We start from the raw sequence: 55,842 nt of genomic DNA, 5'->3' as shown, positions 1-55,842 counted from the left end.
ACAGCGCTGACGGCGACCCCGCGACCAGCGCTGTTGCACCGCCGGAAACCCGGTTTGCGAGATCCGCAAAACCCGTGGGCACCGCCGTCGCGGCCTCGATACGCTCGGGTGTCCACCCGCGCAGTGGACAGGGGCGAGCCCATGACCGCGACCAAGGGCATCTGGCGAACCGAGGCCGTGGCCGCCGCGGTGGCCACCGGTGCCGCCGGGACCATCGTGCGAGCGCTGCGCGAGGCGAACGGGCTGACCCTGGCGGATGTGGCCGTGCGATGCGGGTATTCGATCTCGGCGCTGTCGCGGATGGAGACCGGACGGCAACCGCTGCGCGATGTCGAGACCCTACGCAGGATCGTGGACGCCCTCGGCGTGCCGGCGTTCCTGCTCGGATTGGCCGAGCACCGGCCCGGCACCACGCCCATGACCGCGCTCGTGGCTAGGGTCGAGGCGTCGACACCTGCTGACGAAGGAGACACGATGCGGCGACGGGCGTTCCTGGCGGTAGCCGGCATGGCCGGGGCCTCCTTCGCCCTGGCTCACCAGGCAACCGCGGTCGCCTCCACGGATCCCGCCGCCGTGCTCACCGAACGACTCGGCGACGTCCTGCTCGGACCGATCACCCCAGGCGAGCCCGCCGCGTTGGCCGCGCTCGATCGGGCGTTGCGCATCGCCCAAGGCGACTTCCTCGCCTGCCGCTATCTCGACCTCGCGCACCGCCTGCCACTGGTGATCGCAGCCGGCGAGGCCACCAGCCGCGAGTCCGACACTCCTGCCGCGCAGGGGCTTCTTGCCAACGCGTACATCCTTGCCAGTCGAGTCCTGACCAAAGTGGACTCGTCCTCCGGGCTGGAGTGGATCGCGTCCGACCGGGCCATGCGCGGCGCCGCCGGTGCCGAGGACCCGCTGATCTCTGCGGAAGCCCAGCGCATGGTGGCCTCCGCCGCACGCCGCGCCGGCCACCACGATCGCGCCCGGACGCTCACCCTGGCCGCGGCCGACCACCTCACCATCACCGGACCCGCTCCGGCGTCCGCGCACGTGGCGATGCACGGCATGTTGTACTGCTCCGCCTCCTACGCCGCGGCACGGGCCGGCGATCGCGACCGGGCGGCCGAACTGCTCGACGATGCCGCCGCGACCGCCCGCCAGTTGGTCGGGGACCCGTTCCGGCACAAGGCTTTGACGGCGAACATCGTGAGCCACCGCGTGTCCACCAGCTACCTGCTGGGCGACGCGGGAACCGCGCTGCGCCATGCCGAGAGCCTGCCGCTCTCGCAGATCCCCACCGTCGAGCGCCGGGCCCGTCTGCTCGTGGACACCGCGCTCGCGGCCGCGCAGTGGGACAAGCCCGCCTACGCCTACCGGATCCTTGTGGAGGCCGAACGCCTCGCGCCGGGCGAGGTCCGTACCCGCAGTGTCGTGCGCACGCTTGTCACCGACCTAATGGCCTGTCGGCAACATGCTGCGATGCCCGGTCTGGCCAGACTGGCGCAGAGGGTGCACGCAACCAGCGGCGGCTGAAGACTGAGCCTGCCACGGCGCTGTACCCCGCGCGGCAGTACGGCTCGCAGCGCTGCTGGGGCTGATCGTTTGACCAGCCCGCCTTCAGCAATCTGCTGGTCCGCCACTCGTTCCTGCTGTCCACAGACCTCGCCGGCGGCCGGCGGCCGCTGCGTGACCCGAACGCGGCCGAGAGAGGAAGCCGACGAGGACGAACTCGACCAGCCGTCGCGCCCCGCGAGGGCTCTCGCGGGGCGCGACGCCGGCCTGGTCAGGATTCCCGGAGGCCGCCCCAGCGCATCAGCCCGCCGGTGACCATGCCCTGCTGCCGCTCTCGGGTGAGCGTGTCCTTGCGCTCCTGGTGGACGTCGGGGTGTGTGGGTGGGACACGCAGGCCGAGGTTCGGGCCGTGCAGCACCACCACCCATCCGATGTTCTCGGCGGCGTCGATCCACGCCGGGTCCAGCGGGCCCGGCACGTAGACGAACAGGGTGCCGTCAGGCTGCTGTAGTTGCAGTCCGCCTTCCCGTGACCACGGGCCGATGGCCCACCCGGTCAGGGTCGGGATCTGCAGCACCCCGTACCCGATGCGCTCCATGCCCTGGCCCAAGGCTTGTACGGTCCACACCTCCTCCGGTGCCGTGCCGTCGGTGGGCTGGGTCCACAGGGCCTGGTGGCGTTCGAACAACGCGACCGGTAACCCCGACCGCGAAGCGGTCTACGTGCTCGACGAGATCCTGGGCAACGCCACCGACCTGCCCATCACCGAACACGCCACCGACACCGCTGGCCAGACCCTCACCGTGTTCTCCCTGTTCAACCTGACCGGGTTCCGGCTGTCCCCGCGCATCCGCGACCTCGGCGGCATCACCCTGCACCGCCTCGGCCCCCGCAAAGACCTGACCAGCATGTTCCCCAACGCCGGGAAGCTGCTGCGCGGCAGCGTGGACACCGCGCTGATCCGGTCGCAGTGGGACGAGATGCTGCGCCTGGCCGCGTCGCTGAAGTACGGCCACGCCACCGCCTCCCTGGTCGTGGGCAAACTGCACGCCGCGTCACGCCGCTCCGCGCTGGCCCAGGCGCTGGTCGAGTTCGGCGGCCTGCAGCGCACCCTCTACGCGCTGCGCTACCTCGCCGACGAGACCTACCGCCGCCGCATCACCCGCCAGCTCAACAAGGGCGAGACCCTGCACTCCCTGCGCCGCGACCTGTTCTTCGCCCACGAGGGCACCGTGCGGCGCCGGATGCACGAACAGCAGACCGAACAGGCCCTGTGCCTGTCGCTGGCGGTCAACGCGATCATCACCTGGAACACCGCCTACCTCGAACTCGCCCTCGACCGGCTCTCCCAACGCCGCGGCCGCATCGACCACGACCTGCTCGCCCACATCTCCCCGGCCCTGATGGAACACGTCAACCCCTACGGCACCTACGAGTTCCCCGTCGAACAGGAGTATGCCCGCCAGGGCTACCGACCCCTGCGCGCACCTGGCGGCACTTCCGTCGAGCGCATCCGGTAACCGACGACCGCCACCGGACAACGGGACCGTAGTCGGGGCGTGTCGCCCGGTCGGGTGGACTCGTAGGGCCGAACGAGCGACCAGTGCGTCAAATGACGCGGAACCCGCCCGCGCCAGCCGATAGAACCGTGGTTCAACGGCGCACCACGCGGTTCTGCCCTCGGGGGGTCGGCATGGCGGGTACAGGTCGGCACGCGGTCCACCGCACGATGGTCCTGGTCGACGTGGAGGGCTACAGCGCCGCCAGCCGGACCCTGCCGCACCAGCTCGGTACCCGGGCCGGGATGTACGCGGTGGTGGCCGAGGCGCTGGCGGCGGCCGGGGTGCCGATGCAGGCGTGCTGGCATGGAGACGCCGGGGACGGTGTGGTGGTGCTGGTCCCGCCGGAGTACCCGAAGGCGCCGTTGCTGGAGGTGTTGCCCGAGGCGTTGGTGCGGGCGGTGCGCGGTCACAACAGCACGAGCCCCACCGCCGCGCGCCCGACTGCGGCTGGCAGTGCACGCCGGGGAGGTCGCCTTCGACGAACACGGCGCGACCTCGCCCACGATGGTCGCGGCGTTCCGGCTGCTGGACGCAGCCCCGGTCCGCGAGGCCCTGACCGGTTCACCGGGCGTGCTGGCAATGATCGTGTCCGGGCTGGTCTTCGACGAGGTCGTACGCAACTCCACCACCCTGGACCCGGCCACGTTCCGGCCCGTCGAGGTGACGGTGAAGTCCTTCCACGACCGCGCCTGGATCGCCCTGCCCGACCACCCCTACCCGGCCGACCACACCGTCCTCACCGTCCTCACCCCACGCCCGACATCCGGATGCCGCCGGACCTCACCGACGACGGCGCACGTGCCGCGCGGCGGATCCGGGGGGCGAACCCGGAACTCGGCATCGTGCTGCTCTCCCAGCACATCGAGACGCGCAACGCCGTGGAACTCGTCGCCCAGGGCCGTTTCGGCTACCTCCTCAAGGACCGCGTCCTGGACGTGGACGACTTCCTGGAGGCGGTCGTCCGTGTCGCATCAGGCGGCTCCGCACTCGACCCGCACGTGGTCTCCCGGATGATCAGCACCCACCGCGATCCGCTCGCCGCGCTCACCGCCCGCGAGCTGGAAGTGCTCACACAGATGGCCGAAGGACACACGAACCTCGGGATCGCCCGGCGGCTGTGGCTCGCCGAGCGCACCGTGGAGACCCACGTCGCCTCGGTCATGTCGAAACTCGAACTCACGACGAGCGAGGAGCACAACCGCCGTGTCCTGGCGGTCCTCGCGTACCTCACGGCCAGGGGCGGCCGACGCAACAACCACGCCGATTGAAACAGGTGCCGGAATCCACCGGCCGTAGCGACGGCCGACGACATTCCCGCCGTGCTCAGCGAAGCCGGGCTCGTGCCCGCCGTGGAGGCGATGGCGGGCCGCTCCCACACTCCTGCCGAGGTGGAGGCCGACGCCCTGCCGCCGCTGCCCGGGGTCGCCGACTGGTGAGCTCGCGTATTCAACTGTCGCGAGTTCTCAGCAGTTGTAGCGCTGAGTGATCGCCAGGGATGTACTGACACCAGCTTCGGCCTCAGGGCTGGAGGGAGACGTGCGTGAAGTACTTGATGTGTGCGGTGCGGACCGGAAGCACACCGGCTTCCGGTCAGCACCTACTCAACGTCGCCGCTTGGGCCGCCGCAGTGGACGCAGCCGGCGGTGGGGTGGCCGCGCTGCGGGCCTCGCTGCCCAGATGGGCTGCCGACGAAATTCACCGACCTGCACGGACAACTGCGCGTTCCGAGATCGTTCCCGCGCTGGTGGAGATCACTTCCCGACCTGGGCATGTCGGCCGGCTGTCACCGGCCTGCCACCGAGGTGACAACGCATCACGAACGTGACAGCCGGGCTGGTTCGACGTTGACCGAACTCAGGGTCCTTGCGGTAGTGATGATCGTTCTGCCGGTCTGGAAGGTCCCTCGATCACCGTGCGGATGGGGGAACGGTGATCTGGTAGAGGCCTGGCGCGAGTTTGCGTGATCGTCGGCGGACGTGATCGGCGAGGGATGGCGACCAGCGTGTGTCGTCGGTCCAGATCACGTCGGTCAGCTTGTCGGGAGCGATGGCCTTCAGACGGGACAGGTCGACTGCCGACATGTCGACGGTGATCCTGGCGAGGCCATCGGCGAGGTGGGTGAACGCAGCCTGTGCGCCCTGTCTGGTGGCGGCGAGGTGACCGTCGCGGACGAGGACCATGAAAGGCCCGGGTGTCCGCAGGGCCCGCAGGTACAGGTCCAGAAGTCCGACGTCGGTGCGGATGACCTGGACGTGCAGGTTGCCTCCGCAATGGTTCTCGACCCTGACGGCGTGACGCCGTAGGCGTTTGAGCCCGCGTCGGAAACGGATGATTTCCTCATCCGTGATCGTGGCCCGTTTCAGGGCGCGGCCGAGGTCGTGGAGGAAGGGACCGGACCACGCTCGCAGGCTCGCCATCTCCTCAAGGAGTCTGACGGCATTGGAGCCGAGACGGCCGCCGAGGAGGATGTGGAGGACCGCGTCGACACCTTGGGGCCGCACGAGACCCGGGCGCACCAAAGCCAGCAGAGCGAGGGCAACCCTGCGCTCGTGCTCCTCACGAGGATCGGGATCCGGCTGCGGACCGTCATGCCGACGGGCACGCGGCCGTTGAACATTGGCCCGCCGAGCCCGACCGTCGACGGCGTCGGCGATCACCTCATCGCCCGACCGGGACTCTTGCTGTCGTTTGGCGGTTCCTGCGACTCGGCGGGCACGACGTTGACGCTTACGTGCACGGCGCTCACCCTCGGACTTCGTCATCGCCACCATTGTGATGACCAACAGTGATCGTGTCAGCACCCATCGGCGCCATGCGGTGCACTGGCGTAGGGCCGGTAGGCCGAACGAGTGATCTAGTCGATCATCAAGCGACAACTCAGAACAAGCCCAAACACCACTGAGGCCCCGCCGGAGCGGGGCCTCAGTGGTGTTGATCAAGCTCGAACCTCAAACCATCGGTCCGATCAGGCTGATTTCGTCATCAGCCCCAGATAGGCGTTTGAGACTGGTGAGGTCGCGTATTCAGCTGTCGCGGGTTCGCTGTCGGTGTCCTGCTGCTGTCGCAGTACCTGGAGGCGACCCACCTCGTGGAACTGGTGGGTGACGTGGCGAGCGGGGTCGGTTACCTGCTCAAGGACCGGGCGTCCGGCGCCGACTTCCTCGACGCCGTCCACCGGGTGGCCGCGGGAGGGTGCGCGTTCGACCCGGAGGTCGTCTCGGTGATGTTCGGCGGTTCACGCCGCCAGCGCGTCCCCGACAGCCGCGACTTGGGCAGGAATCCCGCCGCGCCGCACCCGGTCACAGCGTCGCCGTACTGGGTGGCCGACCGCACCGAGCCCAGCACGACCACCACCGAGGGAACGGCCGTTCGCAACTCTCGGCACACAGCGAACCCGTCGGTGTCGGGCAGCCCGATGTCCAGCAGTACCACACCGGCCACCGCACCGTCGTACCCGGACCCCCCGCCTCGCCCACGACGCGGTAGCCACCCGGCTCCAGCACAGCACGGGCGGCTGTGCGGAAGGGGGCGTTGTCGTCGACGATCAGCACGGTGCCCACTCCCCGATGCTGGACGCTCCCACCGCACCGCGCATCAGGGCAGACACCTAGACCAAGTCCAGTGCTCGCACTGGCGACTCGGCGCCAGTTCCCGATCACGCTGATCACCAGGAACCCACCGCCGCGAAAGGTCTTCCCATGTCCGCTCTTCCCATACGCCTGGTCGCCGCGGTCGGCCTGCTGATCGCCGGCTGCGTCCCGGCCCAGGAAAGCTCCTCCTCCGCCGGGATCGGCGTCGATCAGGCGCCGGCGCCCACGACCACGCCGACGACCGCAGGCTACTGTCCGCAGCCAGGTCCGGACATCGCTCGGGTCTTGCCAGTGCTGACCGGTCAGGGGATCGCCACGATCCTGACGAACCCGTACGTCCCGTTCGGCGAGCTGGTCTCCGTCGTGCTGGACGTCGTCCAGGCGAAGGACCAGGGGAACGACGCCTTCAGGACCAAACTGACCGAGGTGGTCGACAAGGTGGCCAACGTCGACACCGCGCTGAGGTGCGCCTACAAGACCGACAACCTCGGGGTCCGGATCTACCGCCAGGACGGCTACGCCTGGTCGGGTGGCGTCGCCGTGGTCATCCACGAGGACATCGAGGCGCCCATCGACATCGCCAAGTGTTTCGTGCTCGACCAGTTCACCTTCGACACCCCGACCGCCACCGCGGCCGACGTCCCCGGACCTCACTTCGACCCCTGCGGGCACGGAACACACGTAATCCGTGAAGACGAGAGCTACACGGTGCTGTGGGCGGGTTCGTCCGACGACATCTGCAACGCACTCGCCGCGGCCGTCGGGTGATCACACCCGCCGAACTCTTCCTGATCGAGGGCGCGACCCACGTGGGCCTTTACGACGAGCACAAGGTGGTCACCCCTGCAATCAGCCAAGCTGACCTCCTTCGGCAAGAACCTGTGAGCGCCTGAGCTCAACCCACGACCCGGCGCCCGCCCCGGCGATCCACGAGCGAGCCGGGACCACGGGCAGCACCTACCGACGGCAGGGCTGCCAGGCCAGCGCGTACGGCATTGCGCCCACCGGCACGGCCAGCTGTTCTGGACCCTCAACCGACCGCGCCGGCGCGGACCGCCGTAGCCGTCGTTGACTCTCCCGCCGCTGACCCCACGCTTGCCCCACCCCGACGTGCCGGCACCGCGGGACACGAGGATCCCGAGCGACTCATCGACGTCGTGTGCCCATCGAGGCTGGCGACGCCGCAGGCCGGTTCGGCGGCCACAACGCGGCGTTCGGCGAGGGCGACCAGCGTGCGGACCAGATGCAGGACGACCTGCGCGGGCAGGACCCTTTCGGACACTGTGGCCGGGCACCCCAAGGCAGTCAGGGCATCGAGGAACACCTGCGGTGGCGGAGCGGGTCGCTCAGCGGGGCGGGGCCAGGCATGGTGGGTGTTCTAGTCCTGTCCGGCGTCGGGGTCGCACAGGGGGCAGGTCCCGCTGGCGAGGTCGGGCAGCGCGACCTGATAGGCGAACGGTGTTGTGGTGGATAACGCCCCTTATCCACCACAACACTGTTACCGATCGCGGCGACGTCGCACCGCGAGCCACGGCCGGGGAGTAGGGGTAGCTGCCGCGTGTGCGGCCCTCGCGCACGTCGACTGGATCGGTCACTGACATCTGGCGTGCGCGTCCACTGACAGTTCACGTGCGCATGCGCTGACATGCCGCTGCGTTTGCCCAGTTCAAGCGCTGACAGTGCACATGCGCGTCACAACAACGGCGCAGTACGGCAGTGAGGATCTTTACTTCCGATAAGGTTCACTTATCGGAAGTCACCCCATTCTCACTCAATAGCGTTACGTTGCGCCAAATAACGTTTGTAGTGACGGAACGATGCTACGATATTGCCGTGACGACGACCGACACCGCCGCGCTGACCTGCAACTACCCCGGCTGCACGCGACCGGTGTTCCGGGGGACCGGGCCGGGGCGGCCCGCCGAGTACTGCGACTTGCCGGAACACACCAGGTGGCGGGCTTGGCGGGAGCGGCAGCGGTTGGCGCAGGGTGTGGAGACGGAGCAGGAGGTCGTCACCGTGACGAAAGGCCCGCAGGGGATCACTGCGGGCAAGATCAGGGCCGAGGAGTTGTTGGAGCGGTTCCGGGTGCTGGCCGAGCAGATGTCGACCACGTTGACCGGGGCGGTGGCGGAGTTGTCCGCTATCGCCGATCCGAGCGTGGCGGAGAGCCAGGTGCAGGCGGTCGAGGCGGAGGCCGCGCGGCGGGTCGCCGAGGCGGAGGCCGCGGTCGCGAAGGCGGAACGGCGGCGGCGTGACGCCGAACAGGCACGGCAGGCCGCCGAGGAGACCACCGAGGACGCGGTGCGCGCCGCCGAACAAGCCGAACGGGACGCGGAAGCCGCCTACGAACAGCGCGACGCCGCACGGGCCGAAGCCGACGCGGCGGTCGAACGCGCCGAGAGTGAGATCGCCGCCATCCGCGTCGAAGCCGCCGCCGCCGTGGACGAGATCCGGCGTGACGCGCAGGCACAGATCGAGCAGGCCAAAGCCGACGCGGTCACCCACGCCGAACAGGCCCGCCGGCAGGCGGTGAAGGAGGTCGACCTGGTCCGGGCCGATGCCCAAGCCCAGATCGACCAGGCCCGCCACGACGCGCATGCCCTCGCCGAGCAGGCCAAGGCGGAAGCCCAGGCACAAGTGGACCGGGCCCAAGCGGACGCGCGAACCCGCATCGACCAGGCCCGCGCCGAAGCGAAGGCGAGCGTCGAGCAGGCCCGTGCCGATGCCCGCGCCGAAGCGGACGCCGCGAACGAGGCCCGGATCAAAGCCGAACGCGCCGAACAATCCGCCCAGGACGCCCGCACCGAACTGGACCGGGCCCGCGCCGAGCTCACCGAGCAGCGCGACACCCACCGCACCCAACTCGACCAGGCCGAACGCGCCGCCCGCGAACGCCTCGACGCCCTGGAGGAAGCCCGCGCCCAGACGCTGGTCCGCGCCGAACGCGCGGAAAGCCAACTCGACCGCCTGCAGGCCGAACTCGACGCCCTCCGCGCCGAGCGGGGCGCTCGGTGACCCGATTCAGCTGATCGTGACCGGCTTGCCCACCAGGCTCGTCGCCACCACCCGGTCCACGCCCGGCAGACGCGACAACCTCATCGCCACCCGCCGCGCCCGCAGCCGCCACGGCGACGCGGGCAGGAACCACCGCGCCCCCGACCGCGCCACCCGCTGCTTCTCCACCACGACCGGCCGCCACACGCGTTCGTACGCGGCCGGATCGTCCAGGTGCTCGGCCAGCACGTACGCGCCGCCGATCCCGAGCGACGCACCCTGTCCCGCCAACAACGACACCGCGCCGCACGCGTCACCCACCAGCACCACCCGCCCAGCCGACCAGCGCGGCAACTCCACCTGCGCGACCTGGTCGTAGTAGATCTCCGCCGGGCACAGGGCCAACGCCCGCGGCACGACCCACCCCAGCGACCCGTACGCCTGCACCACGGCCGCCCGCGGATCGGCGGGCAGGTCCGGTGACGTCGTCCGGTGCACGGTGAACGCCGCCACCCGCCCGTCGCGCAACCCGTAGAACCCGACCTGGCGGCCGACGGTGTCGGTGATGCAGAACCGCCCGGCGACCAGCGCGTGGATCTCCGGGTCGTCGAACGTGAAGGCCGCCGTGTGGAACCCGAGGTGGCGCACGTGCCCGTCGCCGAACACCAGTCGCCGCACGGCCGAGTGCACGCCGTCCGCGCCGACCAGCAGGTCGCCGGACACCGTCGACCCGTCCGCCAACCGGGCACTCACCCCCGAATCACCGGCGTCGACACCCACCACGCCCGCACCGAACCTCAGCGTCACCCCGGCGGGCAGGTCTTCGCGGAACGCGCGCTCGACGTCCGGCCGCATGATGCTCAACAGCCGCCCGTCCACCGCCCGCGCGAGCCGGTCGAACCGCAGCCCGGCCACCCGGCGCCCGCGGGAGTCGACGTAGGCGGCCTCCCGCACCCGGTACCCCAGCTCCCGCAGCCGCGGCAGCACGCCCATCCGCTCGGCGGCGTCGTAGCCGGGCCCGAAGAAGTCGATCATGTAGCCGGAGGTGCGCGGCCCACCGGCCCGCTCCACCACGACGACCTCGTGCCCGAGTGTCCCCAGCCGGTGCGCCAGCGCGAGTCCGGCGATCCCCGCGCCGCTGATCACGACCTTCACCGCAGCACCCGTCCCAGCACCGGCACGACGACGTCCGCGGACAGGTCCGGCGAGAGCGCGCGGTGCAGCAGCACGCCGTCCACCGCCGCCGCCAGCACCGCGGCGGTCTGCACCGGCGTCGGCACGTCCCGCGACTCCAGCCACGCGGCGAGGGTGCGGCGGAACTCCACCAGCACCTCGCCGACGGCCTGCCGCAGTTCGTCGTTGCGGGTGGCGGCGAGGAACGTCTCGGTGAACAGCTCCTGCCCGCCGTGCCCGTCCAGTGCCTCCAGCAGCCGGGTCAGCACATCGTCCGGGGTGGACGACGCCTCCAGCACCTCGGCGAGGCCGTCCACGGCGGACCGCAGCGCGCCGACCGCGGCCTGCACGAGCACCGCCTGTGTGGAGTCGAAGTGGTAGTGCACGACGCCGGAGCCGACGCCGGCGCGGTCGGCGAGCATCCGGGTGCTGACCGCGCCCCAGCCCTTCTCCGCGATGAGTTCCGTGGCCGCGTGCAGCAGCCGTTGGCGAACCGTCATTGGACGATCGTACTGGACGATCGTCCAAATCTAGAGCCGCACGTCCCCGGTCACGCCCGCGAACCGCAACAACCGTGCCCCTTCGGCCTCCACGTCGGCCTTCTGAGCACGGGTCAACGGCCGGAACACCTCGACGTCCAGCCCGTCGTCGGTGATCTTCCAGATGCCGTGCACGAAGCCGTCGACCAGCAGTGTCGGCTTGCCGCCGATGATGATCCCGCGCCGGTAGTCCTCGTCGGAGATCACGCGGGTGCGGTCGTCGTGGCCCAGGAGGAGGTTGTCGAACTCGGGCAGGAACCGCGCCGGGGCGGGCGTGTCGGGGTCGGGCAGCGGCCCGTCCGGCACGTCGTACAGCGTCCGCCCGCGGTCGTCGGTGAAGACGCGCAGGTCCATCGCCTCGACCACGGATTTGAGGCGGGTCATGCCCGCCCACGTCTGCACGTCCTTCACCGAGGCCGGGCCGAACGCGGCCAGGTAGCGGCGGACGAACTGCTCGATCGACGTCGCGGGTCCGGTGGCGCCGAGCCAGGCGGAGGCGGTCGTCCACGCCGCGGGTCCGGACCTCCCCCACACCGCGCGCGGCGGCACCTGCACGGATGGCACCAGGTAGCTCGCCGCGTAGCCGAGGGCGGTGGCGTCGCGGTCCGGCCAGCGTGGGCCGAGCAGGTCGCTGAGTTCCCGGCGGGTGCGTGGTTTCTCTTCGACCAATGCCGTGACGGCTTCGGTGAACGCGTCCACGTCGAGCCCGTCCGTCACGAACCCGAACGGCGAGGAGGCGAAGCGGCGGTGCAGGAACGGCCGCAGCAGCGGTTCGATCCGTCCGTGGTCGGCGTCGGTGACCAGGTGGATGGTGGCGCGGTGCAGTGACGCCCGGACCACCCGTCGGTCGAGCAGCAGCGCGGCCAGTTCGTCGGCCTCGAACGACCGGATCCGCGACCACAGGCCGTAGTAGGGCGAGAACGGCTCCTGCGCCTGCATCCCGACCAGGTGTTCCACCACGTCGCACGCGGACCGGTCCACCCGCTGCAGCAGCAACTGCCGGTGCAGGGTGGCCCGGTTCAACGCCCGCGTGGTCAGTTTCTCGGTCACGATCAAGCTAACCGCCATTGCGGACAGCCACGGTCCGCGATGGCGCTCAGCGGGTGGTCTCGTTGACCGAACGGCGCAGGGCGATGGCGTCGGTTCGGACCCGTTCGGGTGGTTCGCGGTCGATCAGGGCACGGCGCATGAGGTCGGCGATGGCGGGTTGGTGCGCGGGGGTGAAGCCTCGGCGGGTGATCTCCTGGGTGCCGATACGCAGGCCGCGCAGGCCTTCGTCGATGCGCTGCCACGGCAGGCCGATGCCGCTCAGGTAGATACCGGCCTCGCCCAGCAGCACGGCGGCCGCGTCGCCGCCGCCGATGCCGAGGGCGTCGACGGCCAGGTGGTGGGAGTGGGTGAACACGCCGTCGTGGCGGGCGACGTCGAAGCCGTTGTCGGCCAGCGCCGTGCCCAGGGCCTGGGCGTTGGCCACGCACGCCCGCGCGTATTCGGGGCCGTGTTCGGCGAGTTCGGCGGCGGTGACGGCGAGTGCGCCGAGCCGTCCGGCGTCGTAGTTGGCGAGCATGCCGGGGTAGGCGACGGTGGAGACGCGTTCGGCCAGGTCGGGGTCGCGGGTGACGATGCAGCCGCCGGAGGGGCCGCCGAAGGACTTGTAGGTGGAGAACGTCATCAGGTGCGCGCCCTCGTGCAGGGGCCGTTGGAACACGCGGCCGGCGACGAGTCCGGCCATGTGGGAGGCGTCGTAGACGAGGATGGCGCCGACCTCGTCGGCCGCCGCACGCACCGCGGCGACGTTGTGCGGGAACAGCATCAGGCTGGCGCCGATCACCACGATCCGCGGCCGGTGCACGCGCAGGAACCCGGGCAGTCTGGCGTAGTCGATGTCGAGTTCGTCGGGCAGGTAGGGCAGGTCGACCACGGTGAGGCCGCGGATCGCGGGCACGCCCTGGGCGTGGTGGCTGGCGTGGCCGCCGGCGAACTCGGGCAGTACCGCGATCTTGTCGCCGGCGCGGGCGAACGCGGTGTAGACGGCGAGGTTGGCCAGGGTCGCGCTCTGCAGCCTGACTTCGGCGAACCGGCCTTCCATGAGGGAGGCGACGAGCATCGGCGCGAGCACTTCGAGGGTGTCCAGGTGGTCCAGGCCCACCTGGTACTTCTCGCCGGGCCAGCCCATGCTCGGCCGGCTGGACACGGTGCCGGACAGGGCCGCCGCGGCGGCGGGGCTGAGCACGTTGGTGCCCGCGTAGAGCACGATCCCGTCGTCGTCGACCTGGGCGGCGTGTGCTTCGAGGGCCTTGCGGACGGTGCCCGCGACACCGGCGGCGGTCAGGTCGGTGGAGACGGCGGCTTCGACCTCGGCGAGCCTGCGCTGCGCCTGCGGGGAGGCCCAGGGGGCGATCCTGCTGTTCGTCACGATGGAGAACGCTAGGGCGTCGGGGCCGGGTGGGGCGACCGTCCGGCGAAGGGAGTTGTTCCTGCCCGTTGTCGGAATGCGGGAACTGCCGGACGAACTGTCCCGCGTGGTGGGACGCCCGTAGGGTCGGTGGCGTGCTTTTGTGGATCAACGGGCCGTTCGGTGGCGGCAAGACGCAGACCGCGCACGAGATCCGGCGGCGGCTGCCGGGCAGTTTCCTCAGCGATCCCGAGCACGTGGGGTTCGCGCTGCGCCGGATGACGCCGCCCGCGCTGCGCACCGACTTCCAGGACCTGGCGGCGTGGCGGCAGAGCGTGTTCGACGTGCTGGACGGGGCGCTGACCGGGTACGACGGGGTGATCGTGGTGCCGATGACGGTGGTGGAGCCCGCCTACTTCCGGGAGATCGTCGGCCGGTTGCGGGACCGCGGGCACGACGTGCGGCACTTCGCGTTGATGGCGCGGCGGGAGACGGTGGTGCGGCGGCTGCGGGAACGCGGTTTCGGGCACGCCGCGCGGGTCGTGATGGGCAAGGACGCGCCGCTGCGGTGGGAAAGCGCCGCGTTGAAGGCGTTGGACCACTGCCTGGAACGGCTGCGTGAGCCGGAGTTCGCCGAGCACGTGTGGACCGATCACATCACGGTGGCCCAGGTCGCCGACCGCATCGCCGCGTCGGCGGGGCTCGCCCTGGTGCCGAACACCGATGGGCCGCTGCGCGGAAGGCTGCGGCGGACGTGGACATCGGTGAAGCACATCCGCTTCGACTGAGTTCACGATAGGGTGATCGACTCCTGACCGAACGTCAAGGAGTGATGTGCCCGACGACCTCGGCATGCTGCTGTACGTCCCGCTCCGCGAACTGGAGAACCGGGTGTTCGCCGCCCTGGCGGAGGCGGGTTTCGACGACGTGACGCCCGCGCAGGCGCGGGTGTTCCAGTGGATCGGCCATGACGGGTCGCGGTTGACCGAGCTGGCGGAGGCCGCGCGGATCACCAAGCAGACCGCCGGTTTTCTGGTCGACCAGCTGGAACGCGCCGGTTACGTGGAGCGCACCCGGGATCCGACCGACGCGCGGGCCAGGCTGGTCCGGATCGCCGAGCGCGGGCAGCGGGCGATCCCGGTCGGCCTGGCCGCGGTCGCCCAGGTGCAGCGGGAGTGGACCGCGCACCTGGGTCGACGGCGGATGGCGGCGATGCACGACGCGCTGATCCGGCTGCGCGAGATCACCGACCCCCATCTGTAGCGGACGTCCGCGGCTTCGGGTTCACGACGACATGAACCGGTCGAGCACGCGGGCGCCGAAGCGCAGGCCTTCCACCGGCACGCGTTCGTCCACGCCGTGCGGCATGGCGCGGTAGTCGTAGCCAGGTGGCAGGGCCAGCGGCGAGAAGCCGTAGCAGTCGATGCCCAGCCGGCTGAACGCCTTGGCGTCGGTGCCGCCGCCCATGCAGTACGGCACGACCACGGCGTCGGGGTCCTCCGCGCGCAGCGCCGCGGCCATCGCGTCGAACCACGGCGAGTCGATCGGCGCCTGCACGGGCGGTTCGTCGGCGATGAACTCGCGCCGCACGTCCGCGCCCAGCGCGATGTCGATCGAGGCCATGAGTTCGTCCACGGTGCCGGGCAGGGTGCGCACGTCGATCTCGGCGGAGGCGCTGCCGGGGATCACGTTGACCTTGTACCCGGCCTTGAGCACGGTGGGGGTGGTGCTGTTGCGGACGGTGTTCTCGACCAGTCGCGCGGCGGGGCCGAGGCGGGCCACGGTGCCGTCGACGTCGGCCAGGTCGACCGGGACGTCGAGGGCCGCGCCGACCTGTTCGATGAACGCCCGCGCGGTGGGGGTGAGCCGCACGGGGTGCGGGATGGCGGCGATGCGGGCCAGTGCGCCGAGCAGCTTGACCACGGCGTTGTCGTCGTTGCGCCGCGATCCGTGTCCGGCACGTCCGGTGGCGGTGAGCCGCAGGTGGCTGGTGCCGCGTTCGGCGGTGCCGATGGGGTAGATGCGGTGGTCGCCGACGGGGTAGGAGTAGCCGCCGGACTCGCTGATCGCGGTGGTGCAGCCGGCGAAGAAGTCCGCGTGGTGGTCGACCAGCCAGTGCGCGCCGAACTCGCCGCGGTCCTCCTCGTCGGCGACGAACGCGAGCACGATGTCGCGGCGCGGTCGTCGTCCCTCGCGCGACCAGGCGCCCAGCACGGCGAGCACCATGGCGACCATGTCCTTCATGTCGACCGCGCCGCGGCCCCACAGGTAGCCGTCGCGTTCGATCCCGGCGAACGGCGGCACGCTCCACTCGGCGGGGTCGGCGGGCACCACGTCCAGGTGGGCCTGCACCAGCAGCGCGGGCAGGTCCGGTTCGGTGCCGGGCACGCGGGCCAGCACGTTGCCGCGGCGTGGCGCGGGTTCGAGCACGGTGGCCGGCACGCCGACGGCGTCCAGGTGCGCGGCGACGAACTCGGCGGCCTCCCGTTCGCCGGCGGACTTGCCGCCGCCGTGGTTGGTGGTGTCGAACCGCAGCAGCGCGGCGCACAGATCGACGACGTCCTCAGCCATAAATGCCCTCCACCGCGCCCGCCGCGATGGCGGTGACGACCTTGAACGCCTGCATCGCCAGGGTCATGGATGCGGCGTCGAACCCGACCCGGCGTGCTCCGATCTGCACCACCGTAGGGACCACCGCCGCGGCGGCGGCCAGGTGGGTGGCGTCGAACTCGACTTCGACCCGGTGTTCGGCGACTTCGGCAGGCACGCGACCGGCCCGGTTCATGGCGGTTTCGGCGGCGGAGGCGATCAGTTCGGAGGTGACGGCGGGCGGTGAGCAGACCGCGGCGTAGCGGCTGACGCACTCCTTCACGACGACGAGTTGCGCGTCGGGCGCGTAGTCGCGGGCGTCGTCGCAGGCCTTGTCGTCGCCGGTGACCAGCAGCACGGGGACGCCGTGCTCGGCGGCCAGGGCGGCGTTGAGCCTGCCTTCGCTCGCGGGGACGCCGTCCAGCCACACACCGGTGATGGAGTTCTCCAGGTAGGTGTGCGCGAGGACGCCCTCCTGGCCGGCGCCGGCGTGGTAGCCGAGGAACACCACGCCGTCCACGCCGGAGTCGATGCCCTGCATCATCGACAACGGTTTGTGCCGTCCGGTGAGCAGCCGGGCCCGGGGGTCCAGGTCCTCCAGCAGGAGGTTGCGCTGCGACGAGTGGGCCTCGTTGACCAGCAGGTCGGTCGCGCCGCCGGCGTGGGCGCCGGCGACGCAGGCGTTGACGTCACCGGTGAACAGCCGGCGGAACCGCTGCCACTGCTCGGTCTGCGGGACGACGTCGGCGGTCCAGGTGACCCCCGTCGCGCCTTCCATGTCCGCCGAGATCAAGATCCGCATGACGTTACCGTACCGAGTGATTGTCGATTCTTGACGCGCACGTCACCGTAGTGGTTATTTCTTGACTTCCACTCAGGGGAAGGAGGCGGTCACTGTGGGTATCAGACGGTTCGGTGCGGTCACGGCGGCGATGGCATCGGTGGTACTGCTGACGCCGACACCTGCACCCGCGCAGCAGACGGTGGCACTGCGGGTGGCGATCACCCAGCAGGTCGACTCGCTCAACCCGTTCCTGTCGGTCTTCCAGGCGGGCACCGAGGTCGGCCGGCTGATGTACGACTACCTGAGCGCCTACGACGTCACCGACCAGCGCCCGGTGGAGGGCCTGGCCGACACGTGGGAGACCTCCCCCGACCGGCTGACGTGGACCTTCCACGTGCCCGAGGGCAAGAAGTGGTCCGACGGGCGGCCGATCACCGCCAAGGACGCGGCGTTCACCTACGAGCTGATGATGCGCGACGAGGTCGCCGCCACGGCCAACGGCAGCTTCACCGCCGACTTCGAGTCCGTCACCGCGACCGACGACCGCACGCTGGTGATCAAGACCAGGCAGCCGCAGGCCACCATGCTCGCGCTGGACGTGCCGATCGTGCCCGAGCACGTGTGGTCGCAGGTCACCGACATCGGCGCGTACACCAACGACCGGACACCCGTGGTGGGCAGCGGGCCGTTCGTGCTCACCGAGTACCGGGCCAACGAGTTCATCCGGCTCAAAGCGAACAAGGACTACTGGCGCGGCGCGCCGAAGTACGACGAGCTGACCTTCACCTACTACAAGACCGTGGACGCCGCGGTGCAGGCGTTGAACAAGGGCGAGGTCGACCTGGTCAACCGGATGGGCCCGGCGCAGTTCGACTCGCTGCGGGACAAGCCCGGCATCACCCGCAACCAGGCGCAGGGCCGCCGCTTCAACGAGATCGTGATCAACTCCGGTGCGGCGACCCGCACCGGCGAGCCGATCGGCGACGGGCACCCCGCGCTCAAGGACGTCGTGGTGCGCCGGGCGATCGCCAAGTCGCTGGACCTCGACGCGATCATCGAGAAGGTCAACGGCGGCTACGCCCAGCGCGGCACCGGCCCCATCCCGCCGGTGTTCACCGCCTTCCACCTCACCCCCGCGCAGCCGCACCCCTACGACCCGGCCGCCGCGAACACCGACCTCGACCGGGCCGGGTACGCGCGCGGCGCCGACGGCATCCGCGTCTCGCCGGAGGGCAGGCGGATGGAACTGCGGCTGCTCGGGCACGCCAGCCGTGCCTACGACGAGCAGGCGGGCGAGTTCGTCAAGCGGTCGCTGGCCGACCTCGGCATCGTGGTGGACGTGCAGATCGTCTCCGACAACCAGCTCAACGAGGCAGGCACCGGCGGCATGTTCGACCTGCAGTTCTCCGGCTGGGGCACCAACCCCGACCCGGACTTCATCCTGTCCCTGCACACCTGCGGGCAGCGGCCCAACGCCGACGGCAAGGGCGGCACCACCGACACCTTCTTCTGCGACGCCGAGTACGACGCCCTCTACGCGCAGCAGCGCGCGGAGTTCGACCCGGCCAAGCGGCAGGAGCTGGTCCAGCGGATGCAGCAGCGGTTCTACGACCAGGTCCCGGCGGTGGTCCTGGGCTACGACAACGCGCTGGAGGCCTACCGCAGCGACAAGTTCGCCTCGTTCCCGGTGCAGCCCGACCCCGGCGGCGTGATCATGGCCCAGAACGGCGTGTGGGGGTACTACGGCGCGACGCCGGTCGCGGCGGCCGCGCAGCCGACCGGGTCGAACACCGGCACGGTGGTGGGTGTGGTCGGCGGCGCACTGGTCGTGCTCGTCGGCGGCGCGTGGCTGATGGGGCGTCGGCGTGGTCTGCGCGCGGAGGAACGCGAGTGATCCGGCACCTGGCCGGCAAGCTCGGCGGCGCGCTGGTCAGCCTGCTGTTCGTGGTGGCGCTGGGGTTCGTGCTGTTCCGGGTGATCCCCGGCGACCCGGTGGTGGCCATGACCAGGGGCCGGCCGGTGACCGGCGACCAGCTCGCCGAGCTGCGCGTGCGGCTGGGCGTGGACAAGCCGCTGCCGGAGCAGTTCGTGGACTACCTGACCGCGGTCCTGCGCGGCGACCTGGGCACGTCCCACGTCTACAACCGACCGGTGGCGGAGCTGATCGGCGAACGGCTGTGGCCGACGGTGCTGCTGGTGGGCACCTCGACCGTGCTGGCCGTCGCGCTCGGGCTGTGGCTGGGCATCCGGGGCGCGTGGCGGCGCGGATCGCGGTCGGACCGGATCTCCACCGGGCTGGCGCTGGCGCAGTGGGCGATGCCCACGTTCTGGCTGGGCATGCTGCTGTCGCTGGCGACCGGGAACCTGTTCCCCAGCGGCGGCATGCGCTACCCCGACACGCCGCCGGACTTCCTGTCCCAGGCGCTGGACGTGGCCCACCACATGGTGCTGCCGTGCCTGACCCTCATCGCGGTGGTCTACGCGCAGTACCTGCTGGTGATGCGGTCCTCGCTGCTGGAGGAGATGCACGCGGACTACCTGACCACGGCGCGCGCCAAGGGGTTGCGCGACGACCTGGTGCGGCGTCGGCACGCGGTGCCCAACGCGCTGCTGCCGACCGTGACGCTGGTGTTCCTGCACCTGGGGCTGGTGGTGTCGGGCGCGATCACGGTGGAGACGGTGTTCTCCTGGCCCGGGTTGGGGCTGCTCACCTACGAGGCGCTGACCGGTCCGGACCTGCCGCTGTTGCAGGGCACGTTCGTGCTGCTGTCGGGCGCGGTGATCAGCATGAACGTGTTCGCGGACCTGCTGTACCGGGTCCTGGACCCGAGGGTGCGTGCGTCGTGACGGCGATCGTGTGGCAGCGGCGCCGGGCGGCGGCGCGGGCGACGTGGCGGGAGTTCGCCGCCCGGCGCGGCGGGCTGGCCGGGCTGATCGGGTTGGCCGTGATCACGCTGCTGGCGCTGCTGGCGCCGCTGGTGACCGACGTGTCGGGGCTGGACGTGACGCGGGCGACGGCCCGGCCGTGGCAGCCGCCGTCGGCGGAGTACTGGCTGGGGACCGACCACAACGGGCGTTCGGTGCTGCTGCTGACCTGGTGGGGCACCCGGGTCTCGCTGGTCGTGGGGCTCGCGGCCACGGTGTTGTCGGTGCTGATCGGTACCGTCGTCGGGATCGCGGCGGCGCACTTCGGCGGGTGGGCGTCGGCGGTGCTGATGCGGTTCACCGACTTCTTCCTGGTGCTGCCGTCGATGGTGCTGGCGATCGCGCTGTCGACCGTGCTGCCGCGCGGTCTGGGCACGATCGTGCTGGCGATCGGCGTGACGGCGTGGCCCGCGACGGCGCGGCTGGTGCGGGCGCAGACGCTGGCGGTGGAGGCGCGGCCGTTCATCGAGCGTGCCCAGGCCCTGGGCGGCGGGCACGGGCACGTGATCGGCCGGCACGTGCTGCCCGCGGTGCTGCCGCTGGTGTTCGTGAACACGACGTTGACGGTGGCCAGCGCGATCGTGCTGGAGTCGACGCTGTCGTTCCTGGGATTGGGCGATCCGACGCGGGTGTCGTGGGGGTCGCTGCTGCACGCGGCGAACGTGCACGGCGCGGTGTCGCAGCGGGCGTGGTGGTTCCTGGTGCCGCCGGGACTGGGTGTGGTGTGCGTGGTGCTGGCGTTCACGCTGTGCGGGCGGGCGCTGGAGACGGTGCTCAACCCGCGGCTGAAGGGGGAGCGGTGAACCTGTTGGAGCTGCGGGACCTGAGCGTGCACTACCGGGGCGCGCGCGGCGAGGTGACGGCCGTGCGGTCGGTCTCGCTCGGTCTGGAGGCCGGGGAGACGCTGGGGTTGGCGGGGGAGTCGGGGTGCGGCAAGTCGACCGTGGCCATGTCGGTGCTGCGGCTGCTGCCGCGCGACGCCCGCGTCGAAGGGCAGGTGCTGCTCGACGGCGAGGACGTGCGGGGCATGTCGTGGGGCCGGCTGCGCGCGGTGCGGTGGGCGGCGGCGTCGGTGGTGTTCCAGGGCGCGATGCACGCGTTGAACCCAGTGCACCGGGTGGGCGAGCAGATCGCCGAGCCGATGCGACTGCACGGCGTGACCGGCTCGGCGTCGTCGTCCTCGGTGTCGTCTTCGGTATCGGCGCTGCTGGACCAGGTCGAACTCCCCGCGCGCACGGCCCGCGCCTACCCGCACGAACTGTCCGGTGGGCAGAAGCAACGGGTGATGATCGCGATGGCGTTGGCGTGCGAGCCGCGGCTGGTCATCGCGGACGAGCCGACCACGGCGCTGGACGTGGTGGTGCAGGCGCAGGTGCTGGACCTGCTCAAGCGGCTGGTGTCCGAACGCGACATCGGGTTGGTGATGATCAGCCACGACCTGTCCGTGCTGGCCTCCACCTGCGACCGCCTGGCCGTGATGCAGCACGGCCAGATCGTGGAGGAGGGCCCGGCACGGCAGGTGATCGCCGCGCCGACCCACCCGCACACCCAGACGTTGGCGGCGGCGTTCCCGACCGTCGGTGACCCGGCGTCCCGACACGTCACCGCTTCCGACACTTCGACCGGTCCGGTGTTGCTGCGCGCCGAGGGCGTACGCGTGGACTACGGCACGACGACCGCCGTGGCCGGCGTGGACCTGGAGGTGCGGGCGGGCGAGATCGTCGCCCTGGTCGGCCAGTCCGGTTCGGGCAAAACCACCCTCGCCCGCACCCTGCTCGGCCTGCAACGCCCCACCGCCGGCCGGGTGCTGTTCGAAGGCGCCGAACTCCCCCGCTCGGCATCCGGCCTGCGCGCCTACCGCCGCCAGGTGCAACTGGTGCTGCAGGACCCGACGAGCGCGCTCAACCCACGCCACTCGGTGTACGAGGCCGTCGCCGAGGGCCTGCGCATCCACCGCATCGCAGGCGACGAACCCACCCAGGTCGCCGAGGCGCTGTCCCACGCCGAGCTGCGACCACCGGAACGGTTCTTCCCGTCCCTGCCGCACGAACTGTCCGGCGGGCAACGCCAACGCGTCGTGATCGCCGGCGCGCTGGCGCTGGGTCCGCGGCTGCTGATCGCCGACGAGCCGGTGGCGTCGCTGGACGCGTCGGTACGCGGCGAGATCCTCGCGCTGCTGCTGCGACTGCGCCGCGAACTGGACCTGGCCGCGCTGGTCATCACCCACGACCTCGGTCTGGCGTGGACGATCGCCGACCGGGTGGCGGTGATGTACCAGGGCGAGCTGGTCGAGCAGGGCACGGTCGAACAGGTGCTGCTCGCACCGCGGCACGACTACACGCGCACCCTGCTCGCCGCCGTGCCCCAGCACCAGGGCAGCACCCGCCCGGACCAGCTCTCCGTAGAACTCCGCCTCCCGCCGCACCGCCTCCTAGGCTGAACTGCGCGGAGCGCCGGAGCAAGACCGGCGCTCCGCACTATCGGTCTACTCCACTTGATCAGTAAACGATGAGCCGTTCAGCCAGACCACGTGTAGCTGTCGAACCTCGGCATCTCCTGTGCTGATCTCGAAGGTCATCAAGGCACGTTCCACGCTGTCCGACACGAGGCGGAAGTCTCCTTCGACCGAGTTGACGTCGGCGCGGTCGTCATAGGCCAAGCCGTACCCGGCAACCCTGGCGTAATCGCGTTCGCCGTACTCCTCGACGATGGCGAACGGCTGCGGTGCACCCTCCCTCGCCAGCTCCCCGATGAACTCGGTGAACTCCTCGTCGGTGTCGTAGCCCGACTCGACCTGTGCCGGTTTGCTCACGCGTCAGTCCTCCGGAGGCTGTTGATGAGGTCGGCCAGCCCGTCGCCCAGCAGCAGGGCGGCGTACTCCAACGCCGCCTGCATATGACTGGACGGCTGGATGTCCGACGTGCTGATGGGCACTACATTGCCTCTCTGGTGGGAGTTTCCGGAGTGGGTGACGAGGATGTGGTGGTTGCCGGTGCGACCTCGAAGAGATCCTCGAACTGCATCGGCGCGAACGCGATCAACGCTCCGGCGATGAACGCAGGGCCGGGCTGAATCTCGCCGCTCACCACGCGGGAGATGGTGGAGCGGTTGATACCCATCGCCTTGGCCAGGGCGTAGTCCGAGCGAAAGCCCGCGAGCTTGGTTGCCTTGGTGAACAGGCTCGAACGCAGTCGGACGGTGTGGGGCACCGCAGCTTGCTTCTGCTTGGTCATGACGCGTCGGAGTCGTGCGTCCCGACTTCGACGGGGACGGCACTGAGCGCCTCCACGACTTGGCGGGACAGTCGAAGAGGCCGGACCGGCGAACCGACCGAGTCCTCCCCGACCTGCAAGAGGTACGGCTGTCCTGCGGCCTTCATGGCGATGGCCTGAGCCAATTCGTTGAGGTCGGCAGCCAACTCGGCTTCTACTTCGGCCAGGTCGACGGTGTACTTCGGCTCCCCATTCGGCCCGGGGATCATGGTAGGAGCGACGTGAACGCTCTCGTCCATCAGACGAACGATGTAGCGCCCGAGGCGGCTGTTGACGCTGGTGAGCCAGGTGTTGAACAGCAACTCGTCCTTGGTCATCGCCTGCAACACCGGCCTTCCCGCCAAGCAATCCCGTCCCCTGTTCGAGGCGTCACCACGCCTGCTCACCACCTGTCATCCGTCCACCGATGAACGGCACTCGAACGCAAGTACCGGTGGTCAAAGCTAGGCAGGACTGAGCGTCACGAGTTGTACAAAATGTGTGACAACCCGCCAGCTACCCTGGCTTCAACGCTCAACAGCTCGGACGAAGCCGAGGGGGTCGCATGCCGGACACACCCGACGAGATCGGCAAGCGCGTCCGCTACTGGCGCCTACGCCGCAACCTCGGCCGCAAGCAGTTCGCCGACATGATCGGCCGCTCGACCTCCTGGCTGGACAAGGTCGAGTCGGGCGAACGCAACCTGGTTCGCATACCGACCATCGAGGTGGTCGCCGAAGCGCTGGCCGTCGACCCCAGCGTGCTCACCGACGCACCGGCCGCCGCCCGAGCCCTCGACCGCGTGGACGCCGCCGAGGTCAGCGCCATCCGGGCAGCACTCGGCAGGTACCCCGGACTCGCCGACCAGACGTCCAAGCCGGCCAGTCTCACCCAGCTCGCGCGCCAGGCCGACTACATCGACCACGCCTGGACGGCATCCCACTTCACCACCGTCGCCCAGCACCTGCCGAAACTGCTGGAAGCGGCACAGCACGCCGCACTGACCACGCCACCCTCCGAGCTGGTCGACGCCTACCGCGTACTCATCACCACCTACCGCCTGGCATCGTCGATGCTGCTCAAGTTCGAGAGCCACGACATCGCCTGGCTGGCAGCAGACCGAGCCATGCACACAGCCCTGGCCATCGACGACACCTGGTCACTGGCCCGAGCCACCCGCAGTGTCGCCCGCGCCATGACCGCCGCCCGCCAACGCGCCGAGGCGGTCGACACCCTCCTGGGCATGTCGGACCGGATGCGTCCCGAGGTGCCCAAACACCGGAGCAGTCTGCTCTCCCTCCACGGGATGCTCTACCTGGCTGCCTCCATCACCGCGGCCGAGCAGGAAGATGCCGCACTGGCCCTGGCCATGCACGAGGAAGCCAACCAAGCTGCGGAGCGCATGGTCGGCCACTACGAAACCCACCACACCTATTTCGGCCTCGCCAACGTCGCCATCCACCGCGTCGCCGCCCTCGTTCGCCTCTGCGAGGCCGAAGCCGCCCTCCGCTTCGCCGCGACCATCCCCCTGAGTGCCCTCAACACACTCCCGCCGGAACGCCGCGCCAACCACCTGCTCGACCTGACCGAGGCGAACGCCCGCTGCGGCAAGTTCCCGGAAGCCGCGCGAACCCTCGCCCAGGCCGAACGCACCGCCCCGCAAGAGGTCCGCTCCCGACCTCTGGCCCACGGCCTGCTGCGGATGCTGCTGACCAACACCAACGGAGAGCCGGGCCGACTGGTCCGGCAGATGGCAGAACGAGCCGGAGTACCCGCATGACGGAACGAGTGCTCTACCTGATGATCTGCGGCGCCGGACCCGCCAGCCACATCGACGTCGCGATCAAGCTGGCCCACGATGCGGGCTGGTCGGTGTACTGCGTAGCCACACCCGCCGCAGTAGAGCACTTCCTGGACCTCGACGAGCTGGAACAGCTCACCTGCCATCCCGTCCGCACCGGCTACCAAGGACAAGGGCAACCAGCGCTGCCACGCGCCGACGCCGTGATCGTCGCACCGGCCACCTACAACACGATCAACAAGTGGGCGGCGGGCATCGCGGACACCTACGTGCTTTCACAGCTCGCAGAGCTGACCGGCCTGGGTGTACCGATCGCAGTCCTACCGTTCGTGAACACGGCACTTGCGGCCAACGCCGTCCTTCACCGCAGCTTCGACGTCTTGCGTTCCTCGGGCGTGAGAGTGCTGTTCGGAGAGGACGGCTTCCAACCACATCCACCGAGGCAAGGGAACCGTGTCATGGCCGCCTACCCTTGGCATCTGGCCATCGACGCGGTCCAGTAGAACGGGCCACAACCGCCGTAATGCCGGCCTTTCATGATCGGTATCCGGCCTGCGCCCACCGTGGGGGGGGCGCAGGCCGATCCGAGTCGTCCCCGGTTACAGGTACCGCTTGAGCTCCCTCTTGGCCAGCGACATCCGGTGGACCTCGTCCGGGCCGTCGGCCAGGCGCAGGGTGCGGGCCGCCGCCCACAGCTCGGCCAGCGGGAAGTCCTGGCTCACGCCGCCAGCGCCGTGTGCCTGGATCGCCTTGTCCAGCACCCATTCCGCCATGATCGGGGTGCCGATCTTGATGGCCTGGATCTCGGTGTGCGCGCCCTTGTTGCCGACGGTGTCCATCAGCCACGCGGTCTTGAGCACGAGCAGCCTGGCCTGCTCGATGCGCACGCGCGACTCGGCGATCCACTCCTGCACCACGCCCTGGCGGGCGATGGGCCGGCCGAACGCGACCCGTCCGATCGCACGGCGGCACATCAGTTCCAGCGCGCGCTCGGCGATGCCGATCAGGCGCATGCAGTGGTGGATGCGGCCGGGGCCCAGGCGGGCCTGGGCGATCGCGAAACCCTCGCCCTCACCGGCGATGAGGTTGTCGGCGGGCACGCGCACGTTGTCGAACACGATCTCGGCGTGGCCGCCGTGGGAGGCGTCGGTGTAGCCGAACACGTGCATGCCGCGCTTGACGTGCACGCCCGGCGTGTCGCGGGGCACCAGGATCATCGCCTGCTGCTGGTGCCGTTCGGCGTCCGGGTTGGTCTTGCCCATCACGATGAAGATCGCGCAGTTCGGGTTCATCGCGCCCGACGACCACCACTTGCGGCCGTTGACCACGTACTCGTCGCCGTCGCGTTCGATGCGGGTGGCGATGTTGGTGGCATCGGAGGACGCGACGTCCGGCTCGGTCATGCAGAACGCGGACCGGATCTCGCCGTCCAGCAGCGGCGCCAGCCACTGCTTCTTCTGCTGCTCGGTGCCGAACATCGCCAGCACCTCCATGTTCCCGGTGTCCGGCGCGGCGCAGTTGAGCGCTTCGGGCGCCAGGTGCGGGCTGCGGCCGGTGATCTCGGCCAGCGGCGCGTACTGGAGGTTCGTCAGGCCGCCGCCGTGCTCGGGGTCGGGCAGGAACAGGTTCCACAGACCCTGGCGCCGGGCTTCGGCCTTCAGCTCCTCCAGCACCGGCGGCCGGGCCCACGGGTCCTCGGCGTCGTGCAGCTGCTGCTCGGCGACCGGTTCGGCGGGGTAGACGAACTCGTCCATGAACCGCAGCAGCGTGGTGCGCAGTTCCTCGGTCTTGGCGTCGTAGGCGAAGTCCATCAGTGCTCCCCTGAGGTCGCGGCGAGTCCCTGCCGGACCAACGGCAGGGTGAGTTGGCCGATCTGGTCGAACCCCGCTCCCACGGTCTGGCCGCGGGTGAAGCGGAAGTGGATGCCTTCGAGGATCACGGCGAGCTTGAAGTAGGCGAACGCCGTGTACCAGGCCAGGCCGCCGGTGTCGGCGCCGCTGCGCTCGGCGTAGCGGCGCACCATCTCGTCGGTGCCGGCGAACCCGGGCAGCGTGGGCACGGTGCCGGTGATCGGGTCGTCCTGCGCGCCGATGCCGTTCCAGTACACGCACAGCAGACCGAGGTCGGCGAGCGGGTCGCCGAGGGTGGCCATCTCCCAGTCCAGGACCGCGCTGATGTCCAGCGGGTCCTCGGTGACCAGGACGTTGTCCAGCCGGTAGTCGCCGTGCACGATCGTGGCGCGGGCGGAGTCCGGCACGGTGTCGGCGAGCCGGTCGCGCAGCTCGTCGATGCCCGGCAGTTCACGGCTGCGCGAGGCGTCCAGTTGTTTGCCCCAGCGGGCGACCTGGCGTTTGAGGAAGCCGTCCGGTCGGCCGAAGTCGCCGAGGCCGACCGCCTTCGGGTCGACCGCGTGCAGGTCGGCGAGCACGTCGACCAGCCGTTGCGACAGGGTCCGCGCCTTGTCCGGGGTCAGCCACGGGCACTGGTCGCGGTGCCGCAGCGCCGCGCCGGGCATCTCTTCCATCAGGTAGAACGGCGCGCCGATGACGTCGGTGTCCTCGCACAGCAGCTCGACCTTCGGCACCGGCACGGCGGTGTCGGCGAGGGCTTTGATCACCCGGTGTTCGCGGGACATGTCGTGCGCGGTGGCCAGCACGTGGCCCAGCGGCGGGCGGCGCAGCACCCAACGATGCGTGCCGTCGGTGACCCGGTAGGTCAGGTTGGAGCGGCCGCCGGGGATCAGTTCGCCGGTCAGCGGACCCGTCTTGAGGTGGGCGGCGAGCCGGTCGAGGTCCAGGCCCGGTAGTCCGGTCATGCGGCGGCTCCCCTGAGCTGGGCGATCACGGCGCGCGTGCTGTCGGCGTCGGTGTGCCGGTGGGCGTGCAGGCCGACCGCCTGCGCCGCTTCGACGTTGACCGGCGCGTCGTCGAAGAACACGCAGCGGTGGGCGGGCAGCCCGATGAGGTCCAGAGTGTGGTGGAAGATGCGCGGGTCCGGCTTGCGCAGCCCGATCCGGCCGCTGATCACGATGGTGTCGAACAGCTCCAGCAGCAGGTCCTCGGGGTAGCCCTCGCCCCAGCTGTTGGACAGCAGCACGGTCCGCAGGCCGTCGGCGCGCAGTTCGCGGACCAGGTCGACCATCTTCGGGTCCGGGTGGGCGCTGCCGAACATGCGGCGCAGCAGGCCTTTCGACGCCACCTCCCGCCCGTCGAGGGTGGCCAGTTCGGCGGCCAGCAGCGCCTCGAACTCCGCGGGCGTCAGCTCGCCGGTCTCCAGTCGGGACACCGGGTTGTCCGGGGCGGCCTGTCGTCCCATCCAGTTCCGCATGGTCGCGCCGTAGCGGTCCCGGTCGATGTTCTCCGAAGTCAGCCAGTCCTCGATGAAGGCGGGCACGGAGACCGTGAGCACGCCACCCCAGTCCAGCACCACCGCGTCGATGCGCCGTTCGTCCACGCCGCGAGGGTACCGACCGGTCGGTATGTAGGCAACACGGGGTGCCCGGTTCCCCGTAGTAACCGGGAAACCGGGTGGATTTGACTCGGCAGTCTCCTGACCTGGGGGATTCCGGGGTTGGGGTTGTGGTTGTCGGCGCAGGTGTCCGCGGACGAGGAGTTGGAGCGGATCTGGCCCACATAACGTGAAGGTCACGGCAAGAGGTGTGGACATTGGGCTTCCAAGTCGGAAGGCAGCTCGCTCCGAGCCTCGGATCCGTACGCTCGCCAAGCAGCAGATCAAGATCAGGCCGTAACCCTGCACGTTATGCGGACCAGGACCAAGTAACGCTGACACGGCCAGCCGGGGAGAACTGGCCGATGTGGAGCTCGATCGGATCGGACAACACCCTGGCGGCGAGTGATGGGGCACCGCAACCCTCGGTGCCACTTCTGGAGATTCGCCACAGTATCGGCGCGCGGAAGCTGACATCTTCGAATGCCCAGCGACTCCTCGCCGAGATCGGAAGGCTGCGCGCACAATGTCCTGAGCGCCTGTCTCGGTCTGCGCGCCGAACGGCGTCACCGATCGGAATCGCTGGGAGGACACCTTGGCCCGTCGTTGGGTTGACAAGCTGGTCCGCTGGGCGATGCGGGATCTGTCCGGTGCCGAGGAGATGGCGGTGCGTGCCCGCCGGCTGGCTGCCCGGTCCCCGCGATACGAGCACGACCTCACGTCGGTCCTGCTCCTGCTCGCGCAACGGCAGGTCGAGGCGGGGCGGCCGGACGACGCACTGGCCACTCTCGCCGAGGCGGTGCAGGTCTGCCGGCGCCGGGCCGACGGGGAGTCGGCCCGGTTCGAGCCCAACCTCGCCGCAGCGCTGCGTTCCCGGTCCCTCCTGCACGCCGAGCTCGGCCGCTGGGAGCACGCGCTGTCGGCTGCGGAGCAAGCGGTCGATCTCTACCGGCGGCTCATGCCCGGCGACCCTGAGCGGTTCGAACCGCGTTACGCCAATGCGCTCGACCAGTTCGGCATCTGTCTGTCCGAGTGTGACCGCCTCGAGGAGGCGGTGCCGGTCGCCGAGCGCGCCGTGCGGATCGTGCGGCGTCTGTCCGCCGGCTCGCCGGACGAACGTCTTCCCGATCTCGCCCGCTGCGTGCAGAACCTCGGTGCGCTCCTGATCGACGCGAGACGATTCGAGGAAGGCCTGCACGCCACCGAGGAGGCCATCCGGCTCCGCCGTCGGCTGGACCGGGACGAACCCGGCCGGTACGAGACCGTCCTCGCGGACTTGCTGCGCAACCGCGACCTGTGCCTGACCACGTGGACGCGGCATGTGGCCGAGCAGGCCGCGCCGGACGAGGTGGTCCTCGGCCCCTATCCGCTGTGCGACGCGTGCAAGCAGGTCAACGGCGGCCTCGTGGCCGTGCGGCACCGTCAGGTCCATGTGCGCGCCCATGGCAAGGAGTCCTGCGTCGACCAGGGACTCGCCGGGATCATGGCGGGGTTATGGGCGGTCTGTGACACCACCACCTGTTGTGAGGACGAGGACGGCAGAGCCTACGTGGCACCTGTGGCGGGACAGGCCTTTGCCGCCGAGGAGTTCCTGGCCGGCCTCGGGATCCGGGTCGAGAACGAAGGTGGTGCGCTCTACTTCGCACTGCCGAGTAGTGCAGGGAGCTACCGCATGGACAGCGACGCGCGGCCGTAGCGGGCGGCGGGAGCGCCGACTGGCCGTGTCAACCCGAAGTGGATCTCGTTCTGGTCCGCATAACGTGCAGGGTTACGGCCTGATCTTGATCTGCTGCTTGGCGAGCGTACGGATCCGAGGCTCGGAGCGAGCTGCCTTCCGACTTGGAAGCCCAATGTCCACACCTCTTGCCGTGACCTTCACGTTATGTGGGCCAGATCCGTTGGAGCGTCTGTGGGAGTTCCCGGAGATCGGCTCTTCGGCACCGTCGACATCGAAGGCGGACTCGCCCAACTCGGCCCGACCGGGTACCGGCCGCCGCGCGTACGCGACCCTCTTCTGACACCGATCCGTCGGCGGCTCCAGTGCCGCTCGGTCAGGGCGGCTGCCAGTGGCGCCCGTAAACCCGGAAGCCCGCAAACAGCCCGAAGCCTGTTCAGAGGCGTGCATCGCGCAGCGTGCCCGACAGGGGCGAGTAGCGCGGTCATCCATACGCGCGGATGATGCTGCCGGTGTCGTCGCCTTCAACGCAGTGCAGATAGTGGTCGACGAGTTCGTCCATCGGTACCGGACGCATGCCGGGGAAGTGTTCGTCGAAGGTGGCGACGGAGTCGCCGATCATCGTGGGGCTGACCACGTTGATCCGCATACCCCGCGGTAGTTCGATTGCGGCCGACAGGGCGAAGCTGTGCAGCGCGCCGCTGATGACGCCGCCGCCAGTGACGTGCGGCCATGCGTGGTCGGCGAAGATTCCCGATGTCAGGGTGAAGGATGCGCCGTCGGCGCAGTGGTGCTGGCCGGTGAGAACCAGATCGACTTGCCCGAAGAACTTGGCTCGCATGTTCTCGTGCAGCGCGTCTGATGTCAGCGTCTTGAACTCGTCGAGCGCACCGTGCGCTGCGATGCTCACGACACTGTCGACCGCCCCGACCTCGCGGTACATGGCCTCGATGGTTGCGTGTGAGGTCAGGTCGACGTGGACGTCGCCCGAGGTGCGACCGGCCACGACAACGTCGTGGCCGTTGGATCGCAGTGCGGGCACCAATCGTCGTCCGATGGTGCCGCCGACGCCGACGATGATCCTCATCGTGCGTTCTCCTTCTGAGACGGGTTTCCTGGCGAGCGGCGTCGATCGAGGGTCTGTGCCAGCAATGTGAGTGCGTCGGCGTCAGGTGTGCCGAGACGCGCGATTCGGACGGGCGTCGCGCCCACGCTCGCGCGAACTCTGGGCTGTCGACTGCGAGTTGGCCAACGAGTTGTTCGAGCTCCGGGTCGGTCGGGTGCCGTGCGACCGCCTGATGCAGGGCTGCGACGGTGACTTGCGCCTTGGCGGTCCAGTCGCGGTACAACGCACGGTGGTGCGGGTCGAGGAACAGCATTCGGGTGACGTTCGGCCGAACTTGCGTGTCTGGGGCGTTGAAGTCGACGTGGCTGGCCAGCAGAGCGTGACCGAGGCGGTTCCACGCGAGGACGTCAGCGCGATGATCGATAACGATCGCTGGTGTCCCAGGCATCGCGGCGAGCAGCTCACGCACCAACGGCCTCAGCTTGGTTCGCCAGGCACGAGGCCGAGTCGGTCGTCTCGGAGCGGCGAGGGTCCGCAGGTGTTCGTACTCGGCAGGATCGAGCCGCAACGCCGCGGCCAGCGCGTCCATGACCGCGGCAGAAGCGCTACGGCTGACGCCCTGCTCGAGTCGCGTGTAGTAGCCGACACTGACCCGGCGAGCTCGGCCAGTTCCTCCCTGCACGGCCCCCGGACTCGCCGATGAGTAGCGCCGGGCTCGATGCCCGCTGCCGCCGGCGTCAAGCGTTCACGCCTGCTGCGCAGGAACCCGCCGAGATCGTTCGTTCCGGTGGTGATCCAACCCATCGTCCCGCCAATCGCCGGCCTCCGCCTGCCCCAAACACGGATACCTCCGCGGATCTCCCGTGCATCACATGCAGCTTTTTAAGCCACCTCTCATAAACGACCCCTTTCTGGGAAGAACCCGCCGGGCAGCCCGGCGGACCCCTATCAGGAAGGGTCGGCTACGCCCGCTGCTCAGACCTGACTCAGGAACTCCGGTCCCAGCTCGACGTCCTGGAGGCGCACGGCACCAGCCGCGACAAGACCTTCGCGGAGAAGGTGTCCACCCGCGTCCGGGTGTGCCCGGAGTTCGGGGCCGCGCTGGAGATGTGCCGCCAGATCAGGGCCCGGACCTGGAGATGCTCGCCGGACCGCTGCCCGGCATCGAGTACCACGGCGATCCCGCCTCGGGCGTTGATTTCCACAAAACGTGAACGCGCTGTTCGCGTTTGACAATCCGGTATTTCTCCCGGCATCCTCCGTTCAGTCGCCGACTTGCCTCGTCAAGCCCCTCACCAGGGCTTATGAGTCATGCCCCGAGTTTCACGAGGAGGAATGATGCCGATTCTGGTCACCGGTGCGACCGGCACCGTCGGACGATGCGTGGTGCGCCGCCTGCTCGACGCGGGCCGGTCGGTCCGGGCGCTGACCCGCGATCCGGCCGCGGCCCGGCTGCCGGCCGGAGTGGAGGTGGTGACCGGTGACTTCACCGACCCGTCGTCGCTGGCACCGGCGTTGCGCGGGGTGGAGCGGGTGCACCTGGTGTCGATGGAGGGTGACGGCCCCGCGATCGTGGACGTGCTGGTGCAGTCGGGAGTGCGGCGTCTGACGCACCTCGGGCACAACGACCCGAGCCGTCCCGACGACGATCCGCTGGAGTCCTGGCACCGGGTGTTCCACCGGGCGATCGAGTCGTCCGGGATGGAGTGGACGCACCTGTTCCCCGCCGAGTTCATGGCCAACACACGGGAATGGGCGCCGTCGATCCGGGCGGGGAGCGAGGTGCGGGCGCCGTTCGGCGACTGGAACAGCACGATGGTGCACGAGGACGACATCGCCGCGGTCATCGTGAAGGCGCTGTTGGAGGACGGGCACGCGGGCCGGACCTACCAGCCCAGCGGCCCCGAACCGGTGCGGCGCCGGGACGCGGTCCGGATGATCGGCGAGGCCATCGGCCGTGACGTCGAGTTCGTGGAACTCACCCCGGAACAGGCCCGTGACCTGTGGCGGGACATCTACCCGCCCGATGTCATCGGCTGGTTCCTCGAGATGGGCCGCTACCCCGACGGCAACAACTGGGTGTCCCCGGACATCGAGCAGGTCCTGGGCCGCCCAGGCCTCAAGTTCAAGCAGTGGGCTCACGACCACGCCGCCGACTTCCGCTGACCCCGGTGTCAACGAGCCGAGTCCGTCGAGCAGCCGCCCTGTCCCGCGCGTTCAGCCCGCCGGTCGCCGTCACGCGGGTTCCGGCACGGCGTTGCGCAGTCGGATACCGCTGAAACCCAACGTGCTGCCCACCACCCTTCGCCAGAACGGCCACAGGTTGGTCATCAGCCGCACTTCGATCCCGGCCTCCTCGTGCAACGCCAGCAGGTCTCCGACCGGCTCCGGTTCGCCGAGCGGTTCGACGGGTTCGGTGGCGACGTGCGCGTTGGGCGGATCGCCGATCGGCCGGAACGCCCCGGCGTCGAACCGGTACGCGTACAGGCGCGTCGTCTGCATCCGGCGCAGCCAGCCGAACTCGATCGCGTGCACCCGCTCGGCACCCAGCCACGCCCGGTCCTCGGCGCTGGTGGTCGGCTCCACCCACGTCATCGCGCGCGGGCACTGGCGTGGGAACCAGTAGTCGGGTGACCGCCCGTGGTCGACGGCCCAGACGTAGGCCCCGGGCTGCCGTGCTGTCGCCGCGACGTGCGGCTCGAACCGGGTGATCGTCGGGTCTTCCGAGAAGTGCAGCACTTCCCCCTGTGCAGGTCGCATGACCGGCGATCCTCGCGGAAATCGGTTGGCGCGAGCCACCGGTTTCCGCTCATGCGAGCGGTCCGTGAGCGTGGTGGACCGGCCGCTGCTCGACCAGTTGGGCGCCGTGGCGGGCAGCGACGTGTCCGCCCTACCGGTCGGGGCTTCGCGGTGGTTGTGGTCGGTGGACGACGTGCACCGGGCCTACCTGCCGTAGACCCGGTGCACGTCCGGGAGCCGACGGCGGTCGGTGGTCAGGCGTTGATCTCCTTCGGTGCGCCGCCGGTCTGGCCGATGGTGATCTTGCGCGGCTTCGCCTTCTCGGCGATCGGGATGCGCAGCGTCAGCACGCCGGAGTCGTAGTCGGCCCGGATCCGGTCGGTGTCGAGCGAGTCGCCGAGGAACAGCTGGCGCGAGAACACGCCCAGCGGCCGCTCGGACAGCTGCACCTGGACCTCTTCCGTGCGGTGCGGGCGCCGCTCGGCCTTGACGGTGAGCACGTTGCGCTCCACGTCGAGCTCGATCGCGTCCGCCGTGACACCGGGCAGGTCGAACTCCACCACGAACTCGTCCCCGGCGCGGTAGGCGTCCATCGGCATGGGCGTGGGTCGCGACCAGGTGCCCGGTCCGGTGAAGAACTGCTGCGCCAGCCGGTCGAGCTCGCGGAACGGGTCCGTGCGCATCAACATCGGGAACACCTCCTGGTTGTGGGGTCAATGCGCTGCCGACACCAGTTCTACCATGTCGTCATTCCGTTGACAACACCGAATGTCATCGGTAAGTTGACGTCATGGCGATCGGAGATTACGAGGCCGTCCGAGAGGCGGCCACCGGGGACGACGACCTCAGTGCGGGGCAGGTGTTGTCCGCGCTGGTCCTCCTGCGGCGGCTGCGTGACGAACTGGCCGGATGGGAACCACAGCTGATCGCCGCGGCGCGCGATCTGGGCACGAGTTGGGCCGAGCTCGCGCCCGCGCTCGGGGTGGCCAGTCGGCAGGCCGCCGAGCGCCGGTACCTCAGGCTGCGCCCGTCGGAACTGGGCGCGACGGCCGAGGGGCGGGTGCGCGCCGAGCGGGACAAGCGGGCGGCCGACCGCGCGGTGTCGCAGTGGGCGCGCGACAACGCCGCGTCCCTGCGCAGCCTGGCCGGCCAGGTGGGCCGGGTGGACGTGGTGGTCCGCGAGGCGCTGGCGGAGGACGACGCCGTGGCGCTGCTCGGGCCCTTGACGGCGGCCCTGGGCAGGGTGCGGGCGACCAGCCCCGACCTGGCCGAGGAGATCCAGGCCGTCAGCGACCGGGCGGAGGAGGTGCGACGCGACACCCAGACGTTGCGGGACAACCCGACGCCACGTGATGACCGGACGCCCCGGGACGGGAGGCTGCAGGACGGTCCGGCACCGCCCGGGAGCCTCGCCTAGACGAGTAATTCCGAAGTCGGGGTCTTCTCGAGCAACCCAAGCTGATGCCGCTCCCGGGTGAGCGGTTGGACACGGCCCGGTTGCTCTCGGCGCGGGTGGACAATCGAGCTCGGGTGTCGGTGAGGCAGAACTTCTACTCGGTCCCGGCCCGGTTCGCCGGCCACCGACTGACCGTCCGGCCGCTCCCCTCGGCGCGCTGGCCACCGGTGGCTACCCGGCCGCCGGGGAACCCGTCGTGCTGCTCGGCGACTCCGGCACCGGCAAGTCCCACCCGCTGGCAGGTCTCGGGCTCGCCGCTTGTGAGCAGGGCCGACGGGTCCGCTACGTGACCACCGCCCAGCTGGTCAACGAGCTCGTCGAGGCCGCCGACGAACGCGTCCTGTCCCGCGTCGTGGTCCGACGGCGGTCAGGCCGGCTGGTGCGTCGGTGTGAAGAACTCGATGAGTGCCGCGGCGAGCGCCTCGGGATGGGTCAGGGGGGCGGCGTGCCCGGTGCCGGGGACCTCCTGCACCCGCGCGTTGGGGACGTGGTCGGCCACGTACCGGGCGCTGGCGGCGAAGAAGGGCTTGGTGTCCGATCCGAGCAACACCGTCACCGGAGCGGAGATCGCGCCGAGTACAGCCGGATCAGTGGCGGGGTCTCCGTACTCCATCACTTGCTGAAGGAGATTGAGCAGTTTCGGGACGTAGCGCCCTGCGGCTTCGCAGTAGCCGGCGTCATCTGCCACGGCGATCTCTTCGTCGTTGAAGGGGAAACCGAGGAACGCGCGAACCGCAGCCGTCAAGTCGCCTTCGGCGGCCAGTTCGCCCGTGCGGGCGAGGGCGTTACCGATCAACACCTGCGCCTCCTGGTCCGCCAGGCTGAGCACCCCGGGCTCGAAGGGAGCCACCGACGTGACCGCGTCGGAGTGCGCTGCCACGCCGAGTGCATGGCCGGCGCCACCGGACCAGCCCACGAGCCCGATCGGTTCCCCGATGCTGTCGATGTAGGTGAGCGCGTCGTCGATCTGCCGTCGGACACCGAGGTCGGGGTGATCGCCGCTGAGGCCGCGGCCGCGCATGCTCGGCAGATGGCACGTGAACCGGCCGGCCAGGTGTTCCACCACCCGGTTCCAGTCGATGTCCCCATCGCCCACGGCCCCTTGCAGGAACACCAGCGGCGACCCGTGGCCGTGCACGGTCGCACCGATGGTGACGCCGTCGGTGGTGGTCACGTAGTGGGTGCGTTGGCTGCTCATCGCTGTCTCCTTCGTCTCAGGTGGCCATACCCGCAACGATCACGCAGGAGACGACGGAGAACGTCACCCGACCGGATACGTTTCGACGGTTGAGGGTGCTACTGCACATCGCGGCGAGCAGCCTGTGCCGCGAGTTCCGCGCGGCCCGCGACATCCACCTTGGCGTAGACGTGGGACAGGTGTTTCTTGACCGTGTTGACGGAGATGAACAGGCGTTGACCGATCTCGGCGTTGCTGTGGCCTTCGGCGACCAGTTGCACGACGTCACGCTCCACGGGAGTCAACGATGCCCAGCCGATCCGCGGGCGGCGACGCTCACCGCGTCCGCGGCGGGCATAGGCCACCGCATCGGCCAGCGACAGTTGGCTGCCGGCGTCCCAGCAGGCGGTCGCATCGGCGCGGTCCAGCGCGGCCTGCGCGCTGTTGCGGGCGCGATCGAAGCGCTTGGCCTGCACGCCGAGTCGGACGATGCCCGACTCGGCGTGGAACCGTTGCGAAGATGCCAGCAGGCGCAGGGCTCGTTCGGTCTCGCCGACGGCGAGGGCCAGGTCGGCGATCCTCTCCAGCGCCGAGGCGGCCCCGACCCGGTCGCCGTAGTCGTCAAGGATCCCCAGGCTGTCGTGTGCCCGCTCCCACGCCTCGTCGAGGTCCTCGTCATCTCGCGCCAATTCCGCGAGGCCGAGCAACGACCGACCCAGCGTCTGGGGGAGCCCAGGGTCGGTCGACACTGCGCGGCAGGCCTCCAGGTGTCCTCGCGCTTCGTCGAGGCGCTGCCGGCTTTGCGCAACCATGCCCAGCAGCCACTCGCCGATCGCCTCATCCAAACGGCTGCCGCCACCACGGCCGATCCGCACGACCTCCTCGGCCGTGGCCCGAGCAGCGTCCAGATCGCCGGACGCGTAGGCCGACAGGGCCAGCCAGTGACGCAACCACATCCCGTACTGGGTCCCCTCGAAGGCTCGTGGTCCCAGTACCGCCCGTGCCTCGGACAGCCACTCCTGCGCCCGGACGCGATCGCCTTGCAGGACCGCAACTGCGGCAAGCCCGGTGAGCCCGACCGCCTCCCACCCGGGACGCCCGACCTGCCGGCTGAGTTCGACGGCATGTCGAGCGTGTCGGTGTGACCGATCGAGCCGCCCTGACCACACCGACCACACCACATGGCCCGCGTAGGCGGCCGGCGTGTGGAACACGAGGTCGTTGGCCTCACACACCTGCACACCCTGCTGGAACAGCAGGTAGCCGGCGTCGATCGAGCGGCTGTGCAGCAGCGCTGCCCCCGCGAACTGCAGGACGTGGGCGTGGGTCGACGCATCCCCGCACCGCTTCGCGAGGTCGAGCGCCTGCTCGACGTCAGTGTCCACCTGCTCACTGGTCGACAACCCCGCCAGCACCCCTGACAGGGCGCGGTGAGCCAACCCGACGGCGAGCGCACCGCCCAGATCAGCGGCGCGTGCCGCTGCGACCGCCTGACTCGCCGAGCGATGGCAGCTGGCAGGCTCACAACCGGCAAAGGCCAGAGCTGCCGCAGCCTGTAACCCCCGCACGCGCTCGTCGTCGGGGACACCCGGTGCCGCGGCCGCGTCGTGCAGCTGCTGACGCACCTCCCGGGACAGGCCGCGTTCGAACCAGAAGCGGACGATCCGCTCGGTCAGGTCCACGAGCGCCCGAAGATCTTTCGCCGCCACCGCGGAATCCATCGCGGCGCGCAGGTCATCGAGATCGGCCGTAAGCCGCGCCACCCAGGGCTCAGGCTGCCCACTCGTGAGACCCGCGTGCGCCCGTCCCACCAACGCGGCATAGAACTCCAGATGGCGGCCACGCACCCGATCCGGATCGTCCAGCTCAGACAGTCGCTGCCGGGCATACACCCGGATCGTCTCCAACAGTCGGTAGCGGGCGTTGCCGTGGCGTCGGGTGACCTGCACCATCGATTGCTCGACCAGCCCAGCGACCAGGTCAAGGATGTCGCCTCGGTCGATCCCCTCCCCGGCTATCACCGCCCCGGCAGCATCCAGCTCGAACGACCCGGCAAAGACGGACAGCCTCGCCAACGCCAATCGCTGCACGTCGTCGAGCAGGTCGTAGCTCCAGTCCAGTGAGGCCGCCAGGGTCTGCTGACGTGCCGGCGCCCCACGCACCCCGCCGGTCAACAACCCGAACCGGTCCGCTAGCCCGGTCGCGATCTGCCCCGGCGCCAGCACTCGCACCCGGGCCGCCGCCAGCTCGATCGCCAACGGGATCCCATCCAGGTGCCGGCAGATCTCGGCCACCGCCGAAGCGTTGTCGGCATCGATCCGGAAGTCCGCAGCCACCTGCCGGGCCCGCACCTCGAACAGCCGCGCCGCGTCCGCCGCCGCGACCGTGCCGCTGGCGGACCCGGCCTCGGGGTCGGGCACCGGCAACCCGGCGACCTCGAACGTCGCCTCACCCTCGACCACCAGCGGCACGCGGCTGGTGGCCAGCACGTGCAGCTGCGGGCATGCCGACGACAACCGGCCGACCAGATCGGCGCACGCCTCCACCAGGTGCTCGCAGTTGTCGAGCACGACCAGCAGATGCCGCGCCCGGAGCTGCTCGGCGAGCGTGTCGGTCCACGCCTGTCCGGGCCGCTCATGGACGCCCACCGCCCCGCCAATGGCCCGTGCGACCAGCCCGGGTCCGCCCACCCCTTGCAGGTCGACCCAACAGGCCCCGTCGGAGAACCGCGACGCCACGTCCCCGGCGACCTCCACCGCCAGCCGCGTCTTGCCGCAACCACCCGAACCGGTCAACGTCACCACCCGGGCATGCGAGACCAGGTCGGCCACCTTCGCACGCTCCCGCTCACGGCCGATGAACGCTGCGACCCCGACAGGCAGCCCGCTCTGCATCTCCATGGACGCCACCTGTCCCCATCGTACGAGCACGCCATCACCTGCGCTCCTGCACTACCGCGAGGGGCGCGCAGTCACAGCAGAGACCGGGTGGCACGGCCATCTCCGTCGGCGGCCATCTGTCGGCGATCGGCGGTGGAGGCTAGGTTCTGTCTCTTTGGTCGGCGTCGGGTCCAGATGAGGATGCCGGCGAGGTGGAGTGTGGCTTGGTAGGCGATGACGAGTTTGTCCGTGTGGCCAGGCCGCGCCACTGTTTGAGGCGGTTGATGCACCGTTCGACGGTGTTCTCGGCGGCAGCCACAGCTGAGGCTGCGACTGCCGGAGTCATGGCAGAGGATGCAGCGGCATTCGAAACCGTCACGGAACATGAGCTGAGGCTACGGAGCTGTACACCAGCACACGCTTTGGTGCCCGGAGTGCAACAAATCCCAACGCCGCGCGGCGGCACCGCTCACGTCCCCGACGGCCGCGGCTGCTCCGGCGGAACCGAGCTCTCGGCAACCGCCATCCACTGGTCCAGGTCGGACTGGGTGAACTCTGTCCACGGTGGGATTTCGGGGAGCTGGCGGAGGAGGTCGTAGGCCTCGGGGATCTGAGGGCCGCGCAGGACTGGGCAGTGGCAGCCGGCGATGACCTCGGCGTTCAGGTGCTGGAAGTCGGTGACGACCGTCCCGAACTTTTGGGCGTCCAGCAGGGCGACCCAGGGGGAGACCAGGCGTCCGCCGAAGAACTGGCCGTCGCGGAATTCGTCTGGCGACAGCTCTGCCGTTTCGGGCATGGGGGTCGGCACGTTCGTGGCGAAGGTGTCGACGGCCCACAGGACGTTGGTCTTCGGGTCGAAGAGGGCGCGGGTTGTGGGGTTGTCGTACAGGGGCGGTCGCTTGGCGACCAGGGTGCGGTCGCCCGTGTCGATCGTGTCGCCGTCGGTCATGAAGCGGCACCGATTGATGGGGGTCTCCCACTCCTCGGCCATGCGGCCGATGGAGAACCATGTCGTCAGCAGAGTCGCGTTCGGGCATGCCGCGAGGACCGCCAGGAGGTTGCCGGCGTGGTCGCGGTCGTCGTGGGTGAGGAAGATCCACCGTACGTCCAGGGGATCCACGACGGACCAGGCTGCCTCCAGCCACTGGGAGCGCACTGCGGGCGCCCCGGTGTCCACGAGGACCGGTTCGGCTCCCCGGATCACCATCGAATTCATCGGGAAGTGGCCGACCGGTGGGGCCTCGAGGGCCCACGGGATGACGAACGTCTCCTCGGCGATCTTGTACGGCTGCAGAAGGTTGAAACTCTCCATGGTCGTCATCGTTGCTCTCCCTAAGACGGAGTCGCCGCAGCGTCTATGAATCCAGTGCAGCCCCGTGCCGGGTTGTCGTCAAACGCAGAACTCGTGACGGTCGGCTTCGGTGAGCGACGAGGGGTGTGCGGTCGGTGCTGGCAAGTCTCGCCGTGGCCATCGGCAGCACGGGATCCTGGCCCGCGGACGCGCACTGGGTCGTCGATCGCTGAGACAGCGGCCTATCGCCGGGCCCAGACGAGGATGGCGGCGAGGTGGAGTGCGGCCTGCGGCGTGCTGGTGGGCTCGGCAGACGGTGGAGTCCACCGACACGGTCCAGCCGACATCGTCACCGTCATCCGCTGCTGACAGGACGGCGGCGAGGATCCGCTCCCACGTGCCGTCCACGGCCCATCTGATCAGCCTTTTGTGGGCGGTCTGGAACGAGCCGAGCTCGTCCGGCAGGTCCCGCCAAGGTGAGCAGGTGCGGTATTTCCACGCGATGGCCTCAAGGGTTCGGCGATGGTTGGCCCACCGCCGTCCCCGGACCGGATCGGCTGGCATCAGCGGCTCGATCCGATCCCACATCGCATCAGTGATCACTAACCGGACGGACACATCCGATCAACTGACCAACCGATCGAAGAGACACACTCTAGTCCTGTCGCGGTGAGGGCGGATCAACCGATCGGCTCGGCCGGGGTCAACCTTTTCCCGAGGTGATCCGGTCCTTTCGCCGATCGTGCGTTCCGGGTCCTGCTGCCACGGTGGAGAGGCTTTCACCAGTGGCAGGGGGAAATGGGATGCCGATCTCGGAACGGGCCTCGAAACGGGCACTCGGGAAACGGGCGGTGGCGCTGGTCGCGGCCGTGTCGTCGGTGGTGCTGCTGGCGGCCGGGGCCCCGGCCGCCTCACCGCACCGGTCGGGCGACTGGGCGACGTGGTCCAAGGACGCGGCCGGGTCGCGGTACGCGGCGGCGGAGTGGCGGATCACGCCGCGCAACGTGCACAACCTGAAGGTGAAGTGGGCGTTCGCCTTCCCCGAGTCGTCGGCCCCGGTGCGCAGCCAGCCCGCCGTGGTCGACGGGGTCGCCTACTTCGGCGGGCCGGACGGGAGGTTCTACGCCCGGGACGCCGGGACCGGCGCGGAGCGGTGGACGACGGACCTCTCCGGGGTGGTTCCCGGTGCCCGGCCGTCGATCCCGTGGGACAGCCCGTCGGTCTCCGGTGGGCGGGTGTACTTCGGGGATCTGCGGGGTTTCGTCTACTCGCTGGACCAGGGCACGGGTCGGGTGGTGTGGGCGAAGCAGGTCGACGCGCACCCGGCGGCGACGGTGACCAGTTCGCCGATCGTGCACGACGGGAAGGTGTACGTCGGCACGTCCAGCGGGGAGAACGCGAACAACAGCCCGGACGGGTCGACCGACGACCCGAACTACCCGTGCTGCACGTTCCGGGGCCACGTCGACGCGCTCGACGCGCGCACGGGCGGGTTGGTGTGGCGGCACTACACCGTGCCCGAGCCGCGGGCGGTCGGCACGTGGCCGAGCGGGGCGACGAGGTACGAGCCGTCCGGGGCCGGGGTGTGGAGTTCGCCGGTGGTCGACCCGCACAGCGGGACGGTGTACGTCGGCACCGGGCAGAACTACACCGGCAGCGCGGGTGATTTCGACACGATGCTGGCCCTGGACCACCGGACCGGGGCGGTGAAGTGGCGCAACCAGGTCACGAAGGCCGACACGTGGCGCGGGTTGTGCAACAGCCCCGATCCGGAGGGGTACTGCCCGGGGCTGAAGGACGGTTCGGCGTTGGACTACGACATCGGTGCGACGCCGAACCTGTTCACCGTGGGCGGGCGCAGGCTCGTCGGGGTCGGGCAGAAGCTGGGCGTCTACCACGTGTTCGACGCGGCGACCGGCGAGGTGGTGTGGCGTCGGCAGCTGGGTGTCCCGCTGCCCAGCGGTGGGATCTCGGGCATCCAGTGGGGCACGAGTTTCGACGGGCGGCGGCTGTACATCGCGACGTACTTCGCCGATCCGGGCAAGTTGTTCGCGGTGGATCCGGCCACGGGGCGGGTGTTGTGGGAGACGCCCAACCCGGCGGACGGGTGCACGACCGGTGGTGCGGCCGCCCACCCGGAGATCTGCTCGCTGGGTCACGGGCCGGCGGTGACGAGCAGTCCGGGTGTGGTGTGGGAAGGGAGCAACGACGGGAAGATGCGGGCGTACTCGGCGCGGGACGGCCGGGTGCTGTGGACCTACGACACGGTGCGGGACTTCACCGGCGTCAACGGGCTGCCGGGTCGGGGCGGCACGATCTCCGGTGGTGGCGGCGGGGCGGTCGTGGCCGACGGGATGGTGTACGTGCAGGCGGGGTACGCGCCGGACTACCCGAACCCGGGCGGCGGTGACGTACTGCTCGCGTTCGGTCTGTGAGTGGGTCGGATCAGGTGGGCTGGGTGGGCGGGTGGATTCTCACCCGCCCACGGTGACGGCGCCGGTGTCGCCGTCGATCTCGACCGGCACGCCGAGCGGCACGGTGAGCTGGCCTTCGCAGTGCCCGAAGCCGGCGTCGGCGACGATCGGCACGCCGAGTCCGCCCAGTCGGTCGGCGAGCACGGCCGACGCGTCGCCGCACCCGACCCACGAGCCGAGGACGAGCCCGGCGACCCGGTCGAACCACCCGGAGCGCAGCAGGCCGGTGAGCATCCGGTCGAGCCGGTAGGGCTCCTCGTTGACGTCCTCCAGCAGGACGATCGCGCCGTCGGGCGGCGGGTCCACGAGCAGGCTGAGGGTGCCTCCGACCGCGATGCCCCGCGCGGTGCCGGGCGCCATGCCGACACCGCCGTAGGACGACACACCGGTGAACAGGGCCCGGCGCAGCCGTTCGCGGGCGGCGGTGTCCTCGACGAACGCCCTGGTGCCGACCATCGGCCCGAACCAGGTGGGTGTGCCCGCCCGCCGGAACCGCTCGTGCAGGACGGTGGTGTCGCTGGAGCCGAGGAACACCTTGCGGTGCGCGGTGACGGCGGTCCAGTCGACCAGGTCGACCATGCGCAGGCTGCCGTACCCGCCGCGGGCGCACAGGACCCCGGCCGTGGACGGGTCGAGCCAGGCCTGTTCGAAGTCGCGGGCGCGGTCGGCGTCGTGGCCGGCGAGGTAGGGCAGGGTCGGGTGGGTGGCCAGGACGTTCGGGGCGAGCCGGACGTCCAGGCCCCATTTGCGCAGCCACGCCGTGCCCGCTTCGAGGAGTTCGGCGGAGCAGGGCCCGGCGGGGCTGACGACGGTCACCCGGTCACCGGGCCTCAGCGGCGGCGGCCGGCCGGAGGCCGCGCCGGCGGTGGCCACCGCGTCGGCCGCCGCCGGCGCGGCCGGTGTCACCGGCGCAGCTCCAGGACCGGGATGCCCTCCGGGGTGAAGCCGAAGACCTGCCCGTAGAACGACAGCTCGGCCTGCAGCGCGGCGACGATGGTCTCGGCCTTGCGGAACCCGTGCTGCTCGCCCTCGAACGTCAGGTAGGCGTGCGGGATGCCGGTGCCGTCCAGCGCGCCCGCGAACCGGTCGGCCTGTTCGGGCGGGCAGATCTCGTCCTCCAGGCCTTGCAGCAGCAGCACCGGCCCGGCGAGGCGGTCGACCCGGTTCGACGGTGACCGCTCGGCGTACCGGTCAGCCGCCGCCGGCCACGGCCCGACCAGGCCTTCGACGTACCGGGACTCGAAGTCGTGGGTCTCGCCGCCCTCGCCGGTCCAGCCGACCAGGTCGAGGATGGGGAACGCGACCATCCCGCACCGGTAGGTCTTCACCGAGGTCAGCGACGCCGCCGAGGTCCACCCGCCGGCGCTGCCGCCGCGGATGCCCAGCCGGTGGCCGTCGGCGGTGCCCTCGTCGGCCAGCGCCTGGGCGACGGCGGCGCAGTCGTTGACGTCGACCACGCCCCACTGCTCGCGCAGCCGTTCCCGGAACGCCCGGCCGTAGCCGGTGGAACCGCCGTAGTTGACCGCCACCACGCCGATGCCGCGGCTGGTGAAGTACGCCAGGTCGACGTCCATCACCGGCGCCGACCGGCCGGTGGGCCCGCCGTGGACGTGCACGACGTAGGGCGGCCTCTCGCCGTCGGGCCCGGCGAACTCCGGGTTGCGCGGCGGGTAGACGTAGGCGGGGACGTCGCCGTCGGGGCCGGTGAACACGCGTTCCTCCGGCACCGGCAGGTACTCCGCGGGCAGGGTCGATTCGACCGAGGTGTGCCCGGTGAGCGTCCCGGTGGACAGGTCCAGCGACACCACGGCGGACTCGGTCAGCGGTCCGGCGGCGCCGCTGACCACGACACCGTCGTGCACGGCGAGGTGCGCGTGCCACACGGGCAGGTCCACGTCGACGTCGGTGACGGTGCCGCTGCGCTCGTCGAGCACGGCCAGCGCGCCGGAGCGCAGCACCGCGTAGCGGCCGGGACCGATGGCGGCGAACCACCGGTTGCCCAACCGCCACATCGGCCCGCCCAGCTCCTCGGCGCACGGCGCGAGGTTCTTCGACGTGCCGTCCAGACCGATCCGGAACAGGTTCCACCAGCCGTCGGGGTCGGTGAGGGCCAACAGCGCCGGCGCCCGATCGGCCGCGTCCGCGGGGGGCACTTCCCACTCGACCTGGCACACGGCCTCGGACACGCCGCCGGCCAGCACCCGGTACTCGGCGGAGCCGACCTCGGCCACGCACAGCTCGGAGCCGTCCCACGGCATGCGGGGGTGGTCCCAGCCGATCCAGGCGTAGTGGCGGCCGTCGGGCGAGAGCCGGGGCCCGGTCATGAAGTGGTGGCTGGCGGCCAGCACCCGCACCGGGGAGCCGTCCAGCGGCACCGCGACCAGTTCGCGGCGCACGTCGGTGCGCGCGTCGCCGGTCACGGTCTCCCGCACGCACCACACCTCGGCGTGTCCGGGTCCGGCGGTGAGGTCGGCATAGCGGTAGCCGTGGTGGCGCTCGGGCGACGGGCTGAGCGGCACGGGGTGCGGGTCGTCGGGGTCGAACAGGTAGATCCGCTGGTCGGCCCAGTCCGTGAACGCCACGCGCGTCCCCGAAGGGGTGTCCAGCACGACCCACGGCCGTCCGCCGTACTCGTGGACGCGGTTGCGCACGTTCCACGGGGGCGGCAGCAGGTCCTCCCCGTCGCGCACCAGCGCGACCCGGCCGCCCTCGGCGGGGCGTCCCTCGGCCCACCACGGCCGACCGTCGTGCAGGTCGACCCAGTGCAGCCCCCCACCTGCGGCGGCGGCGTCGGCCGCGCCGATGGGCGATGTCCACGTTCCGTACGGTGCGATCGTCACCACGCGGCCGACCCTATCGGGGTGTCCGGGGCCGGTCGGCGCCGATCGACGGAGATGACGAAAACCCGGGGGGCGGGCTGCCGATCTTGCTCGCGTGGCCTAGGGTCGTCGTTGTCATGGCACGCGTCATCCACGTATTCCGCCAGCCCGACCGGTTCGTAGCCGGCACAGTCGGGCAGCCTGGCGAGCGCACGTTCTACCTGCAGGCCTCCGAGGAGGCCCGGCTGGTCAGCGTGGCGCTGGAGAAGCAACAGGTCGCCGTACTCGCCGAGCGCATCGGCTCGCTGCTGGAGGAGGTGCACCGGCGGTTCGGTGCGGAAGTCCCCGAAGCGGTACCCGAGGACCTCCGGGACACCGAACCTCTGGAGGTGCCGGTCGAGGAGGAGTTCAAGGTCGGCACGATGGGGCTGGGGTGGGACGCCGAGTCCCGCGCGGTGGTCATCGAACTGCTCGCGATCACCGAGGAGGAGGTCGACGAGGCGGTGGTGCTCGACGACACCGAGGAGGGCCCGGACGCGGTGCGGGTGTTCCTGAGCCCGATCGAGGCGCGGGCGTTCGCCGAACGCGCGGACCGGGTGGTGCGGGCGGGCCGCAAGCCGTGTCCGCTGTGCTCGGAGCCGCTGGACCCGGAGGGGCACGTCTGCCCGCGGCAGAACGGCTACCGTCGCGCGGAAGAGGGCTGAGCCGGACGTGGGTCCGCGCGACGAGGGGGTGCTCGACTTACTGCAGCGCGGTCGCATCGAGGTCGAGGGCCGGTTGGTGGACGCGTCGAACGCGACGCTGTTCTGCAAGATCAGCCTGGACGGCGTGACCGCGCAGTGCGTCTACAAGCCGGTGCGCGGCGAGCGGCCGTTGTGGGACTTCCCCGACGGCACGCTCGCGGGCCGCGAGGTGGCGACGTACCTGGTGTCGGAGGCGGCGGGGGTGCACATCGTGCCGCCGACGGTGCTGCGCGCGGGGCCGTTCGGGTCGGGCATGGTGCAGCTGTGGGTGGACACCCGCGAGGACGACGACCTGGTGGACATCGTCCCGGTGGACCAGGTGCGGCAGGGGTGGCGGTCGGTGCTGCGGGCGCACGACCGGTACGGCGATCCGGCGGTGCTGGTGCACGCCGACCACCCGCGGGTGCGGCTGATGGCGGCGTTCGACGTGGTGGTGAACAACGCCGACCGCAAGGGCGGGCACGTGCTGCACGCGGTGGACGGCGGGGTGTACGGGGTGGACCACGGGATCTGCCTGCACTCCGACGACAAGCTGCGCACGGTGTTGTGGGGCTGGTTGGGCGAGGAGCTGCCGCCGGACGCGGTGGAGGCGCTGCGGCGGCTGCGGTCGTGTCTGGACGGCGGGCTGGCCGACCGGCTGAACGAGCACCTGACGCGCGCGGAGGTGCGGGCGTTGAGCGGTCGGGTGGACAAGCTGCTGGCGGCCGGGGTGTACCCGGCGCCGTCCGACGACTGGCCGGCGATTCCCTGGCCGGCGTTCTGACCGGCGCGGATGCGCGCGTGTGGATCTCCTCCGGGGGGATCTTCTGGCACCCGCCCATTTGCGGTCTACTTGCCGCGTGGGCGTCGAACTGCGCGAGGTGACCGCGGCCGACGTGCTGCTGTTCTTCGAGCACCAGCGCGATCCGGAGGCGGTGTGGATGGCCGCGTTCACCCCGCCGGATCCGACGGACCGGGCGGCGTTCCTGGTGCGGTGGGCGCGCATCCTGGCCGACGACCAGGTGGTGGCGCGCACGGTGGTGTTCGACGGCGAGGTCGTGGGGCACGTGCTGAGGTCCTCCCAGTTCGGCGAGCCCGAGGTGAGCTACTGGATCGATCCGGCGCGCTGGGGCGAGGGTCTGGCCACGGCGGCGTTGGCGCTGTTTCTGGAGTCCGAGCCGCTGCGGCCGCTGTACGCGCGGGCGGCGGTGGACAACGTGGGGTCGCTGCGGGTGTTGGCGAAGTGCGGGTTCGTCGCGGTCGGCGAGGACGTGGGGTTCGCGGAGGGGCGGGGCGAGGACGTGGAGGAGTTCATCCTGAGGTTGGACAGGTGATGGCGACGACGTTGGAGGACCGCATGGTGCGGCGTTTCGGCGCCGGGGTGCGGTCGTGGCTGGACGGGCTGCCGTCGCTGGTGGCGGGGTTGTGCCGGGACTGGGGCCTGGAGGTGGTGCGGCCGTTCTCCGGCGGCACGTCGCACACGCTGCTGTGCCGGCGCGCGGGTGTGCCGGTGGTGTTGAAGGTGACGCCGCAGCCGCGGCTCTCGGTGCAGGAGCACGCGGCGTTGCGGGCGTGGGAGCCGTCGCCGCGGATGGTGCGCGTGCTGGAGGCGGATCCGGCGCGGGGCGCGCTGCTGCTGGAGGGTCTGGAGCCGGGGACGCCGGCGTCCGACGGCCCGGCGCTGCTCGACGTGCTGCGGGCGCTGCACATCCCGGCGCCCGAGGGGTTCCCGCCGTTGTCGGAGCGGGTGGACTTCGTGTTCGGCGTGCTGCGCGCCCGGTACCCCGGCGACCACGACGCGGCGCACGCGAAGGCGGCGAGGCTGGCCCGTGACCGGGTGACGCCGACGTTGCTGCACGGGGACCTGCATTTTCAGAACGTGCTGGACGCGGGCGCGCGGGGTCTGGTGGCGATCGACCCGCGGCCGTGCGTGGGCGATCCGGCGTCCGACGCGGTCGATTTCGCCTACGCGTCCCCCGACCTGCGGGAAGGGATCGAGAGGATGTCCGCGGTGGTGGACGGGGACCGGTTGGCGGCGTGGTGCGAGGTGTACGCCGGGTTCTTCCCGGACCACCCGTCGCGCGCCGACCGCACGGCGTAGCCGCGCTGCGGCGTCCTGTGCTCGACCATTCCCGTGCTCGACCATTCCCGTGCTCGACCATTCTGGGGCGGGGTAACGTCGCCGGCCGTGCGATCACACGAGTACGGCCGCGACGTGCTGTCGGGCCGCAAGCGCAAGGCGGTGCCCGAGGTGGCGGCCGAGGTGGGACTGGTGGCGGAGGACCCGGCGTCGGGGTTCTGCGGCGCGGTGGTCCGGTTCGAGCACGGGCAGGTGGTGCTGGAGGACCGGCAGGGCCGCCACCGGCTGTTCCCGCTGCGCCCGGCGGGGTTCCTGGTGGACGGGCAGCCGGTGACGCTGGTGCGCCCGGCTCCCGCCGCCGCGAAACCGGTGCGGACGGCGTCGGGTTCGGTGAAGGTCGAGGGGCTGCGGGCCCGCACGGCGCGCGACAGTCGGATCTGGGTGGAGGGCCTGCACGACGCGGAGTTGGTGGAACGCGTGTGGGGGCACGACCTGCGCGTCGAGGGCGTCGTGGTCGAGCCCCTGGACGGGGTGGACGTGCTGGCCGACCGGATCGCCGAATTCGGCACCGGCCCGCAACGGCGGCTGGGTGTGCTGGTGGACCACCTGGTCGAGGGCAGCAAGGAGTCGCGGCTGGTGTCCGCGATCCGCGACGACCACGTCCTGGTCACCGGTCACCCGTTCGTGGATGTGTGGCAGGCGGTGAAACCGGCGTCGGTGGGGATCGCGGCGTGGCCGGTGGTACCGCGCGGCGTGCCGTGGAAGGAAGGGGTGTGCGCGGCGCTGGGCTGGGGCGAGCCGTGGGAGGGGTGGCGTCGGGTGTTGGCGGGGGTGTCGGGGTTCCGGGACCTGGAGACGCCGTTGATCGGCGCGGTGGAGCGGCTGATCGATTTCGTCACGGAGCCCGCGCTCGGGTGAAACGCCCCACCCCGGGCCGGGCAGGTGCGAGGATGGACGTGTGGCCGCGCTGATCTGGTTGATCCTCGGTGTCGTCCTGGTGGCGGCCGAGGTCCTCTCGGGCGATTTCGTGCTGGTCATGCTGGGTCTGGCCGCTGTGGGCGCGGCGGGTGCGTCGGCGTTGGGCGCGGACGTGGTGGTCAGCGCGATCGTGTTCGGGATCGTGTCGCTGGGGCTCGTGGTGGGCGCGCGCCCGGCGATCAGGCGCCGGATGGCGTTGGGTTCGGGGCACAAGTCGGGCGTCGAGGCGCTGGTGGGCAGCACGGCGGTCGTCGTGTCCACTGTGGACGGCCACGGCGGTAGGGTGCGGATCGGTGGCGAGGTGTGGTCGGCGCGGTCGTTGGACCGCGAGGTGATCGAGCCCGGCGCCGAAGTCACTGTTGTCGAGATCTCGGGCGCGACCGCAGTGGTGCTGTCCGGGGCCTGAGTGGAGGCTGGAGAGTTGACCACCACGCTGATCGTCATCGCGGTCCTGGTGCTGTTCGTGCTGATAGTCATGGTGAAGTCGGTGCTGGTGATCCCGCAGGCCACGGCCGCGGTGATCGAGCGGCTGGGCCGCTACCGCACCACCGCCGCGCCGGGGTTGAACATCCTGGTGCCGTTCTTCGACCGGGTGCGGGCGCGGATCGACCTGCGCGAGCAGGTGGTGTCGTTCCCGCCGCAGCCGGTGATCACCCAGGACAACCTGACCGTGTCGATCGACACCGTCGTGTACTTCCAGGTGACCGATCCGCGGGCGGCGGTGTACGAGATCTCCAACTACATCGTTGGTGTGGAGCAGTTGGCGACCACGACGCTGCGCAACCTGGTGGGCGGGATGAGCCTGGAGGAGACGCTCACGTCGCGTGACCAGATCAACAACCAGCTGCGCGGCGTGCTGGACGAGGCGACGGGCCGGTGGGGCATCCGGGTGGCGCGGGTGGAGTTGAAGGCGATCGACCCGCCGCCGTCGATCCAGGACTCGATGGAGAAGCAGATGCGCGCGGACCGGGAGAAGCGCGCGATGATCCTCAACGCCGAGGGCCAGCGGGAGTCGGCGATCAAGACCGCGGAGGGCCAGAAGCAGGGCCAGATCCTGCAGGCCGAGGGCGCCAAGCAGGCGGCGATCCTGGCGGCGGAGGCGGAGCGGCAGTCGCGGATCCTGCGGGCGCAGGGCGAGCGGGCGGCCCGCTACCTGCAGGCGCAGGGTCAGGCGAAGGCGATCGAGAAGGTGTTCGCGGCGATCAAGGCGGGCAAGCCGACGCCGGAGGTGTTGGCCTACCAGTACCTGCAGACGTTGCCGCAGATGGCGCAGGGCGACGCGAACAAGGTGTGGCTGGTGCCGTCGGACTACGGCAAGGCGTTGGAGGGGTTCGCGAAGATGCTCGGCGCGCCGGGCGAGGACGGGGTGTTCCGCTACGAGCCGCCCGCCTACGAGCCGCCGACGTCGTCCGCGCCGGAGGAGGACGACCCGTCGGTGGCGGACTGGTTCGACACGGCGCCGGACCCGGCGGTGGCCGAGGCGGTGCGTGCGGCGGAGGCGGTGGCGCGCAAGGAGGTGCCCGGTCCCCTGGAGCACAGCCCGTTGGCGTCGAGCCCGTTGGATTCGGGTGCGTTGGCGTCGGGTCCGGCGCCGCGTGAGGTGGAGTCCGGGGAGACGGAGCCGCCGCGTTCGCTGCACGAGTGATCTTGAACGCAGTGCGGGGGGCGTCGGCGTGATCGCCGGCGCCCTTCGGCGTGTTCACGGTGGTCGAGCGCGTGACGGGCGCCCGGGCGGGGTGCCGGCGGGTGGGTCGGTGTGCGGTTGGATGTCGTGATGGACGTTTTACCCGGTCGTGCGGCGGCCGCGCTGGCCCGTGTCGACGTCCCGTGGCCCGCGCGGTGGGACGAGTTGGGGTCGGTCGTGGCGGATCTGTCGGCGCTGGTGCGGAGCGGTCCGGGTGCGAGGGTGGTGGCGCAGGAACTGGCCGAGGTGTTGGTGGCGGCCGGGCCCGGTGGGCACCGGGCGGCGTTGGCCGGGTTGGTGGACCGGGTGCTGGACCTGCACGCGGTGGCGTGCCTGGCCGAACCGCCGGACGGACGGGAGCTGGCGACGTGGCTGCTGCGGTTGCAGACGGGGTTCGTCGAGCCGCCCGAGGTGCGGTTGGCGCCGTACGCGTCGTCGTTGGGCCGGGACGGGTTGGCGTTCTACCGGGCGGAGGTGGTGGCGCGGTTCGAACGGCTGCCGGTGATCGGGTTCGGTGAGACCGGGCGTTACGACCGGGAGCGGTGGGCGTTGCTGCGGGTGATGGAGGAGTTGGCCGAGTTCACCGGTGACGTGGACCTGCAGGTGTTGGTGCTGGCCAGGGACCTGTCGTCGGGGTGGCACTACCTCCAGGTGGCGACGGTGCTGCGGGACGCGGGCCGGTTGGAGGAGGCACTGGAGTGGGTGGGGCGCGGTCTGGCGGCGACGGGTGGGCGTGGCGCGGCGACCCGGTTGGTGGACCTGGGTGTGGACGAGTGCCTGCGCGCGGGGTGGGTGGAGCGGGCGGTGGAGTTGCGGTGGCGGGCGTTCCGGACGCACCCGGCGTTGGAGACCTACCTGAGGCTGCGGGGGACGGCGGCGGGGGCGGGCGTGTGGCCGTCGGTGCGCGAGGACGTGGTGGCGCGGTTGCGTGACGGGGCAGACGAGGTGTTGCGGCAGGTGGTGGACGCCGAGTTGGGTGCGGTGTCCGGTGGGCCGGTGCCGGAGTGGTTGCAGCGGCTGCGCGCCGAGCTGGCGTCCAGGGAGTCGTAGGCGGGCCGAGGGCGTGGGGTTCGCGGTGCCTGAACGCCCAGGTCGCGTGTTCCGAACCGCCGCCATCGCCGCCGACCGCCGCGGTGCTCGCCCAGCGTCCGCTGGGGGACAAAGTCATGCCGGACCCGGCGACCACAGCTCCTTGATCAGGAACCACGAAAGGTAACGGGGAATCGGGCTAGTTGGCGCGGTGTGGGTGGCCGGGTTCGGGGTGGACGTCCTCGCGTAGTTCCCGTGGCTGGTGTCCGGTGCGGGTGCAAGTGATCGTCAGGCGTAGCGGTGCGTCGGCGTGGTCGTTCGCCCAGGCGACGGTGTTCACCCAGTCCGGCACGGGTGCGGCGTCCAGGGTGAACACCAGCGTGTCGCGGCGGGCCGTCGGCCTGGCGGGCGCGGCCAATCCGGCACCGGTGACCACTTCGGCCAGCACCTCGCGCACGGCGACCGGCGGCTTGGCGTCCACGGTCGCCGTCGCGGCGTCCAGGGCGGCCTGGACGGTCGGTCGCAGCGGCTCAACTTCGGCCAGGATGGTGACGGTGTGCTCGACGTGGTCGATGTCGCCGGTCTGTGTGGTTTTGTGCGGTGAGTTCCCAGGCACGGGAACTCACCGCGGATGAGCGCTCATCCGGCCTAATGGAGAGTTGCTCATGTTCGTTGAGGGCTCTACACAGGAGCCGTCAACACGAGAAAAGTATGCCGAAAACTCGCGTACCGCCTCTGTCGGAACACCGTTTTGGGACGGTCTTTCGGTGCGCTCAGCAGGTAAAACCGGCTCCGGCGCACTTTGCTGACGTCTACTCCGCAGTGATCCGTGCGTGACGCACGACACTGTCCGTCGCCGGAAATGGGACGACGTGGAGCGGGGATTGGACCGACTGCGCCGGAAGGATGTTGTTGTCGGAGTTTCCGGTGGCCCCGTCGACGTTCGTGGGCAGGCACGCCCGCGGCGCCGAGGTTCTCCGGTTCCGACATTCGCTCATCCGGCCTAATCACGGAGAGGTTCCCCCCTTCCATGAGTTCTGTCTACATGCCGGAGCCCGTCGGCTCCGGCGGTTCGTGCGGCTGTACGCCGCGTTCGGTCCGGTTGCGCACCAACGGCGTGGTGTGGGTGCTGGTGGTGGTGATCCTGGTCGTGCTCCAGAACGTGGGGGTCGACCCGTTCGCCGCGCTGGGCATCGTGGGCGCGGCCGGGTGGGTGACCACCGGGCTGGTCCCGAGCCTGCTCGGGGCACCCGAGCGTCGCGCGGCGCTGGGCTGAGGCCGAGCGGTGACCGCGGTGTCGACATCATCGGCGCCGCAGCACCGGTTCCGGAAGTCCGTCACCACGGTGGCGGACTTCCGGGCCGAGCTGCTGCGGCTGTGCAACCGAAGGGGCCGTCCCCTCACGGTCGAGGAGATGTCCCGGCTGACCGGGCGTCCCGCGACGCTGTTCCGGCATTTCCTGCGTGGTGGCACGACGCTGCCGGAGTGGCAGACGGTGCAAGCCGTGCTCACCGCGACGGGGGAGACCTCCCCGCAGGCGGTCACGGCGTGGAAGCGTCGCTGGGCGGCGCTGGAGCGGGACAGCGGCGGCAAGGCCGACGAGCTGGCCAGGCGTCACCGCAGCAGGCGTCGAGCCCGACTGCCCAACCCCAGGTCGACGCAGGTCTACGACGACCTGGGCACCTACGCCACGGACAACCCCGACCCGTCGTGGCCCCTCGTCAAGCCGGCGATCGACGCGGGCTCGCTGGACGGCGGCGTCGTCGCGGACACTCCGTTGAACAACGCCATCGCCGCCACGACCTCGACCGGGTATGTGGCGGCATTGGCCGAGCTGCACCGGGCGGCCGGTTTGTCCTACGCCGACGTCGCCGCGCGCAGCGGCGGCGGGTTGTCCAAGTCCAGCGCCCACCGCATCGCCACCGGCCACGGGACCGGCGACCGGTTGCCGGCCAAGAGGTCCACCCTGGCCGCCTACCTCACCGGATGCGGGGTGACCCGCCCCCTCGAACGGCGCTTGTGGCTGGACAAGTGGGAGCAGCTCCGCCGGACGCCCTCGGCCTTGGCCTGGGAGCCATCCCCGGCTCGGGAGGTCCGCGACGACAGCATCGGGGACCGGACGCCGGACGCACCGCAGCCGCTCCCGGAGTTCGTCGCGCCCTCGACATCGGTCATGGTCCTGGTCGACGACGCCGTGCTGGCCGACGAGGTGCACCGGGAGCCGGAACCGGAGCGGCGCTTCACACGGTGGCTCCGACACCTGCCCCGTCCGCCGGCCATCCGTCACCGGCGCGATCGCCGCTCCGCATGACGTCGACCCCGCACCTACCTGTCATCGGGCGGTGCTGGGGATCGAGGCGAACGTGGTGCGGGTGAACCTGCACCACGTCGACGGCTCAGTGTTCGGTCGTGTCGTCCGGCGGGTGTGTGCGCTGGTGGGTGTGCCCGACGTGGGGTGGTGTGGTCGTGCCCCACGTCGGGCGGTTCCCGGTCGCCGTCGGGTGTCGATGGGGTGCCGTGCCTGTGTCTCCGGCCGGAGCTGGGCACTGCACCCACCTGATCCGTCGGCGTCAGGAGCGTTCGGTTGTCGGACCTGTTCGGGGGAGTGTGTTCTGACCGTAGGACACGCGGGGTCAGGTGTAGATGGGTGGGCGGCGGTCGGCCCAGGGGCGGGCGCGTTCGAGTTGGGCGGCGGCGGTGAGGACGGTGCGTTCGTCGGCGGTGGGGCCGACGAGTTGCACGGCCAGGGGGAGGCCGGTGCGGGTGTGGCCGGCGGGGACGGCGGCGGCGGGGTTGCCGGTGACGTTCCACAGTTGCAGGAACGTGGTCATGCGGGCGGCGGCGAGCAGGGCGGCGATCGTGGGTCGGCGGTTCCATTCGCCGATGCGCAGCGGCGGCCGGGTGAGCACGGGGGTGAGCAGCAGGTCGTGTTCGCCGAAGATCCGGTTGGCGTGTTCGGTGAGTTTCGCGGTCCGGGCGAGGGCGGCGCGCGCGAGTGGCGCGGGCAGGGAGTGGCCGAGGGCGGCGACGGCGCGGGTGCGGGCGTCGAGCCGGTCGGGTCGGTCGAGTTCCTGTTCGGTGGTGGCGGCGCAGGTGAGGTAGCGGACGGCGAACCAGGCGGGTCCGGCGAGGTCGTGCAGCTCGGGGTCGAGGCGGGTGACGCCGTGGCCGAGGTCGGCGAGCAGCCCGGCGGTGTCGAGGACGGCGTCGCGGACCTCGGGGT

Annotated in this window: 56 protein-coding genes and 3 pseudogenes (1 of these 59 cut by a window edge); 30 read left to right on the top strand and 29 right to left on the bottom strand. The window is 70.7% G+C overall.

Annotation, left to right across the window (positions count from 1 at the left end; translation table 11 throughout):
• The first annotated feature begins 141 nt into the window (after positions 1-141).
• Complete coding sequence (locus tag ALI22I_RS24225; protein ID WP_077007832.1) at positions 142-1,518, top strand: helix-turn-helix domain-containing protein; 1,377 nt, start codon at positions 142-144, stop codon at positions 1,516-1,518.
• A 250-nt stretch (positions 1,519-1,768) separates the two neighbouring features.
• Here ALI22I_RS24225 and ALI22I_RS24220 read toward each other — a convergent pair whose 3' ends face one another.
• Positions 1,769-2,125, bottom strand: coding sequence for a hypothetical protein (locus ALI22I_RS24220; protein WP_179118339.1), 357 nt, complete (start codon positions 2,123-2,125; stop codon positions 1,769-1,771).
• A 22-nt stretch (positions 2,126-2,147) separates the two neighbouring features.
• Between ALI22I_RS24220 and ALI22I_RS49550 the strand changes: the two genes are divergently transcribed.
• Positions 2,148-3,017 carry a Tn3 family transposase gene (locus ALI22I_RS49550; protein WP_179118338.1) on the top strand — a complete coding sequence of 290 codons (870 nt, stop codon included), beginning with the start codon at positions 2,148-2,150 and terminating at the stop codon, positions 3,015-3,017.
• 809 nt (positions 3,018-3,826) lie between these two features.
• Positions 3,827-4,327: a response regulator transcription factor gene (locus ALI22I_RS24210; protein ID WP_083751969.1), complete on the top strand. Its 501-nt coding sequence runs from the start codon at positions 3,827-3,829 to the stop codon at positions 4,325-4,327.
• 639 nt (positions 4,328-4,966) lie between these two features.
• Here the strand turns inward: ALI22I_RS24210 and ALI22I_RS49545 are convergent.
• Both ALI22I_RS49545 and ALI22I_RS24190 read right to left on the bottom strand, forming a co-directional pair.
• Complete coding sequence (locus tag ALI22I_RS49545) at positions 4,967-5,821, bottom strand: hypothetical protein (protein WP_143532399.1); 855 nt, start codon at positions 5,819-5,821, stop codon at positions 4,967-4,969.
• Positions 5,822-6,182: 361 nt separating this feature from the next.
• A complete protein-coding gene (locus ALI22I_RS24190) occupies positions 6,183-6,500 on the bottom strand; it encodes a response regulator (RefSeq protein WP_077007828.1) in 318 nt (105 codons plus the stop codon).
• Positions 6,501-6,757: 257 nt separating this feature from the next.
• Between ALI22I_RS24190 and ALI22I_RS24185 the strand changes: the two genes are divergently transcribed.
• Both ALI22I_RS24185 and ALI22I_RS51115 read left to right on the top strand, forming a co-directional pair.
• Positions 6,758-7,417: a hypothetical protein gene (locus tag ALI22I_RS24185; RefSeq protein WP_077007827.1), complete on the top strand. Its 660-nt coding sequence runs from the start codon at positions 6,758-6,760 to the stop codon at positions 7,415-7,417.
• 1,065 nt (positions 7,418-8,482) lie between these two features.
• Positions 8,483-9,667: a hypothetical protein gene (locus tag ALI22I_RS51115; RefSeq protein ID WP_077007825.1), complete on the top strand. Its 1,185-nt coding sequence runs from the start codon at positions 8,483-8,485 to the stop codon at positions 9,665-9,667.
• 6 nt (positions 9,668-9,673) lie between these two features.
• Here the strand turns inward: ALI22I_RS51115 and ALI22I_RS24170 are convergent, their stop codons facing one another.
• Genes ALI22I_RS24170 through glyA form a run of 4 tightly spaced genes read right to left on the bottom strand, consistent with a single transcriptional unit; the run spans position 9,674 to position 13,774 of the window.
• Positions 9,674-10,801, bottom strand: coding sequence for an FAD-dependent monooxygenase (locus ALI22I_RS24170; RefSeq protein ID WP_077007824.1), 1,128 nt, complete (start codon positions 10,799-10,801; stop codon positions 9,674-9,676).
• Positions 10,798-11,319, bottom strand: a complete 522-nt coding sequence (locus ALI22I_RS24165) for a TetR/AcrR family transcriptional regulator (protein ID WP_077007823.1) — start codon at positions 11,317-11,319, stop codon at positions 10,798-10,800. The genes ALI22I_RS24170 and ALI22I_RS24165 overlap by 4 nt, the downstream gene beginning before the upstream one ends.
• Positions 11,320-11,349: 30 nt before the next feature.
• Positions 11,350-12,408 (bottom strand): winged helix DNA-binding domain-containing protein, encoded by a 1,059-nt coding sequence (locus ALI22I_RS24160; RefSeq protein ID WP_338013509.1) that lies wholly within the window; start codon positions 12,406-12,408, stop codon positions 11,350-11,352.
• A gap of 46 nt (positions 12,409-12,454) precedes the next feature.
• Positions 12,455-13,774, bottom strand: coding sequence for a serine hydroxymethyltransferase (gene glyA / locus ALI22I_RS24155; RefSeq protein WP_077007821.1), 1,320 nt, complete (start codon positions 13,772-13,774; stop codon positions 12,455-12,457).
• A gap of 134 nt (positions 13,775-13,908) precedes the next feature.
• Between glyA and ALI22I_RS24150 the strand changes: the two genes are divergently transcribed.
• The gene (locus ALI22I_RS24150) at positions 13,909-14,541 is read left to right on the top strand and encodes an AAA family ATPase (protein ID WP_077007820.1); all 633 of its coding nucleotides are present in this window, start codon (positions 13,909-13,911) and stop codon (positions 14,539-14,541) included.
• Positions 14,542-14,587: 46 nt separating this feature from the next.
• Entirely contained in the window at positions 14,588-15,016 is a 429-nt protein-coding gene (locus ALI22I_RS24145; RefSeq protein ID WP_238598539.1) for a MarR family winged helix-turn-helix transcriptional regulator, read from the top strand.
• A gap of 21 nt (positions 15,017-15,037) precedes the next feature.
• Here ALI22I_RS24145 and ALI22I_RS24140 read toward each other — a convergent pair whose 3' ends face one another.
• Complete coding sequence (locus ALI22I_RS24140; protein ID WP_077007819.1) at positions 15,038-16,324, bottom strand: M20/M25/M40 family metallo-hydrolase; 1,287 nt, start codon at positions 16,322-16,324, stop codon at positions 15,038-15,040.
• A complete protein-coding gene (locus ALI22I_RS24135) occupies positions 16,317-17,144 on the bottom strand; it encodes a M55 family metallopeptidase (protein WP_077007818.1) in 828 nt (275 codons plus the stop codon). The genes ALI22I_RS24140 and ALI22I_RS24135 overlap by 8 nt, the downstream gene beginning before the upstream one ends.
• Positions 17,145-17,274: 130 nt before the next feature.
• Between ALI22I_RS24135 and ALI22I_RS24130 the strand changes: the two genes are divergently transcribed.
• Genes ALI22I_RS24130 through ALI22I_RS24115 form a run of 4 tightly spaced genes read left to right on the top strand, consistent with a single transcriptional unit; the run spans position 17,275 to position 22,491 of the window.
• Positions 17,275-19,020: an ABC transporter substrate-binding protein gene (locus ALI22I_RS24130; protein ID WP_077007965.1), complete on the top strand. Its 1,746-nt coding sequence runs from the start codon at positions 17,275-17,277 to the stop codon at positions 19,018-19,020.
• Complete coding sequence (locus ALI22I_RS24125) at positions 18,972-19,973, top strand: ABC transporter permease (protein WP_077007817.1); 1,002 nt, start codon at positions 18,972-18,974, stop codon at positions 19,971-19,973. The genes ALI22I_RS24130 and ALI22I_RS24125 overlap by 49 nt, the downstream gene beginning before the upstream one ends.
• On the top strand, positions 19,970-20,854 hold the full coding sequence (locus tag ALI22I_RS24120) for an ABC transporter permease (protein ID WP_077007816.1): 885 nt from the start codon (positions 19,970-19,972) through the stop codon (positions 20,852-20,854). Before ALI22I_RS24125 ends, ALI22I_RS24120 begins: the two co-directional genes overlap by 4 nt.
• Positions 20,851-22,491 (top strand): dipeptide ABC transporter ATP-binding protein, encoded by a 1,641-nt coding sequence (locus ALI22I_RS24115; RefSeq protein ID WP_077007815.1) that lies wholly within the window; start codon positions 20,851-20,853, stop codon positions 22,489-22,491. Before ALI22I_RS24120 ends, ALI22I_RS24115 begins: the two co-directional genes overlap by 4 nt.
• Positions 22,492-22,536: 45 nt before the next feature.
• Here the strand turns inward: ALI22I_RS24115 and ALI22I_RS24110 are convergent, their stop codons facing one another.
• From ALI22I_RS24110 to ALI22I_RS47905, 4 genes are read right to left on the bottom strand one after another with little or no spacing between them, the layout of a single operon-like run.
• The gene (locus tag ALI22I_RS24110; protein ID WP_077007814.1) at positions 22,537-22,863 is read right to left on the bottom strand and encodes a hypothetical protein; all 327 of its coding nucleotides are present in this window, start codon (positions 22,861-22,863) and stop codon (positions 22,537-22,539) included.
• Complete coding sequence (locus ALI22I_RS54775; protein ID WP_274522997.1) at positions 22,860-22,985, bottom strand: hypothetical protein; 126 nt, start codon at positions 22,983-22,985, stop codon at positions 22,860-22,862. Before ALI22I_RS54775 ends, ALI22I_RS24110 begins: the two co-directional genes overlap by 4 nt.
• Complete coding sequence (locus ALI22I_RS24105) at positions 22,985-23,284, bottom strand: helix-turn-helix domain-containing protein (RefSeq protein WP_077007813.1); 300 nt, start codon at positions 23,282-23,284, stop codon at positions 22,985-22,987. Before ALI22I_RS24105 ends, ALI22I_RS54775 begins: the two co-directional genes overlap by 1 nt.
• The gene (locus tag ALI22I_RS47905; RefSeq protein ID WP_179118337.1) at positions 23,281-23,640 is read right to left on the bottom strand and encodes a hypothetical protein; all 360 of its coding nucleotides are present in this window, start codon (positions 23,638-23,640) and stop codon (positions 23,281-23,283) included. Before ALI22I_RS47905 ends, ALI22I_RS24105 begins: the two co-directional genes overlap by 4 nt.
• A gap of 227 nt (positions 23,641-23,867) precedes the next feature.
• Here ALI22I_RS47905 and ALI22I_RS24095 point away from each other — a divergent pair, with 227 nt between their 5' ends.
• Together ALI22I_RS24095 and ALI22I_RS24090 are read left to right on the top strand one after the other, a co-directional pair.
• Positions 23,868-25,082 (top strand): helix-turn-helix domain-containing protein, encoded by a 1,215-nt coding sequence (locus tag ALI22I_RS24095; protein ID WP_077007811.1) that lies wholly within the window; start codon positions 23,868-23,870, stop codon positions 25,080-25,082.
• An 8-nt stretch (positions 25,083-25,090) separates the two neighbouring features.
• Positions 25,091-25,606, top strand: coding sequence for a flavoprotein (locus tag ALI22I_RS24090; RefSeq protein ID WP_238598536.1), 516 nt, complete (start codon positions 25,091-25,093; stop codon positions 25,604-25,606).
• A gap of 96 nt (positions 25,607-25,702) precedes the next feature.
• Here ALI22I_RS24090 and ALI22I_RS24085 read toward each other — a convergent pair whose 3' ends face one another.
• From ALI22I_RS24085 to ALI22I_RS24075, 3 genes are read right to left on the bottom strand one after another with little or no spacing between them, the layout of a single operon-like run.
• Positions 25,703-26,914: an acyl-CoA dehydrogenase family protein gene (locus ALI22I_RS24085; RefSeq protein WP_077007809.1), complete on the bottom strand. Its 1,212-nt coding sequence runs from the start codon at positions 26,912-26,914 to the stop codon at positions 25,703-25,705.
• Positions 26,914-27,918 carry a phosphotransferase family protein gene (locus tag ALI22I_RS24080; RefSeq protein WP_077007808.1) on the bottom strand — a complete coding sequence of 335 codons (1,005 nt, stop codon included), beginning with the start codon at positions 27,916-27,918 and terminating at the stop codon, positions 26,914-26,916. The genes ALI22I_RS24085 and ALI22I_RS24080 overlap by 1 nt, the downstream gene beginning before the upstream one ends.
• Entirely contained in the window at positions 27,915-28,556 is a 642-nt protein-coding gene (locus ALI22I_RS24075) for an HAD family hydrolase (RefSeq protein ID WP_077007807.1), read from the bottom strand. Before ALI22I_RS24075 ends, ALI22I_RS24080 begins: the two co-directional genes overlap by 4 nt.
• Before the next feature lie 655 nt (positions 28,557-29,211).
• On the opposite strand from ALI22I_RS24075, the gene ALI22I_RS24070 reads away from it, so the two are divergent.
• On the top strand, positions 29,212-30,246 hold the full coding sequence (locus ALI22I_RS24070) for a tetratricopeptide repeat protein (RefSeq protein ID WP_179118336.1): 1,035 nt from the start codon (positions 29,212-29,214) through the stop codon (positions 30,244-30,246).
• A 463-nt stretch (positions 30,247-30,709) separates the two neighbouring features.
• On the opposite strand, the gene ALI22I_RS24065 is transcribed toward ALI22I_RS24070, so the two are convergent.
• From ALI22I_RS24065 to ALI22I_RS55650, 3 genes and pseudogenes are all read right to left on the bottom strand, one after another.
• Complete coding sequence (locus ALI22I_RS24065; RefSeq protein ID WP_077007805.1) at positions 30,710-31,312, bottom strand: short chain dehydrogenase; 603 nt, start codon at positions 31,310-31,312, stop codon at positions 30,710-30,712.
• A gap of 82 nt (positions 31,313-31,394) precedes the next feature.
• Positions 31,395-31,880: pseudogene (locus ALI22I_RS55655) on the bottom strand (MmyB family transcriptional regulator); the annotation flags it as partial.
• 397 nt (positions 31,881-32,277) lie between these two features.
• Complete coding sequence (locus tag ALI22I_RS55650; protein ID WP_443216959.1) at positions 32,278-32,466, bottom strand: hypothetical protein; 189 nt, start codon at positions 32,464-32,466, stop codon at positions 32,278-32,280.
• 160 nt (positions 32,467-32,626) lie between these two features.
• Here ALI22I_RS55650 and ALI22I_RS24050 point away from each other — a divergent pair, with 160 nt between their 5' ends.
• Positions 32,627-33,457 (top strand): NmrA family NAD(P)-binding protein, encoded by an 831-nt coding sequence (locus tag ALI22I_RS24050; RefSeq protein ID WP_238598535.1) that lies wholly within the window; start codon positions 32,627-32,629, stop codon positions 33,455-33,457.
• Positions 33,458-33,526: 69 nt separating this feature from the next.
• Here ALI22I_RS24050 and ALI22I_RS24045 read toward each other — a convergent pair whose 3' ends face one another.
• Complete coding sequence (locus tag ALI22I_RS24045; protein ID WP_077007804.1) at positions 33,527-34,051, bottom strand: DUF6886 family protein; 525 nt, start codon at positions 34,049-34,051, stop codon at positions 33,527-33,529.
• Positions 34,052-34,115: 64 nt separating this feature from the next.
• Between ALI22I_RS24045 and ALI22I_RS54770 the strand changes: the two genes are divergently transcribed.
• Positions 34,116-34,247 carry a hypothetical protein gene (locus ALI22I_RS54770; protein WP_274522996.1) on the top strand — a complete coding sequence of 44 codons (132 nt, stop codon included), beginning with the start codon at positions 34,116-34,118 and terminating at the stop codon, positions 34,245-34,247.
• A 37-nt stretch (positions 34,248-34,284) separates the two neighbouring features.
• Here ALI22I_RS54770 and ALI22I_RS24040 read toward each other — a convergent pair whose 3' ends face one another.
• On the bottom strand, positions 34,285-34,719 hold the full coding sequence (locus ALI22I_RS24040) for an Hsp20/alpha crystallin family protein (RefSeq protein WP_077007803.1): 435 nt from the start codon (positions 34,717-34,719) through the stop codon (positions 34,285-34,287).
• 101 nt (positions 34,720-34,820) lie between these two features.
• Between ALI22I_RS24040 and ALI22I_RS24035 the strand changes: the two genes are divergently transcribed.
• The 3 genes and pseudogenes from ALI22I_RS24035 to ALI22I_RS54765 all read left to right on the top strand — a co-directional run.
• Positions 34,821-35,447 carry a hypothetical protein gene (locus ALI22I_RS24035; protein ID WP_077007802.1) on the top strand — a complete coding sequence of 209 codons (627 nt, stop codon included), beginning with the start codon at positions 34,821-34,823 and terminating at the stop codon, positions 35,445-35,447.
• A gap of 44 nt (positions 35,448-35,491) precedes the next feature.
• A pseudogene (locus ALI22I_RS55645) lies at positions 35,492-35,614 on the top strand (Mu transposase domain-containing protein); the annotation flags it as partial.
• A 29-nt stretch (positions 35,615-35,643) separates the two neighbouring features.
• Positions 35,644-35,817: pseudogene (locus ALI22I_RS54765) on the top strand (ATP-binding protein); the annotation flags it as partial.
• A gap of 36 nt (positions 35,818-35,853) precedes the next feature.
• Here the strand turns inward: ALI22I_RS54765 and ALI22I_RS24025 are convergent.
• From ALI22I_RS24025 to ALI22I_RS55640, 4 genes are all read right to left on the bottom strand, one after another.
• Positions 35,854-36,660: an alpha/beta fold hydrolase gene (locus tag ALI22I_RS24025; RefSeq protein ID WP_179118335.1), complete on the bottom strand. Its 807-nt coding sequence runs from the start codon at positions 36,658-36,660 to the stop codon at positions 35,854-35,856.
• A gap of 122 nt (positions 36,661-36,782) precedes the next feature.
• Entirely contained in the window at positions 36,783-39,563 is a 2,781-nt protein-coding gene (locus ALI22I_RS24020; RefSeq protein ID WP_143532396.1) for a LuxR C-terminal-related transcriptional regulator, read from the bottom strand.
• Between the two features lie 448 nt (positions 39,564-40,011).
• A complete protein-coding gene (locus ALI22I_RS24015; RefSeq protein WP_202971057.1) occupies positions 40,012-40,863 on the bottom strand; it encodes an MBL fold metallo-hydrolase in 852 nt (283 codons plus the stop codon).
• 69 nt (positions 40,864-40,932) lie between these two features.
• Complete coding sequence (locus ALI22I_RS55640; RefSeq protein ID WP_443216958.1) at positions 40,933-41,421, bottom strand: transposase; 489 nt, start codon at positions 41,419-41,421, stop codon at positions 40,933-40,935.
• A 215-nt stretch (positions 41,422-41,636) separates the two neighbouring features.
• Here ALI22I_RS55640 and ALI22I_RS24005 point away from each other — a divergent pair, with 215 nt between their 5' ends.
• A complete protein-coding gene (locus tag ALI22I_RS24005) occupies positions 41,637-43,268 on the top strand; it encodes an outer membrane protein assembly factor BamB family protein (protein WP_077007798.1) in 1,632 nt (543 codons plus the stop codon).
• Positions 43,269-43,307: 39 nt separating this feature from the next.
• Here the strand turns inward: ALI22I_RS24005 and ALI22I_RS24000 are convergent, their stop codons facing one another.
• Positions 43,308-44,213 carry a S66 peptidase family protein gene (locus ALI22I_RS24000; protein WP_238598534.1) on the bottom strand — a complete coding sequence of 302 codons (906 nt, stop codon included), beginning with the start codon at positions 44,211-44,213 and terminating at the stop codon, positions 43,308-43,310.
• Complete coding sequence (locus ALI22I_RS23995) at positions 44,210-46,150, bottom strand: prolyl oligopeptidase family serine peptidase (protein ID WP_077007797.1); 1,941 nt, start codon at positions 46,148-46,150, stop codon at positions 44,210-44,212. The genes ALI22I_RS24000 and ALI22I_RS23995 overlap by 4 nt, the downstream gene beginning before the upstream one ends.
• Positions 46,151-46,263: 113 nt before the next feature.
• On the opposite strand from ALI22I_RS23995, the gene ALI22I_RS23990 reads away from it, so the two are divergent.
• From ALI22I_RS23990 to ALI22I_RS23955, 8 genes are all read left to right on the top strand, one after another.
• Positions 46,264-46,830 (top strand): DUF3090 domain-containing protein, encoded by a 567-nt coding sequence (locus ALI22I_RS23990; RefSeq protein WP_077007796.1) that lies wholly within the window; start codon positions 46,264-46,266, stop codon positions 46,828-46,830.
• 7 nt (positions 46,831-46,837) lie between these two features.
• Positions 46,838-47,632: an SCO1664 family protein gene (locus tag ALI22I_RS23985; RefSeq protein ID WP_077007795.1), complete on the top strand. Its 795-nt coding sequence runs from the start codon at positions 46,838-46,840 to the stop codon at positions 47,630-47,632.
• Positions 47,633-47,708: 76 nt separating this feature from the next.
• The gene (locus tag ALI22I_RS23980; protein ID WP_077007794.1) at positions 47,709-48,182 is read left to right on the top strand and encodes a GNAT family N-acetyltransferase; all 474 of its coding nucleotides are present in this window, start codon (positions 47,709-47,711) and stop codon (positions 48,180-48,182) included.
• Positions 48,182-48,949 carry an aminoglycoside phosphotransferase family protein gene (locus ALI22I_RS23975; RefSeq protein WP_143532395.1) on the top strand — a complete coding sequence of 256 codons (768 nt, stop codon included), beginning with the start codon at positions 48,182-48,184 and terminating at the stop codon, positions 48,947-48,949. The genes ALI22I_RS23980 and ALI22I_RS23975 overlap by 1 nt, the downstream gene beginning before the upstream one ends.
• Positions 48,950-49,036: 87 nt before the next feature.
• Positions 49,037-49,846: a DUF3097 domain-containing protein gene (locus tag ALI22I_RS23970; RefSeq protein ID WP_077007792.1), complete on the top strand. Its 810-nt coding sequence runs from the start codon at positions 49,037-49,039 to the stop codon at positions 49,844-49,846.
• Between the two features lie 40 nt (positions 49,847-49,886).
• Positions 49,887-50,312, top strand: a complete 426-nt coding sequence (locus ALI22I_RS23965; RefSeq protein WP_077007791.1) for an NfeD family protein — start codon at positions 49,887-49,889, stop codon at positions 50,310-50,312.
• A 69-nt stretch (positions 50,313-50,381) separates the two neighbouring features.
• Entirely contained in the window at positions 50,382-51,551 is a 1,170-nt protein-coding gene (locus ALI22I_RS23960; protein ID WP_238598558.1) for an SPFH domain-containing protein, read from the top strand.
• A gap of 129 nt (positions 51,552-51,680) precedes the next feature.
• The gene (locus ALI22I_RS23955; protein WP_077007790.1) at positions 51,681-52,640 is read left to right on the top strand and encodes a hypothetical protein; all 960 of its coding nucleotides are present in this window, start codon (positions 51,681-51,683) and stop codon (positions 52,638-52,640) included.
• A 178-nt stretch (positions 52,641-52,818) separates the two neighbouring features.
• Here ALI22I_RS23955 and ALI22I_RS23950 read toward each other — a convergent pair whose 3' ends face one another.
• Positions 52,819-53,235, bottom strand: coding sequence for a hypothetical protein (locus ALI22I_RS23950; protein WP_077007789.1), 417 nt, complete (start codon positions 53,233-53,235; stop codon positions 52,819-52,821).
• A 414-nt stretch (positions 53,236-53,649) separates the two neighbouring features.
• Here ALI22I_RS23950 and ALI22I_RS23945 point away from each other — a divergent pair, with 414 nt between their 5' ends.
• Positions 53,650-53,895: a hypothetical protein gene (locus ALI22I_RS23945; RefSeq protein WP_143532394.1), complete on the top strand. Its 246-nt coding sequence runs from the start codon at positions 53,650-53,652 to the stop codon at positions 53,893-53,895.
• Between the two features lie 18 nt (positions 53,896-53,913).
• Positions 53,914-54,930 (top strand): helix-turn-helix domain-containing protein, encoded by a 1,017-nt coding sequence (locus ALI22I_RS23940; RefSeq protein ID WP_143532393.1) that lies wholly within the window; start codon positions 53,914-53,916, stop codon positions 54,928-54,930.
• 322 nt (positions 54,931-55,252) lie between these two features.
• Here the strand turns inward: ALI22I_RS23940 and ALI22I_RS23935 are convergent, their stop codons facing one another.
• Positions 55,253-55,842 carry the end of an amidase gene (locus ALI22I_RS23935; protein WP_077007786.1) on the bottom strand. 787 nt of this gene lie beyond the right edge of the window, so 590 of the gene's 1,377 nt are visible here — the last part of the coding sequence; its start codon lies beyond the right edge, outside the window; it ends in the stop codon at positions 55,253-55,255.

The sequence above is a fragment of the Saccharothrix sp. ALI-22-I genome (genome assembly GCF_001984175.1).
In the GTDB taxonomy this organism is placed as follows: Bacteria; Actinomycetota; Actinomycetes; order Mycobacteriales; family Pseudonocardiaceae; genus Actinosynnema.
Note: the sequence above shows the minus strand (reverse complement) of the source record. Positions and strands in the feature narration are given on the sequence as shown.

What these genes read in the sequence shown, in the direction of transcription:
- ALI22I_RS24225 (WP_077007832.1), top strand. Translation starts at nt 142, where the DNA reads ATGACCGCGACCAAGGGCATCTGGCGAACCGAGGCCGTGGCCGCCGCG.
- ALI22I_RS24210 (WP_083751969.1), top strand. Translation starts at nt 3,827, where the DNA reads ATGCCGCCGGACCTCACCGACGACGGCGCACGTGCCGCGCGGCGGATC.
- ALI22I_RS49545 (WP_143532399.1), bottom strand. Translation starts at nt 5,821, where the DNA reads ATGACGAAGTCCGAGGGTGAGCGCCGTGCACGTAAGCGTCAACGTCGT.
- ALI22I_RS24185 (WP_077007827.1), top strand. Translation starts at nt 6,758, where the DNA reads ATGTCCGCTCTTCCCATACGCCTGGTCGCCGCGGTCGGCCTGCTGATC.
- ALI22I_RS24165 (WP_077007823.1), bottom strand. Translation starts at nt 11,319, where the DNA reads ATGACGGTTCGCCAACGGCTGCTGCACGCGGCCACGGAACTCATCGCG.
- ALI22I_RS24140 (WP_077007819.1), bottom strand. Translation starts at nt 16,324, where the DNA reads ATGGCTGAGGACGTCGTCGATCTGTGCGCCGCGCTGCTGCGGTTCGAC.
- ALI22I_RS24135 (WP_077007818.1), bottom strand. Translation starts at nt 17,144, where the DNA reads ATGCGGATCTTGATCTCGGCGGACATGGAAGGCGCGACGGGGGTCACC.
- ALI22I_RS24130 (WP_077007965.1), top strand. Translation starts at nt 17,275, where the DNA reads ATGGCATCGGTGGTACTGCTGACGCCGACACCTGCACCCGCGCAGCAG.
- ALI22I_RS24105 (WP_077007813.1), bottom strand. Translation starts at nt 23,284, where the DNA reads ATGACCAAGCAGAAGCAAGCTGCGGTGCCCCACACCGTCCGACTGCGT.
- ALI22I_RS47905 (WP_179118337.1), bottom strand. Translation starts at nt 23,640, where the DNA reads ATGACCAAGGACGAGTTGCTGTTCAACACCTGGCTCACCAGCGTCAAC.
- ALI22I_RS24095 (WP_077007811.1), top strand. Translation starts at nt 23,868, where the DNA reads ATGCCGGACACACCCGACGAGATCGGCAAGCGCGTCCGCTACTGGCGC.
- ALI22I_RS24085 (WP_077007809.1), bottom strand. Translation starts at nt 26,914, where the DNA reads ATGGACTTCGCCTACGACGCCAAGACCGAGGAACTGCGCACCACGCTG.
- ALI22I_RS24080 (WP_077007808.1), bottom strand. Translation starts at nt 27,918, where the DNA reads ATGACCGGACTACCGGGCCTGGACCTCGACCGGCTCGCCGCCCACCTC.
- ALI22I_RS24070 (WP_179118336.1), top strand. Translation starts at nt 29,212, where the DNA reads ATGGCGGTGCGTGCCCGCCGGCTGGCTGCCCGGTCCCCGCGATACGAG.
- ALI22I_RS24065 (WP_077007805.1), bottom strand. Translation starts at nt 31,312, where the DNA reads ATGAGGATCATCGTCGGCGTCGGCGGCACCATCGGACGACGATTGGTG.
- ALI22I_RS24050 (WP_238598535.1), top strand. Translation starts at nt 32,627, where the DNA reads ATGATGCCGATTCTGGTCACCGGTGCGACCGGCACCGTCGGACGATGC.
- ALI22I_RS24045 (WP_077007804.1), bottom strand. Translation starts at nt 34,051, where the DNA reads ATGCGACCTGCACAGGGGGAAGTGCTGCACTTCTCGGAAGACCCGACG.
- ALI22I_RS24040 (WP_077007803.1), bottom strand. Translation starts at nt 34,719, where the DNA reads ATGTTGATGCGCACGGACCCGTTCCGCGAGCTCGACCGGCTGGCGCAG.
- ALI22I_RS24035 (WP_077007802.1), top strand. Translation starts at nt 34,821, where the DNA reads ATGGCGATCGGAGATTACGAGGCCGTCCGAGAGGCGGCCACCGGGGAC.
- ALI22I_RS24020 (WP_143532396.1), bottom strand. Translation starts at nt 39,563, where the DNA reads ATGGAGATGCAGAGCGGGCTGCCTGTCGGGGTCGCAGCGTTCATCGGC.
- ALI22I_RS24015 (WP_202971057.1), bottom strand. Translation starts at nt 40,863, where the DNA reads ATGACGACCATGGAGAGTTTCAACCTTCTGCAGCCGTACAAGATCGCC.
- ALI22I_RS55640 (WP_443216958.1), bottom strand. Translation starts at nt 41,421, where the DNA reads ATGTGGGATCGGATCGAGCCGCTGATGCCAGCCGATCCGGTCCGGGGA.
- ALI22I_RS24005 (WP_077007798.1), top strand. Translation starts at nt 41,637, where the DNA reads ATGCCGATCTCGGAACGGGCCTCGAAACGGGCACTCGGGAAACGGGCG.
- ALI22I_RS23990 (WP_077007796.1), top strand. Translation starts at nt 46,264, where the DNA reads ATGGCACGCGTCATCCACGTATTCCGCCAGCCCGACCGGTTCGTAGCC.
- ALI22I_RS23975 (WP_143532395.1), top strand. Translation starts at nt 48,182, where the DNA reads ATGGCGACGACGTTGGAGGACCGCATGGTGCGGCGTTTCGGCGCCGGG.
- ALI22I_RS23960 (WP_238598558.1), top strand. Translation starts at nt 50,382, where the DNA reads ATGGTGAAGTCGGTGCTGGTGATCCCGCAGGCCACGGCCGCGGTGATC.
- ALI22I_RS23955 (WP_077007790.1), top strand. Translation starts at nt 51,681, where the DNA reads ATGGACGTTTTACCCGGTCGTGCGGCGGCCGCGCTGGCCCGTGTCGAC.
- ALI22I_RS23945 (WP_143532394.1), top strand. Translation starts at nt 53,650, where the DNA reads ATGAGTTCTGTCTACATGCCGGAGCCCGTCGGCTCCGGCGGTTCGTGC.